Source organism: Nitrosomonas sp. Is37, from assembly GCF_033063275.1.
Taxonomy (GTDB): domain Bacteria; phylum Pseudomonadota; class Gammaproteobacteria; order Burkholderiales; family Nitrosomonadaceae; genus Nitrosomonas.
Genome location: NZ_JAWJYP010000002.1, coordinates 1 through 57,671, shown reverse-complemented (window position 1 = coordinate 57,671; position 57,671 = coordinate 1). Strand labels below are relative to the sequence as shown.

Sequence of the window (57,671 nt, the reverse complement as noted above, 5' to 3'; positions counted from 1 at the left end):
CATGTTTGCTGATCGTTGGTCATCACCTGGCATTGTATGGTCCCATGCCGAATTTTGCCTATCCTTTGATTCCTAATTTAATTGAGTGGCTTCGCGAATACGGACGACTCGCTGTACCAATCTTTTTTGTCATATCAGGATTTTTGTCAGCCAGGAAACTTGCACCCTATGGAATATCTCTTGTCACTGATCCAATTCATATCATCAAGCAACGCTATGTTCGACTGGTCATTCCGTATCTTGCTGCACTCACTTTAGCAATCGGATGTGCAGCATTAGCAAGAGCCTGGATGATTCATGACTCCATCCCCAACACACCCAATTTCCTCCAGCTTATAACGCATATATTTTTGCTGCAGGATCTGCTCAATCAGGAAGCGCTCTCTGCAGGTATTTGGTTTGTGGCGATTGATTTTCAACTATTTGTCCTTGCAGTCACTGTGTTATGGTTCTCGAGCCGAATCGAGAGCCGGTATCCAGATCTAAAATTAATTAATCCAATTTTGATAACTGTGCTAACCGCGATTTCTCTGTTTATATTCAATAGAGATCATTACTGGGATGAAACTGCTTTCTATTTTTTTGGCTCATACGGTCTTGGCATTCTAGTTTATTGGGTTTCCAGCAGGCAAAATTATTTCTTCGGGCTAATGTTGCTAAGTTTATTGGTTATAGGAGCCTTACTAGTGGATTTTCGCTCTCGCATCGCAGTTACTGGCACGGTAACGCTCATACTAGGTTTAGTCAGACCATGTAGCGTTCTGGAAAGTTGGCTCATCCCAAATTTTCTGATTTACCTTGGCCGTATATCTTATTCTATATTCCTCATTCATTTTCCGTTATGCCTAATCATTAATGCGGCATTCTTTCGTTTTTTACCCCATCAACCCAGCATTAATTTATTTGGAATGATTCTTGCCGTGTGTGCCAGTATCGCGGGTGGTCATTTGCTTTTCAAGTGGATTGAAAACCGCCCAATCACGAATAAGATATGCTTATGGTCGCCTCTGGGCTACATGATAAGCGGTCTCCTGGGAATACTGACAAGTCGTTTAGGTTAAATAGAATTGTTGTTAATTTAATCTAGATTCCTCAATTGGACGGGATGGCGCGTGTGGTTTTGCGAGTACAAGGCAAGGTGCAACACAGCCATGTGCTTGCAAAATCGCGCAATCTGCACCGGAGCAGAAACACCCCCAAGATACAAATGAAATTTATAAGAAAGATTATTATATTCATAACATTAACACCAGAACGAGCGATCGACTGAGGAATCTAAGTTTAACAAAGCCAGAATCATGCTGATCAAAGCGTTTGGAACAGTCTCATAGCGCTCTTCCTGTATGCATTTACTTAACGCGAGTAAAATCTTATTTCACCTATATCCCGGAGAATCATGAATAAACACAAAGCTGAGTCCACTCGCCATAAGCTATCGACAGTTCGCCAACATTTTGAAACAGCTGGTCGCTATTTGGTTGCGTCAGTACCACGCGCACTTCCAACCGAAACCGTTGCTGCAGTGCGTGCAAATCTATCTAAACAAGCTTACGAAAATATTGAGTTGATATGTGTAACCGAGCTGGCTGGCAAGTTGATCGGCGTCATATCGATTTCCGAGTTGTTTGCAGCTGCACCTAATGCACATATCGATAATGTCATGCACAAAAATCCGCCATATGTGTATCCAGAAGTTGATCAGGAACGGGTGGCGTCGATTGCTTTGCATCATAGGCATAATGCTGTGGCCGTCGTCGACCATCATCATTTTTTGTTAGGCACCGTCCCCTCTGATGCGCTGATGCATATCCTGCGGCGCGAACACGTCGAGGATTTACACCGCTTGGTTGGTATCGGACGTGAGTCCGATGTCGCACGTGAGGCTCTCGAATTACCGCCACTACGGCGCGTACGCCATCGTTTACCATGGCTGATCGTCGGTTTGCTTGGCTCGATGCTGTCAGCACTGCTAGTTTCGTCATTCGAAGCGGAGCTTACCCGAAATGTTGCGATCGCGTTTTTTGTACCAGGTCTGGTATATATTGCCGATGCGATTGGAACACAAAGCGAAGCTGTGGCGGTACGCGGTCTATCCTTGTCTCAAGCTGATTTGCATCATTTGGTGATGGGTGAGTCGCGTACCGGAATGATTATCGGCGTTATACTGGGCTTGCTAACTTTCCCCTTTATATGGGTGGTTTTTGCCGATTTCAATTTAGCGATAGCCGTCTCGTTGTCGCTAGTCATTGCCTCGTCGTTAGCATCGACGATCGGGATGTTTCTGCCATGGCTGCTACAACGATTAGGCACTGATCCTGCTTATGGAAGCGGTCCGCTCGCAACAATCATCCAGGATATCTTGAGCTTGATAGTGTATTTCCTGGTCGTAAGTATGCTTGTTTTCTAACAGCCTGCTAAGATAGTATTTCAGCATGATCCAGAGCTTCCCCACTTATCGCGCTTGGTCATCTGAGCGATGTAAACCATTCCAGTCAACAAGTTTGCCACCTTGGGAAGAGTGATAACGACAGCGCACAGGATCCCCAGCAGCAGAGTGCAGCACGTGCTGGACATATCTGACTAAACGCAGTTGTGGGAGGAACACCCTGCTTCACTACCCAGCATCAATGTTCATACAGATAGAGAATATACGTGTTGAGCAGGTAGACAACGAACATAAAGAGACTCGTCCAGCCGACGGTGTGGAGAACACGGCCGTTGGGCCGATAAAAAAGCCCGATAATGGCAAGACTAGTCATCATGACCGCGGAGAATGCCGAAACACCATGCACAGGCGAGACATGAGCCAGTAATGGTCCGCGAGTATAAAGTACATCGTCGATCGCAAGGATGAACATAGTAAACAAGTTGCTGCCCAGCAAACTGGCCACCGCCATATTCAGTGCGCCAATGCGCATGGCAGCGATGGAGACTACCATCTCTGGGATGCTGGTAGCCAAGGCGATAAATACCGTACCCACGAAGCTGCGTTGCCAGCCCATATCCTGCGCGATATGCTCACCTACGAAAGGGAGCGCGATGGCCGCGATCACCACCAACACGGCGGCCGCCGCATAACGTGCCACGGACTGGAAGAGACTCAGGTCTGGCCGCCGATCTGGCGCATGATCGGCAAAAGCCGCCACATGATTTTTTTCGTATTGGAAGACGCTGCGCACGGCTACACCATACATGATCACTAATATGAATGTGTAAAACCCCATGTGCCCGAAACTTAGCTGATAGCCGTTGTGGGATAGCAGGATACTGAAGCCCACAAAACCTATCATCAACACACCGAAACTGGCCGAGAGGATGTGGCCCTGGCTCGATTCCTGAAAGACAGATTCGCCACGGTGCAAAAAGTCCAATAGTACTAAAATGAAGAGATTGATGACACAGGCACCCAAGGCATTGCCCACGGCAATATCCGGCAATTCAGCGACAGTCACGGAAATCACACCCGTCACCAACTCGGGCAGCGAAGTGACAGTTGCCAGCATTATCACACCGACCCAGCTACCGCCTAATCCGGTCTTGTCAGCGATAACGTCACCGAATACCGACAGCTTGACGCCGGCATAGCCGATTACTGACAGACAGAGCAGGAACTCCAGCCAAGGTAAGGCGTAGGGCGATATCATCAAGCAGAAGCCCTCCTTTCTTAACAAAGTGTAGTGTTGTAGACGTCTATAGAAAAAATAAACGTCCCTTTGCTTTTTTACTTAAATTCGGATTGGCAGTCAAACACGCCAACGAATTCATAAATTGACAATAAGCTGTCTACTTATATACCATCAATTCGTACAATATATCGATTACTAACAATAAGACACCAATGTTTAAGTGCATGTACTCAGCAACAATTTAGCTGAATCACTTGCTCTAAATTAAGTTAATCATTAAAGTATCAATCATGTTTAGCTTTCCAGGCATCAGAATCTCGCATTTTTCTCCAGGACGCGTGCGCTTAAAAGTTGATAAAGTAAAAAATAATGAAACTTTTGCAAAAAAAGTAGAAATAGAATTATCGAATACGCTGTGTATTACTGAAGTAGAAATCAATGCACTGACAGGCAGCGTGCTGGTCAAGTATGATAAATATGCCATTAAGGATGCAAAAAATTCTGATCACTTATTAGCAACTTTAAAAAAATTATTTCCGGATTTAGATACGGAAAAATTGCGGCCGTATCTGGTTGAATAACATTGGTATTTATAAATTTGCGCAATGCTTGATGGAATAAGGAAAATTAATCTATAACGTATTGGCTTTAAACTTATGCTGATCTGATAACTTTCAGTATCAGCATCTTATACTGAAAGTTATATTTTTAATTCACCGAACGAACACTGCCCACTTTTTATTTCGAGGTGATGATGTCAGTCGAAGATTTTTTTAAAAGTAGTACTGGCAAGGGTTTTGCAATAGGCATTGCTGCAGCCATTCTGGCGCCGGTCATACTGCCCGCAGTTGTGCAAGCTGCAAGACCTTTAGCGCGTGCGGCAATCAAATCTGGCATTCTGCTTTTGAATAAGGGTCGCGAAACTGCTGCCGAATTGGGAGAAGTAGTTGAAGATCTGGTTGCAGAAGCCCGGGCAGAAATTGATGAGGAACGGGCGAGAGCAGCATCTGCAACGGCAACAACAGAAGTGATTATCGAAGATAGCGTAGATATCTCAGAAGCAGGGTCTGAAACAGTTCCGGAACAAAAAGCGCCTCCCACATCCTAGCTTTATGAAATGGTCAGCGCAAATTATCCATATTACTCCCGGGAGAATTCGTTTCAAAGTACCCGCGAAACGCTACGATCCATCTTTTTTTGAAGATTTGCAGGTATATTGTAGTAGTTTTGATGGTGTCAAGCAGGTCACGGCAAATGTATTAACTGGCAGTGTTTTGCTGCTTTATGGCGAGATCGAACAAGATACGTTGATTGAGCGCATAAAAAACCATCCCTTACTTGACTTCGAATCGAAAGATTATGAGATCGAAAAATCTGGCGAGGTATTTACAGCAACTGACCAACAAACTGCTGCGCAAAAAGCCTCAAACACGTTTGCATCATTAGATTCTACTTTAAAAGAATTCAGTAATGGTTCTCTAGATTTGCGTTCTATCCTGTTTATTAGTTTCATAATGATTGCTGCGCGGCAACTTACACGAGGCTCTGTATTTGGCAATGCGCTCAGTCTGTTCTGGTATGCCATCCAATTGATAAAGCCTAAAAAGCCATAACATTGCGAAAAGGAACAATCAATTTATCGCTCGCTAATTTTTGAGCGCTACCCAAAATGTAGCAATTCGCTTGTAAAGACAGTTGTTCAGAACTCTCTTAGCTCCTTAACTGGATAATAAATTTATCAAGTCTGTTTTTTCCCAAGGCAATTCAATATCATCCCTGCCCACATGGCCATACACTGCAAGTCTCCGATAAAAACCATCCCTATTGTCCGGTAAAGTTCGCAAATTGAATTGTTTAACCACAGCACCTGGCCGGAAATCAATCACATCGAGTAAACGCGCTGCAATGTCATAATCGGAAATATTGCCAGTACCAAAGGTATTGACTTGGACTGTTACTGGCCTTGCTTGACCTATGCAGTAACTCACCAACACTTCACATTCTTCTGCCAGTCCTGCCGCAACAATATTTTTCGCAGCGTAACGGGCGATATAATTCCCTGTACGGTCTATGCGCAATGGATCTTTTCCACTCAGTGCAGCGCTGCCCATGCGGCAATATTGACCGTACCCATCGATAGCCACTTTCCTCCCAGTAAGCCCTGCATGCACTTTGGGGCCCCCGCCGAAGAAAGGACCTTGTGGATTAATGTAAATATTGGTGTCTTTATCAATACGAATACCGGTTTGTTCGACAACTGGTTCAATCACATGTTTGATTAATGCAGCATTTAAATCTTTAACATTATCGGAGTGAACTTCATTGTGACTGGCAACCAACACCATGCTGTGCATGCGCTCCGGCTTATTGTCTATGTATTCAATTGCGACTTCCGACATTCCATCGGGCAACAAACCGGATATACGTTCACTTTCACGCACCTGCGACAATTGCCGTACGAATCGATGTGCCAGCCAAATTGGCATAGGCAGCATAGTCGGCGTTTGCTTACAGGCATAGCCGAACACTGTTGCATGATTTTCTGCAGTAATGTTGTCCAACTCCGCATCACTCATTTGTGTTTCATCACGTGTGACATATTCATCTGTTGGCAACTCAGCAAAATTGGTAAGAATGGTGCAATCTTTTGCATTAAAGTCAGGCTGAGTATAGCCCGCATTCTCAATAACATGGCGGGTAACCTCAGGAATATCCACCACCGCACTCGATGCAAACCGTGCTGCAATGAATATCACACCACTTGCTACCGCACACTCCGCATTAATTCGCGAGTAAGGATCCTGTTGTAGGAATTGATCAACAATGGCGTCGCTGATTTGATCACACAATTTATCCGGATGCCCGGCAGTTACCGACGCGGATGTAAATATAAAATTTGCTGTCATATTGCCGCCTCCTTAATTGTTTGTGAAACATCAGTAGTCAATGTGCTTGTATTACTTTAATCATATGGATTGTGTATTTAAAGGCTTGATGATGTGTTTGAAACTGTCATTGATCAGCATGGGGGCTGCAGCCCCCCCTAGAGCGACTAACAAATCGAGTACATTTAGGGGTGATGATCTAAGCCGGCTTCGCAAACCAGGAACCAGCATTACCATAGCTTGTAATAGACCAGACACTCCAATAGCATAATTTAAATATGAATTAGGCGGCAATGCGCCACGACTAAATATTGAGTGGGTTTCTGAGCGGCAGGTAATCGAATGGAGCAATTGCCCGAGTGTCAACGAATTGAAAAGTATAGTGTTAGATTGCGGACCAATACCATAGCGTAAAAATCCGTAGCCATATGCTGCCATAGATCCGGTGGTGATGATTGCGGATTCCCGCGCCATACGTATTAAATCTTGGCGCCTTATGATTTTCTCTTGAGGATCACGTGGCGGTTGCAACATTATATCTGCAGCCGGCGCTTCCATGGATAAAGCAAGCCCCGGAAATATATCAGTTATAAGATTGATCCACAGAAGTTGCATTGGACTTAATACTTCACCCGCCCCTACTGCAATACCGACCAGCATCACTTCGATTTCGGACATGTTGGTTGATATCAGATAGTGAATGGACTTGCGGATGTTGTTATAAATAGTACGCCCATGCTCCACAGCGATGATCATAGTATGCAAGTTGTCGTCTTCCAACACGACATCTGAAACCGAACGCGCCACATCGGAAGATGCGCCACCCATGGCGACTCCGATATTCGCTGCCTTTAGTGCCGGACCATCGTTAATGCCATCCCCGGTCATAGCGACAATCTTGCCGGTCTTCTGGATAGCTTGCACAATTTGCAGTTTGTTGGCTGGGCTAACACGGGCAAATACATGCACATCGTGAATCACGCCGCTTAATATTTTCTGATCGAGTTTTTCCAGGCGAGTAGAATCCAGAATTTGTAGCGGTTTACCGTTGCTCAAATTCAGTTGTTTGCCAATTGCATAAGCGGTACTGGCCTGGTCTCCTGTGATCATGACGGTATGAATTCCAGCTCGATGGAATAAACGCATCAAGTCGGGCATGCCGGTACGTAACGGATCGGTCATGCCTACCAACCCAAGCCAGATCAAATGGGCAGGGACCTCTTCCTCTTGCATAGGTTTCTCCGCGTAAGCTACACCCAGCACGCGCAGTGCATCGCCCGCCATTTGATTGTTAATATTGATCACCGAGGTACGAAAAGCATCGTCTATGGAATGCATGCCCTCTTGGTCTTGGTAAAAATCACATAGGGTTAATACTTCTTGCGGGCTCCCTTTCACGGCAATGAGGTAGCGCTCATGCGGCAAGCGGTGAAAAGTACACATATACGGTTGGTTCTCCGCACGGTGCTTGATTTTGTAGTAGGGGTATAACTGCCGCAATGATGTAATATCCAAGCCGCTGAATCTGGCTAACTCCAACAGGGCATTTTCTGTGGGCGTACCGTTCAGGCGAGTTTGCTGCCTGCTATTTGGCAGCATCGATTCATTGCAAAGACTGATAATTTCCAGAAAACGCCGATAACTGTCATCGGGAAATCCTGATACAGGTTTATCGCCTATCAGTAATTGTTCACCAGATACGAGATAGTGCTTGCCACCCACATGAGCCGTAACGGCAGTCATTCGGTTTAAGGTTAATGTACCGGTTTTATCCAGGCAAAAAACTTGTACCGAACCTAGCGTTTCAACTGCATCAAGATGGCGTACCGCTACATTATATTTGCGCATCTTGCGAATACCGAGTGCAAGCGTGGTAGTGGCCACAGCCGGCAATCCTTCCGGCACTGCTGCTACGGCCAGTGATATAGAACTCTTCAACATTTGCAATAAACCATAACCGCGCAACATTCCTAGCGCAAACATACCCAAACAGATTGCACCACTTGTGAGCGCTAATTGGGTACCAATATGACCTAATTCCTGTTGCATGGGTGTTTCAGGCGGACGCGCCTCACCAACGAGGCTTTGTATTTGTCCAATTTGTGTATTAACACCGGTCGCGATGACAACACCTACGCCATTGCCGCCGGTTATCATGGTGCCCATGTACACCATGTTGCGCCGGTCTGCGAGCGGTGTATCTTGTCTCGCAAGGGGAAGCGCAATTTTTGAAACGGGCATGCTCTCACCGGTTAAGGCTGATTCATCCACGGTGAGCTGACTGGTTTTAATTACACGCGCATCTGCGGCGACAAAATCACCGGGCTGCAGCACCAAAATATCGCCGATAGTTACACTCACATGGGGTATGGGCTGGAGCTCACCGTCACGAATGACCTGCGCATGCCGCGGGGTAATTTTTGTCAGTGAACTAATAATTTTTTCCGCCTGCATTTCTGTATAAAAACCAATACTCGCGTTAACAAGCACTACACCCATAATAATGCCTGCATCCAATATCCCACCTGTTGCTAATGAGACTAGCGCGGATGCTGCGAGCAAACCTACCGGTAGTGTAAGCAACTGCTCAAGAAACATGCTAATAGGTGAACGTCTGGCGATTTTCGGCAATTGATTCAAGCCGTACAGTTGCAGCATTCGTTGGACCGAATTTTTATCCAAGCCTTGCTGCGCATCCACATGAAATTTTTCTAAGATCTGGTTTGTATCAAGGATGTGCCAATCGATATTATCTTGAGACACCCTTGGGCTTGCGGAGGTATCCTGTGGTGAAGTAAATAAGTTTTGCGTTCGTTTCCACAGCGAATCGAAATAGGTAGCAAAATCAACTAATGCTGCATCGGTTTTGGTTAACGATCCGGTGAAGCGAAGATTTTTAATCGCTCGCTTGCAGGCTTCAAGCAACAAATAAGGCAGTTTATCCAGCGCGATATCTTTGCCATAAACAATCACTACTGACCCAGTCAAGCTATTCACTCTAACTGCCATAATGCCTGAGATCGCTCCCATTTGCTGCTCCAGCTCCTGGCCCAAAGCAGATGTACGGTACAAGATATTTATGTGATAGCGCGCTCTGCCCGGTACGCAGGTGTGCACAGGCTCTATTCGGATTTTAATGGATTTCTTACCCGAATAAGGTGAAACTTGCAGCGTTGATTTGAATTCTGTATCGCTGACCATCATATAAATTTTGCTGCACAGATTATTTTAGTAGTTGGACAGTAACTAAAGCGTATTGTGCAGCCACAAAAGGAATAGCTTTTTTATGCTAGCAGGCTGTTGAAAAACTATCTACGTTGCCGCCGCGGTGTTAAAAACAGGCTCAAAATGCTCATTTATCAGATATAAACTCCGCTTTTTTCGCCTGTTTTTGCCTATCATCGACTGCCTCGAATACGTTTTTCAACAGCCTGCTAGACGGGCGCGGCGTTTCTGCTGCATAACACACATATCACTTTTCTCAGTTCACATTTATAGTCTATCTACTATCTGCTGACTGGACTCCGCTCCGTACGGCTATAGTTCTCGTATTCCCGACGTATCAGCTCAGGACCGTATTTGCGCTCCAGTCGGCGCACCAAGAAGTGAGCGCGGGCAATGTCCTGAAAGTGCTGAATGAAGATAACATTCACCAGCGCCCCACTCAAGGCACCCAGTATGGGAACCATCTGAACCGCAGCCTTTTCAGTAACCACGACCCCGAAACGGGCAGCAATAGCAGCGATCAATATCACCATGGCTGGGTGGGATGGCTGAAGGATGCCTTTTTCCAAGACCTTCTCTGGGACCCTGGATAAGTGCAGGGCCAAGGCTATGCGGACGCCGTAGTAGCCGGTTTCTGCAGCATCATCCTCCTCAGTGCGACCGCCTAGTGCCAGGACTTCCAGGCAAGCAAGGCGGGTGCGCAAATCACTCAGATCTTCACCCTCGCTGCGCGCAATGTCAGCAATAGCCCGTAAAGTAATGATTGTGGACATAGGCAACTCGGCAATAACAGCGGGTAGTCCAAAAAACCCCCCAAGAGCCCCTGAAGTGGCCGCCAATAGCTTATGGTACCCTTCTTGAGCAGGTATGCCAGGCTGGCTATCGAGGGGACTGATCACGCTTTCCAGTGCGGTCAGCAGGGTGCGGCTCATGCCCTGACGCAGGTTCTCGTGCCAAGTCCTGGGCAACAACTTGAGGCTGCGCTCAATCGGCAAACCGACAAAATTGGTCAGGCGCGCCGCCAAGCTGGGATGCTCCAGATGCTGATGGGCAACACGTAGTGCCTCCGCATCCTCAGGCGTGAGTTGCAGGATTTCAGTCATTTCTTACCTGTAGTTAGTGTAAAAGAAATTTTGTTTAACCTAAAAACCGCAATTGGATGGAGTGGAGCGTGTGGTGATCCAGATGCGAGGCAAGGCGCGGTGAAGCCGCAGGGCTGTCCCCTGCAACGAAGAGCAACGCCGCATTCGTGCCTGGAGCGACATATGATGCACCCCGTAGCGGCCTCACCATTCTAGTGAATGAGAAAATTTCGAAAATGCCTCTATATGTCATGGATCTAACTCTCCAATCAAGTGGTCAGCCGCGGTTCTTAGGTTTAAACTTTAAATATTCATCGTTTGATTTTAGCAAAAATCAGGAATAGCGTTATGGCACTGGAGATAAGCAGACGTATCGTGAGGAAAGCTCTAGACTAAACTATTAAGTACTCTGGCTCAAGCCTGTTCAATCTCGGCATGTCGAATATCCTCACCGCTAACCATATACACTGCATACTCCGCCAAATTGCGAGCGTGCTCACCAATACGTACCAGTGATTTCATGACCAGCACAATATTGATGATGTGCCCAACGTTTCGCGCATCTTCTAGCACGTATGTGGTAAGCCTTCGTAATCCTGCCTGGAATTCTTCGCCAAGATCATCATGGCTGTTTAATAGCTTTTCAGCTCTCTCCAGATCAAGAACATCCAGAATTTCAATCGCTTCTTTTAGCAAGGCACATGCAAGTTTGCCCATTACACTGACGTCTCGGAGCAAGTAATTACTTGGGGTAGTGTGCTCATTGTTATACAGGGTTGTAGCAATATAAGCTATTTTAGTAGCCTCATCACCCAAGCGTTCAAGGTCGGTAACTGCTTTTGAGAAAGCCATAACGGCCCGCAAATCACGAGCTACCGGGCTGCGTTTTGCCAGTATTTCAGCGATTGCACTGTCTATACTTTTTTCCAAAGCGTCTACCTGCGATTCTCTTTCATTTACCACCCGTACAATATCCAGATTTTGTTGCTGAAAAGATTCAAGCGCCATTTGGATTTGATCATAAACAAGTCCAGCCATTTGTAGTACCTCAGTATGAAGGCGATACAACTCGCCATCAAAACGTCGAAAAGTATGACCTTCGAGTCCGGTAGCCATGTTCATTCTCCTTGATTCACTTTAAGCATTTAACCAAAACGGCCTGTAATATAATCTTCAGTCAACTGATGCCTAGGCTTGGTGAAAATCTGTTCGGTTGTACCGACCTCGATTAGATCGCCGAGGTGAAAATACGCGGTACGATGCGACACACGTGCAGCCTGTTGCATGGAGTGCGTTACGATAATGATCGAATAATCGGCACACAGTTTATCCATCAACTCTTCAATTTTGGTAGTCGCGATAGGATCAAGCGCAGAACAAGGCTCATCCATGAGAATGACTTCTGGATTGACTGCAATCGCACGCGCGATACACAAACGCTGCTGTTGCCCACCGGATAAGCTCGTTCCTGGCTGATCAAGACGGTCTTTGACTTCTTCCCAAAGCCCTGCTCTTTTCAAACTTGTCACCACGATTTCATCCAGCTCGACTTTGTCTTTGGCTAGACCATGAATGCGTGGTCCAAATGCAACGTTTTCGTATACGGATTTTGGAAAAGGATTGGGTTTCTGGAAAACCATTCCAACCTTGGCACGCAAGGGCACCACGTCAATTGACTTGTCATTGATATCTTGGCCATCCATCATGATTTTTCCGGTCACATGACAGTTTTCTATGGTGTCATTCATTCGATTCAAACAACGCAGAAAAGTGGATTTTCCGCAACCAGATGGACCAATCATGGCAATAATCTCTTGGCGACCGATGTCGAGCGTAACATTCCTGATGGCACGCTTGTCGCCATAAAAAACATTGATATCAGTGCAGCGTATGCGAGGATCAGCGACGGTAATCCCTCCTATAGTTTGCCTGTTATCCCGGGTGACTATGGCTGTTTGTAGGTGTATTCTGGTTTGCTTTCTTCGCTCTTTTTTTCGACGTTCAATCTGATTGTCTTGCTGTTCTATTTCAACGATATCGGCCATCAAAAACCCCTTTCCTGAATAATTTTACCAGCGTCGCTCGAATTTCTTGCGAAGGATGATCGCCAGCGCATTCATGACAAAAAGAAACCCCAGTAGCACCATAATTGCTGCTGAGGTACGTTCAACGAATGCACGTTCTGGACTGTCTGCCCATAAGAAGATTTGTACTGGGAGTACCGTCGCTGGATCAAATATGTTTGATGGTATATTAACGATAAAAGCGACCATGCCAATCATTAGCAAGGGTGCTGTCTCACCCAACGCACGAGCCATGCCAATAATCGTTCCCGTAAGAATTCCTGGAATAGCAAGCGGCAACACATGAAAATAGACTGTCTGCATTGCTGATGCGCCAACGCCAAGAGCCGCTTCGCGTATGGAAGGTGGAACAGATTTTAAGGCTCCACGGCTGGCAATGATAATCGTAGGCAAAGTCATAAAGGCAAGCACTAATCCTCCAACAAGTGGTGCTGAACGAGGAAAACTCATGAAGTTAATGAACACGGCTAGACCCAGTAACCCAAAAATAATGGATGGCACAGCAGCGAGATTGTTGATATTAACCTCGATTAAATCTGTCCATTTATTTTGGGGAGCAAATTCTTCCAGGTAAATTGCTGTGGCAACGCCCATTGGAAACGATAATATCAAGGTCACGATCAGAGTATAAATCGATCCCATCAATGCACCCCATATTCCAGCCAGCTCCGGTTCACGTGAATCACCGTTGGTAAAAAATGCGGTATTCAACTTAAGCGCCAGCTTTTCTTTGACTTCCAACTGATCAAGCCACGAAATCTGCACATCCCGCAGACGGCGTTCTGTCTCGGGCACATCACGTATCACATGTCCCTTAATTAACATATCTACCTCATCATCCGCCGGTACCCATACCAGTTGGGTTTGCCCAATCAGAGCGGGTTTATCCATAACCATCTTCCTCAACTGATAAGTCGCACCAGTGCTGACAAGACTATATAACAGGCGCTTTTCATTACGATCAGCTACATCAGGAAACATCTTGCTCAAGCTTGCTTTAACTAGACCACTATAGTCGGCAGTAGAAAGTACATCGCGGTGCCGTGTTCCTCCCGGATCTAGCAACTGTTCATCAAAATTGATTTCCAGTTGAATGAATGTTTGCTGAAAAGCAGTGTAACCTTTTGACACAATGCCGTAGAACAGCATAAAAAGAAACATCAGACCCATCATGATGGATATCAGACCAATACTCCGAAACAACTTTTCAGATAAGTGTCGTTTAGGCAGACTTGCATTGATCAGATCAATCGTTTTCGGTCTAGAAGAGGCTAATTTATTCATATTGTTCACGATATTTTTTCACCACATACAATGCAATCACATTGAGTATCAGCGTTACCACAAAAAGCACCAGTCCCAATGCAAATGCAGCCAGTGTTTTCGGACTATCGAACTCCTGGTCGCCAACCAGCAAAGTAACAATTTGGACAGTTACAGTCGTAACGGATTCTAATGGATTGATAGTCAAGTTTGCTGCAAGGCCCGCTGCCATTACCACAATCATGGTCTCACCAATGGCGCGTGACACCGCCAGCAGGATACCGGCTACAATTCCAGGAAGCGCTGCTGGTATAACAATTTTTCTGATGGTTTCAGATTGCGTTGCCCCTAGACTGTAAGCGCCATCTCGCAACGATTGGGGCACCGCATAGATCACATCATCAGAAAGTGACGATACAAACGGAATAATCATGATTCCCATCACCGCACCTGCAGCCAAAGCGCTTTCAGATGAAATATCCAGTCCCAGCGACTCACCCCAACCTCGAAAAAAGGGAGCAACAGTTAACGCCGCAAAAAATCCATATACGACTGTTGGAATACCAGCAAGAATTTCAAGCATGGGTTTGCTCAAGGCACGCAAACGTGACGACGCATACTCAGATAAATAGATGGCGGACATCAGACCGATGGGCACAGCGACCACCATGGCAATGATGGATACCAGCATGGTGCCAACAAACAAAGGGACAGCACCAAATGCACCCGATGCGCCAACCTGGCCGGGTCGAATAGCGATTTGGGGACTCCATTGCAATCCAAATAGAAAATCGGTAATGGGCACCGACTGGAAAAAGCGTATTGCCTCGAATAAAACTGACAATACGATACCCAATGTTGTAAATATCGCAATGGAAGAACAGGCTATCAGAAAAACCAGAATCGTATTTTCAACCTTATTGCGTGCTCTATGTTGCTGATCAACACGAGATAATGCATAGGTAGCGCCAGTCAGACCGAGCGCCATCATCACAACGAATAATGCAATGTTACTGATATTCTGCAATTCTCGATAGCGGTCAGCTGCTGCGGCGATTTCTGGGCGAGCCGTGCCAGCTACAATGTTCCCGTTTACTATGTTGCGAATTTCGTTGATTACAAGATTTAATTGTTGTTTTGAAAGTGAGGAGGCATCTTCAGGAAGACCTGCAATAACAAGATTTGTGATAATCGCTGATTCAGAAAACTGCCAGAAAGTAAAAATGATGAGCGCAGGAATACCACACCAGAGTGCTGTGTAGTAGCCATAGTAAACAGGCAATGAGTTGAGCTTCCGAATATCACCATTCGAAACCACCAAAGCACGCCGGCGCCCAAAATAAAAACAGGCCACCATTAATAAAAGCAAGATGAAAACAAGAGTGAGCGTATGCATATATGCTATCAAGTCTGCAAGGGTGGCGCAGAGTACAACTGCCTCACCCTATTACAATCGGTTAATTACAGATTAATTTGCAATTAGCTGCTTAACAGTCTGAGCAACCTCAGCACGCTCGGCGGTTGGCAAAGGAATCAGGCCTTTGTCTGATAAATAGCCATTATCACCCCAAGCTTTTTCACTGGTAAACTCGTTTAAATATTCCTTGATTCCTGGAATCATGCCAACATGCGCTTTCTTCACATAAAAAAATAGCGGACGGGAAATCGGATAACTGTGATCTGCGATCGTGTCAAACGTTGGTGCAACGCCGTCAATGACTGAACCTTGTACCTTGTCAATATTTTGATCCAGGAAGTTAAAACCGAAAATGCCTAGCGCTTTTGGATTTGCCTGTAGCTTCTGCAAAATCAGGTTATCGTTTTCACCTGCCTCGACATAAGCGCCGTCTTCACGGATTGTTTGACAAATTGCCTTATGTTGCTTTTCATCCTTTTTTTCTATCGCTGCGATCCAGTCAAACTTTTTACATCCCCCTTCCATGGCAAGCTCGACAAATGCATCGCGGGTACCCGAGGTGGGAGGCGGACCCAGCACTTCAATAGCAACATTGGGTAATTTTGAATTCACATCCTTCCAGGTCTTGTAGGGATTGGGAACCAACTTTTCGCTGCCCTTGGGATCGGGTACATTCTTGGCTAGCGCTAAAAACAGATCTTTCCGTGAAAGTTGCAATGGCGCAGTTTTCTTGGAATTGGCAATGGCAATACCGTCATAGCCAATTTTTACCTCAATAGCCTCAGCGATACCGTTTGCCGCACACAAGTCGACCTCTGATTTTTTAATCGCACGAGAAGCATTGGTAATATCAGGATGTTCCACGCCTATCCCGCCACAAAAGAGCTTAAAACCGCCACCTGTACCTGTAGATTCAATTTTCGGCGTTTTAAAACCAGATGTTTTACCGAAAGTTTCAGCCACTACAGTAGCAAAGGGATAAACCGTCGAGGAGCCAACAATACTAATATAATCGCGTGCGGCTTGGGTTAAGCCTGAACCGGCAGAAACCATTAGAACAGCTGCCAGAATAAATGATTTTCTAGACACTTCTTTCTCCTCGAGAAAACACGCTGATCAGTTTCAGAATGGATGATTACATTTCCCTCACCATGACTAAGTTATACTGCGCTGTTGTTACATGATTATGACACTCGAAGTGCATATAGCATCCCAAACAGGATTCGCTTTCCCAGCTATGAAGCCATCTGAATGAACGTTTTTGTAATCTTGATCAGATAACTTCACTAAAGCGTGTACCCTAGCTTCTGACCTCAATAAATAAATTGAGTCAGGATAAGGTTAAAATAGCTTGTCGTTTTACTCTGTATACTCTCACCCACAAACTTAGACGTAATTATCTTCCTTTGCAGAAAAAAATTATTCCCTGTTTATAGGCAGGAGAATTTCCTTAACTATACGATTTGGAGCTCCTTGATTGCTTTCACATATTTTTTTGGCAATGTCAATTTCAGCACACCATTTTCATATTGGGCTTGAGCCTTATTCAAATCTATTTCCTCATCCAGTCTAAATGTACGGGAAACTGGTTCACAGGTGCGCTCGCAAGAAATTATTCTTTCACCTTCTTTTTGCTCTGCCTCTTTCTTTTTTTCAACACTAATGACAACACAGTTACTTTCCAATTGAACTTTTATGTCGCTTTTATTTACACCAGGAATATCTGCATGAAGAGTATAAGCAGAAGCATTTTCGATTAAATCAGCTTTCATTTGCGGAATTTCTCCTATATGTATGCCTACATTACCGAGCCAATCTCCAAGAGTAACAAGTAGATCAGTGACATTACTGGGCAGAACTGAAGATGGTTTTATAATAGTGGTAGTGGTCTCTCCAGGAGGCGGTTGTGTGGCTGTTGTCTCACCAAGGGGAGTAGAAGGTGGTTTCTCGGCACTCGTTTCACTTGGCTGAGATGGACGTTTGGTACCTGTCATAATAGTTCTCCTTATCTATGAAAGCGACCATTTTTTAAGTCAATTAGCTTCTCAAACCAGAAGCTACAAAAAGAAGCATGAATTACTTAATCGTCGCCTTTTTAATTAGCAGCGTAGTCTTAATTGGAGATCCCGCTATTCCCTTTCTCATTCGATCGATCTCCAAGTTTTAATGTAAGAAGATAAGATGAAATAAGGGTCTAATATTGAAATCAATATCTATAATAAATAATAAATAACAAAAAAAAATACGTGCTAACACTTATATATAGAAAACAAATAAACTGCTCGGATTTATAGCAATTAATCTGATTGGTTTTATCTGAATCTGACGGAAGATTTCAGATAAGACGAACGGAGTAGCGACAGAAATGATACGACTTGAAGAAGCATAAGAAGGTTAGGAAAGATGTTACCTCACGCAGATAGAAGCAACGCTGCTGTGGTTTACCGCAACCTAGCAGCAACCGGGCTTATGCATCTATTCAATTAGTTTTGCAGAAATATATTGATGCGGTAAAGGTGGCAAGCAAGCGTATTGCCGATACAACACTCAATAGACGACCATGGCTATTGCACGGGTACTAATGGGTTTTATCTGGAACATTGCATGTCACGACAATCAGACAATCACTGATTAATCGGAAAAGGTGGTAACAGGTATGTTGCGCTGTGGCATGGTTGGACCGATGTGGGGAACCCTGGCCCAGGCTATATCGGCATTAACCAACGGAATGAACATCTCTGCAATTAGAGGAAAGCCAGCTCTGCGACGCAGTGAAATCAGGTCGGTAACCAATCCACACATATCAGCATAATCCACCGTCGTTACATGAAAAGCTTTATCAAAATCATGCTCTTAGGATCAAGCCTGAAACCACCAGAATCACTATTTGTGCAACCAATCTTATATAACAGCGCGCCAGTGTCGTTATTAATACTCTTGCTTTTGTATTCATTATTTCCTCACATAAAAAGTTCTATCAAAATCATATTTTCAGGATTACGCCTGAAACACTAAGATATCTACTTCATGTGACAATTTAATTACACATATAAAAAATCCTTAATCAACCAATAAACTTGCCCAGGCTTGTAACAAATGATCTGATAGTTTTCATCTGAAGCCAAAGGGGATTCAGATGAAACGGATGGAATAATACAGGAAAAACGGAAATATGATTTGAAGAAACATATGGAGATTGGGAAAGACGCTACTTCATGCAAGCGGAGCAACACTGCTGTTTGGGTAAGCGATCGAATATTTCGTTGTTAGGTGAACCGCTATGAGAAAGGTTGGTTGAAAACGCTGATGGATAAGCGACTTTTGCGGATATCACACCAGCAGGCACCGGTAGATGGTCATATAATCCTAAAAACCGCAATTGACCGCTTGATTGAAGAGCTAAGCGCATGACATATAGAGGCGCTCTCGAAATTTTCTCATTCACCAGAATGGTGAGGTCGCTATGAGGTGCATCGTATGACGCTCCAGGCGCGAATGCAGCGTTGCTCTTCGTTGCAGGGGGCGGCCCTGCGGCCTCATCGCGCCTTGCCTCGCACCTGGATCACCACACGCTCCACTCCGTCCAATTGCGGTTTTTAGGATAATTGACCGAGCAATATCACAGTCGCCATTCAGATTGGAATGCCAAGCACTTCTATGATCAGGTCAAGGACCCATTGAATCAAAAAATAAAAGTAGCCGGGAATATTTGGGCACAAAATTTTTATGTGGTTTTTTTGGTAAGAAAGGGTGTATATTTTCTTATGCATCTCTTCTAGTGATAATAGATCACATCAAAAACCATGGCGAAACGCGCTAAAAAAATTTATGTATTGGATACTTCTGTTTTACTTTTCGATCACAACTCCATTAAAAACTTTGAAGAAAATGATGTAGCCATTCCCATTACCTGTTTGGAAGAGCTGGATCGTTTTAAAGTAGGAAATGAAACAAAAAACTTTGAAGCAAGAGAAGCGATTCGATTTCTGGATAAACTTTCAGGGGATTATGGTCTTAACAACTGGATTCCGCTGGGAACCAAAAAAGGGAAGCTGAAAATTGTAATGTCCAATCTGGTTAACGGAATGGATGCAGAAGAGATCTATGGGAAAGGAAAGAATGATCATAAGATCATTAATGCTGCGCTGACACTGGCACATTCTGAAAAGTCTGCCAAGGTTGTTTTGGTCACCAAGGATATTAATCTGCGCTTGAAAGCCAAGGCCATAGGGCTGCCTTCAGAAGACTATGAAACTGGCAAAGTAAAAAACGTCAAGAATATTTCAACCAGTTTCCCGGTGATTGAAGGTATACCTTCAAATACGATCAATGAACTTTTTAGAAAAGGCAGCATTGAAGAAGTAGATCTCCTCGGTAACCATAAAATTGCCAACGGTTATTACATCATTAAGAATGGGAGTGATTCAGTTCTGGCGCGATACAATGAAGCCTTGAATACTATAGAACGGGTCGAGAAAACTTATGTTTATAATGTCAAACCCAGAAATGCCGAACAGACTTTCGCTGTAAATGCATTATTGGATGACAATATCAAGCTCGTCGCTCTTCAAGGTGTGGCCGGGACCGGAAAAACCCTATTGGCACTCGCATCCGCACTAGAACAAAAAAATAAATACAACCAGATCATTCTCGCCCGACCTATTATTCCATTAAGCAATCGCGAGATCGGATTCTTGCCGGGTAGCGCTGAGGATAAGATTTCTCCCTACATGCAGCCATTATGGGATAACCTGAAATACATCAAAAGTCAATTCCGTGCTACTGAAAAGAAATCCAAGATTTTGGACGACATGGAAGAAAGCGGTAAGCTCTCAATCACTGCGCTGGCCTTTATCCGTGGACGAAGCTTATCCAATGTAATGTTTATCATTGATGAAGCGCAGAATCTGACGCCACATGAAGTTAAAACGATTATCACTCGTGCTGGTGAAGGAACAAAAGTAGTATTCACGGGCGATATACACCAGATCGATACACCCTACATGGACGAACAATCAAATGGTCTCACTTACCTGATCGATCGTTTGAAAGGACACCCTTTGTTCGCGCATATCCGGCTTGAAAAAGGGGAACGTTCAGCATTGGCGAATCTCGCGAACGAACTGCTGTAATTGTTATGAGGTAAGAGTTAGTTAGGCAAGGTACTTTTAACCTAATTCCATTTCTACATTAAACCTGATTTTGTCGGCTTCTCCTTGCCGTATTATTTATACTGTCTGCGGCTCGCCTTCGCATCATGTTTGATCTAGAAATGGAATAAGAACCGCAGTTTGGCAGGATGGAACATATGGTAATCCAGGCGCGAAGCGACGTTGCTCTTCATTGCAGGGAACGGCCCTGCGGCCTCATCGCGCCTTGTCTCGCAATATGTATACCACCAAAAACAAGTTTTTATGGGTACGCGCTTAAACTAATAAATCGAAATATTTAGTCAATCATAAAATTATTTATTATGCAGAGTTCATATTTTCAATAACTTTTGCATGACTTTCAATATAGCGTTGGTATTTTTTCTCCTTAATGCTATCGATATGTACAAGAATCAAAGCATCCACACAATTAGAAAAATTGGGATCAATATTAAAACCTAGAAATTCGCAGCCTCCTGGGTGACATAGTTCTACATATTGCTTATATAGGATAGGTATCTTTACACCTAAATCATCCAGTCGTTCTTTAAGAATGGCAAATGCACTCTTGTATTCAATTTCGTCTGATACATTCTTAAATGCTATAAAGTCCTTAATCTGTGTAAAGTTAAATGGAAGTCTGGGTATGGAAAGCATTTTGTCATTGCCAAAAAGCTCTGTGTAAAAACTTGCAATGACTTTTTGTGCGGATTCAGGCATTGAGGTGCTCAATGAAACAGGCCCAATCATATAATGTATCTCTGGATGCAGATAAAGATAAGCGCCAATCCCATACCAGAGATAATCCAGACTACGTTTTCCCTGATATCTGGGCTGGATAAAACTACGCCCCAGTTCTATAGCATTTTCAAGGTAAGGAATGAATGACTGATCAAATTTGAACAAGCTGTTAGTATACAGACCTGTTTCCCCATATTTCCTGAGAATCTTGGCCGCCTCCCCTATACGGTAGGAACCAATAATTTCCAGCTCGTCTTCGTCCCATAAAATAAGGTGTCGGTAATATCGATCATAATTATCGATATCTAAAGAATTGCCCGTGCCTTCCTGCACCTGCCGGAAAGATAATTCGCGCAGACGCCCAATTTCACGCATTACACTGGAATTGGAAGCATAATCGAACAGATAAATATGCTTGCCATCCTGTGTTTTGCCTATTAATTGTGAAGCTTTGAGTTCTTTACGGATTAGCTTAGTTTTAACCGGATGGATAATATTCTCAATTGGTTTAAATAGTTCCTTTTTCTTCTTCTTACCTAATAAGTAAACCTGTTTGCGCATTAATTTGGCAATGTTTTTTTTAGGCATATCCATTGCTGCTATGGATTCCCACGGTATAGGTTTGCCAATCCTGAATGAAATTTCACAGCCTTTTTGATTGAACATTTCGTTGACCAACATCATTGTGCCCAACGGTTTGTAGATACTCGAAAGACCATAAAAAAGCATTGAATTTTTGCCACCAATATATACAGGAACAATTGGTGCATTGGTTCTTTTAGCCAGAGATAAAAAACCAGTTTTCCACTTGCCATCACGAATTCCAAGGGGAGATATACGTGAGACTTCTCCGGTTGGAAACATGATGACAGCTTGTTCTGCTTCCAGTGCTTCAACAATTTGAAGCATACTATCGCGATGCTTCACTGTTTTTGATAAATTATCAATCGAGAGAAATAAGCCTTGCAGGGGATCGATACAGTCCAGCAATGTAGTTGCAACAATTTTAACGTCGGTTCTGATCTCCGATATCAATTTAAGAAGTGCCAATCCATCCAGAGAGCCAAGCGGGTGATTGGCAACGATCAGTACACGACGCTGATCAGGTATATACGCCCGGTCTTTGCTAGAAACTTGAAATGTAAAATTAAAATGTTCAAGAACGGCATCATTGAATTCTAATCCTTCCAGGTATTTGTGAGTTTCAATAAAAAAGTTAATTTCATCCTGATGGAAAAGTTTTTTTAATACAGAAGAAGCGACCTTCATCAGAGGTTTATCAATCTTTTCATCCACATTCTGAAAATAATCTTTCAGCAAGGCATCGACATCAAGCATATATCTGCTCCCCATTAACACAAATTAATGCTAGATAAGATATATGATCAATATGACGAAGAAATGACGCAGAAATTACTCTAAGAAAATGAGCTTGAAGGATTCAACCTAGATCCTCAGTTGGTCGCTCATGTTGGCATTAACATTATGAATGTTATAGCCTTTTCTGTTATTTTTTTACTCTCACCTTCCGAGCGTTTACGCTCCGGTGCGGATTGTACGATTTTGCAAGCACATGATTATGTTGCAATTCCTTAGAATGGAACAACTATTCCGCGCCGTAGCACCTTGCCCTGCACTCGCGAAACCGCATACGCCTCCCGTCAGCACAGAATAATTGCGCCATGAGAGTTGAATTGATTGATTTATTTATATTTCAGCAGTTGAAGAAAGATCAGGATTAAACCATTGCTTGATGACATTTGCCAGCCATTCCGGCTCATCCAGTGGCAAATCATGGCCTGCCGTATCATGTTGCACATAGTCTGTTTGCCAAGCCTGTGCCAGTTTCAAGCTACAGCGATAATCAACCAGGTGATCAGCTTGACTGGCTACAATGAGTACTGGTTGCTTCGGTTTGGAAGTTACCGAAAATTTTAACGCAGCCAGGAATTGATTCCTGGTACTGACAGTTGACACTGGGTTTTCTCGTTGCCATTGCTGCCAGGACTCAAGCAGTTTGCTGTTGTGGCTGTGACGGTTTGAAGTCAGGGTCAGAATATCTGACTCCTTCTGCAAAGCTGACCGAAAAATCATTTTTATAGCATAGGGATAAATCGTCCAGCGTAAACGGTGGTAAAACGGAGATAGCGGTCTTGCGCTGGTATTGATTAAAACTGCTGCTTCCACTTCATCCGGATAGCGCATCATCCAATCAATAGCAATCATTCCTCCCATGGAAAGTGCGATCAGTCTGAGTGGCTGACGTATGAGCACTTGTTCGCGCAATGCTTCTGTCATGCCTGCAATCGTTTCTGGGCTAGTGGCACGATGCAATCGGCCATTACCAGGAATATCCAGCATAATAATATTAGCATTGGGAAACTGTTGCTGCAGATACTCGGTAAATCCTCCCCAGTGTCTTGTTTCACGCAACAACCCTCGAATCAATACAAAATGCTCACAATACTTCATGTGTACCACAGCGTTCGCGCCTGTTGCTCTAATTCCAGTGAGTCACTCTTAACAAGCCAGTTTTTATAAGATAAAGTCGCGTGCAACAAAAATTCCATCAGTATTAAATGGCCTCTCAGCACCCGATTAAGACGGTGTGGCTTTATCGGGTGATAAAGGCCCTGTAATTGACGTAACTGCAGCGGATTCTTGCGAATCCATCGCCAGGAACCCATTTCTAGAGTTAATGGCAGAAAAATATTATCACTTGACAACGATTTCAGATAAAGAAAATCCCAAAGATCACCATGTACTAGGTAATGTTGCGATTGGGGCTCAAAAAGATAATCTTGATAGGGATAAGTCTGCATAAAAAGCTTACGCAGATAAAAAACTTCTTTTAAATGCTTAATAGGTTCAAGTCGGCTTCTGGCATAAGGAAACCAGATTTGATTACGAGAACCAAAACCGGAATGGCAATCCAAAACTAGGCTGAATGGTGCAGGGAAAACTTTCTGTACAATAAAATCACATAACGCTTGCGCTTCAAGTTGCATCGCCTCAGAGGCTTTCCCACGGTACCATGGCAAATAAGATGAAATCCGATGCCCCCCTGCCAGCCAGACTGTCTTTTCATGACTATCTACTGGTGCATTACGCATCAAGTCGACACCTCGCCCATTCGCGCGGGTATAGTTCAACATGCCAACCGGGTTGATGAGCGGTAAAAAATTGATGCATACCCGTTCCAGAATATCAGCCAGGACCTGATCCCACTTTAAACGTTCTAACAGACCTTCTAGAAAAGCGATGACAACTTGTGTCCCAATGCGCTCTAGTCCATGGATACCTGCAACATAGGTAATGCAAGGAATATCTCGTGCCCTATTACCGAGTGTTATGGCATAAATTGGCAACATACCCTCATTACAGGGTACATGACAAAGCACTTGACTACATAAACCTGTTTTATTACCCAAATGAATAATTGCTTCAATTTGTTGTAGTTCAGGTAATAATTGTTTCAAGGTAGATGTGCCGTGCATTGGATATAAGGTACTGTGATACTAGAGAGTTACTATTAATAAAATAAATATTACACCAGATCATTAAGATCTTGTCTGTCATCGATGTTACATAAGTCTTTAATAGTCATTAAAGGTTCATTAACCTGTCAATTATTCCTTTCGTGATACATCATCTTTCTTTTTTCTAATAAAGATTTCATCAATATTTAACAAATAATTCAAAGAAGTTTAATAAGTTATCTTTAAGCTTTATTTCCATTCCTAGTTTACTTAAAAATACACTTATAGGGTGATAGTGAAGAACATAGTTCTCCTTCAAACATTTAGCTGCGCTGAAGAATTCAGCAGGTATGAGTTCAAAAATACATCACCCTTGCAGCTAATAACCTATTTCTCATGCGTAACATAAATCCAGGAGAGAGCTGTTGTGCAACCCAAATATGTTTTGAGTTTGGATGGAGGCGGTAGTCATTTGTTAATTCAACTTAGCGTGTTAGCTTGTCTTGAAGAAGATAGCGGTTCTTCAACTTACGATTTATTTGACATGGTTGCTGGCTCATCATCTGGGGGACTGATTGCATGTCTAATTCTGGGTCGAACAATGACTGCCAAGGAGATCATTCATACTGTTCTACAAGAAAAATTACTAGAAAAAATGATGACAGAACATAGGATGAGCAGGTTGCTAAATATCCTGCAAATTCGTCCCAAATATAGAGGTACCACAAAAAGCCTGGTATTAAAAAAAGAATTAGGAAACTTAAGGCTTTCATCACTTAGCAAACAAATATTGATTCCTAGTTTCAATCTTAATCGGGATCAATTAGAAATTTTCACCAATGAGAGTCAACCGGATTTTCTTCTTAGCGAAGTGGCAGATGCTTGCACTGCTGCACCAGCATATTATCCTCCAGTACAAATGGAAGATGGAAACTGGCGAATCGATGGAGGTATAGGTATGAATAATCCAGGCCTTAGTGTCTATCTTCATGCTAAGAAGTTTTGGAAGGAATGCGAGATAAAAGTGCTTTCCATTGGATCAGGTTGGCGCAGTTTCGCGATAAATGGCACTAAAGCCTGTGGATATGGTGGAGTTCAATGGTCGGCAAAAGGAGTAGCTTCATTAATTCTCAGGGAGAAAATGATTACAAATGTCAAAATTACTGAAGAGATGTTGGGCAATCGTGTGTTATATATCAATCATTATCTAAAAGACTTTGATATGCCAGGTGATATGGATTCTGCAAACAATCCAGTATTCCAGCAAAAGGCATTAGAAATCGGCAGAATCTGGTATGCGCAACATCGGGAACAGATTCAACAATGGCTGCAAATCTGATTGATCGCGAAAACCATAATCCTCATAATTATGCCAATCTCCCAGATCTGTTTAATTTATTTATCTTGCTTTATGCCACTTGTGTTCCTTCAGATAATCCAGCGATCATGACATCGGCAGTAAGGATCAGACTAGCAATCGAAGCGGCATTCTGTAAGGCACAACGTGTCACCTTGGTGGGATCGAGAATTCCCATTTCCAGGAGATCACCATATACCTCGGCTGCGGCGTTATAGCCAAAGTTACCGGTATTTTCCAATACCTTGGCAAGCACGATGGATGGTTCACCTCCCGCATTGGTGACGATTTGCCGTAAAGGTTCCTCTAAAGCCCGCACTACAATCTGGATACCGGCATCCTGTTCATGGTTGCTGCCCTTCAGTACACCGATGGCCGTTCTGGCCCGTAATAATGCGACACCGCCACCCGGCACGATGCCCTCTTCCACAGCAGCGCGGGTCGCACGCATCGCGTCTTCAATCCGGCTCCTTTTCTCTTTCATCTCTGTTTCGGTAGCGGCACCAACTTTGATGACTGCCACCCCGCCAGCGAGCTTGGCAGCACGCTCCTGTAGTTTTTCCTTGTCGTAACCGCTTGAAGCTGTTTCAATCTGTTTGCGGATTTCTTTGACACGGCTCTGGATCTTTTTGATCTCCCCTGCCCCGCCAACGAGAGTCGTATTTTCCTTATCCACTTCAACACGTTTTGTCTGACCGAGATCATTCAGCGTAATCTTCTGGAGGGAAAAACCGGTTTCTTCGGCGATCACGGTACCACCAGTGAGAATAGCAATATCTTCCAGCACAGCCTTGCGTCGGTCACCAAATCCTGGTGATTTAACGGCTATGGATTTAAGAATGCCGCGGATGTTATTGATCACCAGCGTCGCCAGTGCTTCTCCCTCAACATCCTCTGCAATGATAAGTAACGGCCGATTAGCCTTGGAGACTTGCTCCAGCAACGGTAATAGATCATGGATATTGCTGATCTTCTTTTCAGACAGAAGGATATAGGGATCATCCAGTTCCGCCGTTTGCTTGTCTGGGTTGTTGATAAAGTAGGGAGACAGGTAACCACGGTCAAACTGCATTCCCTCTACTATCTCCAACTCGTTCTCCAGACTCTGGCCATCTTCGATCATAATGACACCTTCCTTGCCTACTTTCTCCATGGCTTCAGCAATGATCTCGCCCACCATGGTATCGGCATTGGCGGAAATAGCACCCACCTGAGCAATCTCTTTCCGGGATATACAGGGTCTGGATACTTCCTTGAGCGCCTCCACTATAGCCGCAACCGCTATGTCAATGCCGCGCTTCAAATCCATAGGATTCATTCCTGCTGCAACAAACTTCATTCCCTCGCGGACAATCGCCTGCGCCAGTATTGTCGCGGTGGTGGTGCCATCTCCTGCCACATTGGATGTCTTGCTGGCAACCTCTCTCACCATCAGCGCGCCCATGTTTTCGAATTTATCTTCAAGCTCGATTTCCTTCGCCACCACAACACCAGAATTAGCGACCAAGGGTGGACCATAAGCACGTTCGAGAATGACATTGCGGCCTCTCGGGCCAAGTGTGACCTTGACGGCATTGGCTAGAATATTTATCCCCCTGACAATCTTGGTGTAAACAGCATCATGAAACAGGATTTGCTTTGCTGGCATTGGAGTCTCCTGAATGAACGCTTTGTAATCTTGGCAGGAAAATTTCCTTAATTACATGATCTCAAGCTGCTTGATAGCTTTCACATGTTTTTTTGGCATTGTCAATCTTAGTACACCATTTTCATACTTGGCTTGAGCTTTGTTCACATCTATTTCCGCGTCCAGCCTAATAGAACGGGAGATAGATTCCAGAGAACGTTCTCTAGAAATGATTCTTTCACCCTCTTTTTGTTCCACCTCTTTCTTTTTTTCGACAGTGATGGAAACACGGTTACTATCTAAATCAACTTTTATGTCCTCTTTATTTACACCGGGGATATCTGCAAGAATAGTATATGCAGTATCACTTTCTGATAAATCGACTTTTATCACGGGTATTTCTCCTATACGACGTATGCCTAAATTACAGAGCCAATCTTCAACAGTAGCAAGGAGATCAGATCGAGTAACAATACTAGGCTGAGTTGAAGATGGTTGCGTAGTACTTGATTCACTAGAAGGAGGTGTAGATGCTTGGCCAGTACTTGTTTCACTATGCAGAAATGAAGGTGATTGCGGGACATTTTTCATGATAGTTCTCCTTATCTAAAGCAGTGAAATTTCTTGAAAGCTTGGTCAACCAGTTTCCAGAACTCTAGCGACTGGTGAAACCTGCATAACTCAATCGCTGTCCTATCAATTAGCAGCGTAATCTTGACTGAGTCCCTTGTTATCTACTTTTTCTCTCACCTGCTCATACCTGTTCACACGATTTGCACTGCATGGTGATAGATGCAAGAAAGATCAATAACCGAAGGAGTAATTTATCCTAGGCTATCAATAAGAAAAAATAAATAAGTAGAAGCACGTATTTCTGATTAAAAAATACTGAAGCTTCTTCTCATTTCAATTTATCGTTAATACATGAAACTTTAATAATTCTGTCATTTGCTTGTCATCATCAGCTGTTAGCGTTCCGACAGCAATTTCCTGGAATCAACATACCAAATCTTCAATGCAACATAGTATCCATCATGCGAAGCAATTAGAATATTTACCATGCTCAATCTGACAAAATGGGAATAATTCTTATCAATGGTTTAAACGGAATAAGATCTCCCCGTGATTGATTCACTCATTAACTTATTAAAAAACTAAACTAACAAAGTTTTTAACTCATTAGATCATTATTAATTTTTCGTGAAAAATGAAAGCTCATTTCAGCAAAAGGGAACATGATTAACATTCCCTCACCCCAAAAAGTATTGATTATTTTCAATCCTATCTCTAGTGCGGGAAATACAGAATCGTTAGCCCATGAATATGGGGAATTCCTTGCTAATCATGGGATTGCTGTGGAAGTTAGCGAGTCAAAGAAAAAAATGAAATCTTACAAGCTTCTCGAGACAGACATTACAGGACATGATCTTTTAGTGGTGATCGGGGGGGATGGAACAGTCAGAAAACTCCTTCCTTTGCTTAGTAAAACAGATACTCCCGTTTACATGGTTCCCGGTGGAAACGAATCCTTATTTGCCCGTTCCTATGGAATGAGTGCAAATACAGAGGATTTGCTTCAAGCTATTACCAATGGAAGATGCCTGGAGCAATTTTATGGCCTGATCAGCGGTAACGGGATTCAGGGAGAAAAACCATTCTTTATTATGGCCTCGATGGGTTTTGATTCGCTCACAGTCAAGCAGATTGGCAAACGAATAGGGCCGATCAATGATTCGACGTACGTTCGGTGTGGATTTAATGCCTTAGTTTCTTTGCACCATCCTACCGTGACGGCTTATATCGATGGACAAACTGTCATTGATCGCAAATCAGGCTATGTCATTGTGGCTAATAGCTCAGCTTATGCAAGAAATTTACAACTTGTTCCTACCGCTAACCCATCTGTAAGAAAGCTTGTCCTTGGTTTTTTACCTGGTGCAAAGCATCAACATGAATTGATCAAAGCATTGAGAATGCTTCAACACAAACCTGCAGGGCTTCCCCTGCAGTATTTTTCAGGAGAGAGTATATCGCTTACATTACACGAACCGTCCTACCCTCTGCAGGTAGACGGTGATTATTTTCGTAACCGCGATATTGAAGCAGGAAGCACAATAAAATTCAGTATCAGTCAAAAACCAATCAGAGTATTGATTTAAGCGGCTCTGCTTCCATGCGCTTAGCCAACCTGTTAGGGGGAAGCAATCAGAATAGACTCAATATTCCCAAGAGAGAAATAACCTCCTTTTCATCAAATCCTTACTTTCCCTTACTTTCCCCTTATCTTCCCCTTACCTTCCTTTATGATGGCTTCCTTGCACCAAAATCTTGATTAACCCGAATATTTCAACGGTACAAATTGGGTTTGCGTAAATTTATCCAGAAGCGCTTGTTCATTAGCGTTTACTTTATGGTACAGATCAGCCTGGTGAAATATCCGGGTTAACTACCTTACCTTAACTACCTTACCCTTAGATAGCCGTATCATAATAATCATGGAAGCTGAGTTAGAAATTGACTGAAATTAATCAACTCGTCATATGAATTTCATAAAAGCGACATAATAAATTCATGAAATTCCTAAAGAATGCTAGGTAATTAGTGCGCTAAAACCCAATAACCTGACATTGAAGAGGAGTCAAACATGAATACGTCACTTAATATCCAGCCATATATTTCCCCACAGAAACTACTTCAAGCTCCCAAGTCTGCTTTGCTCATTCCTACTGATAGAGTGAAGAAATCAAATATCGTAATCACATGGGCAAAACGTCAAAGTGAAATTCGTGAAGCACAAAAGCTGAGATATGAAGTTTTTGCTGATGAAATGGGTGCAATTCTTCCAACCTATATTCCTGGTTTTGATATAGATGATTTTGATGATTATTGTGAGCACTTACTAGTGCGAGATCGTGAAACTTGGCAAGTAATTGGAACTTGCCGTGTATTGATGCCGGGACAAGCCCAGCTTGCAGGAAGAACATACATCGAAGGTGAATTTGATCTATCTTCCTTGCAATCGTTGCGAGAGCATATGGTTGAATTAGGCCGAAGTTGTGTGCACAAAAACTATCGTAATGGAGTTGTTATTAAAGCATTATTGAAAGCATTGATAAACTTTATGGTGCTTAAGAAGTTAAGCTATCTGATAGGTTGCGTTAGCATACCGATGAATATGAGTTCAAGTGGCAATAAGCGGATATGTTCGGGGGATGCTGCTGCAAGTATTTGGCGCCAAGTTCGGGATAAGTATATGGTGGATACTCACTATCAAGTTAGACCACGTTTTCCTCTGCCAGTTGATTGCTTAGATCAAACTTTAAAAATTAATCCCCCTTCCCTGCTTAAAGGTTATTTACGCCTGGGGGCAAAAGTATTGGGAGGGCCTGCATGGGATCCTAACTTTAATACTGCTGATTTGCCCATGCTATTGCAAATTAAAGATCTACCAAACCGCTACTGTAAATATTTTCTGGGGTAATCATGAATAAGCTCAATGATTATTTATATGCTAATCCTGCTTTAAAAGCTTCAATTTTAAAAAACGAAGATTCCTCAGAAATAAATACTAAGCTAAGAGTTCGTACGGTTTTTATTTCTGATATCCATCTCGGTACTCCAGGTTGTCAGGCACAAGCCTTATTGGATTTTCTAAGAGCTTATCCAAGCGAACAGCTTTATCTGGTAGGAGATATTATCGATGGCTGGCAGTTACGCACACGTTGGTATTGGCCGCAAGCTCACAATGATGTCATACAAAAGTTACTACGTCGTGTCCGAAAAGGATGCAAGGTAGTGTACGTGCCAGGTAATCACGATGAATTTGCTCGTCAGTTTTTAGGTCACTCTTTTGGTGGTATAGAAGTAGTAGAGGAAGTTATCTATGAGACCGTTGACAGTCGTAAATTCTGGATAATACATGGCGATTATTTTGATGGAGTAATACAATGTGCTAAATGGCTTGCTTATGTCGGTGATAATCTTTACGAATTTACCTTAAAGCTTAATCGTTATTTGAATTCGCTCCGCGCTCGATTAGGTTTGCCTTATTGGTCACTCTCCCGGTATCTTAAACACAAAGTTAAAACAGCAGTTAGCTATGTAACTTCTTTTGAGCAAGCCGTTGCTACGGAAACACGTCGTCGTGGACTCGATGGTGTCATCTGTGGGCATATTCATCACGCAGAGATACGCGATATCGATGGTATTACATACTGTAACGATGGAGACTGGGTCGAGAGTCTTTCTGCATTGGTAGAACACTTCGATGGACGAATCGAGCTGATTCATTGGCCTCAGTGTCAACTAGAACTGGAAAATCAATGTTCAACCAGGATGGATGATGCTTTGGTTGTCCCTGATAATATACCTGCTACGGCAAGAGTCGAAAAAAAAGACGAGGCACTGGCATGAAACTTGCTCTAATAACTGATGCATGGCACCCTCAAGTTAATGGTGTTGTAACTACTCTGGTAGAGTTGGTTAAAGAACTCAAAAAACTCAATCATTATGTAGAAATCATTCACCCAAATCTTTTCAGTACTCGTCCTTGTCCGGGTTATCCAGGAATTGATCTGGCTATTCGCCCTAAAAAGCAAATGTCACAAATTCTGGAGGCGCTTGATCCTGACGCCATCCATATTGCTACTGAAGGTCCACTGGGTTGGGCAGCTCGTTCCTTATGCTTGCAATCTGGCTGGTCTTTTACCTCTGCATTTCACACAAAATTTCCAGAGATCTTTAATGCATCGGTCAAAGTTCCTGTTTCTTGGGGATATGCCCTGCTTAAACATTTTCACCAATCTTCATCAGGTGTAATGGTTCCTACACAATCTGTTTTATCTGGTTTACAAAAGCGAGGCTTCCAGAATCTCAGACCTTGGACGCATGGAGTGGATACTGATCTTTTTAGGTATCATGATCAACCTGTTTTTTTCCCAACTTTAGGTGCTTTACCAAGACCTGTTGCATTATTTGTGGGTCGTATTTCATATGAAAAAAATATTGAAGCATTCCTGAAAATGGATTTTCCAGGAAGTAAGATAGTTTGTGGTGTAGGACCATTGGAGAAGCAACTCAGGCAACGCTTTCCTGAGGTATATTGGTTGGGAATACTGCCACGCGATGAATTGGTTATGTTATATGCCAGCGCTGATGTTTTTGTATTTCCCAGTAAAGCGGACACCTTTGGGTTAGTTTTACTTGAGGCGATGGCAACAGGCACACCCGTAGCTTGTTATCCTGTTGATGGTCCGTTAGAGGTGATTGGTAATAGTGGAGGAGGGATCATGTCAAATGATCTGGAAGATGCTGTTTTAAAAGCCCTTCAAATTTCTCGGCAGGAAGCACGAGCAAGAGCTGAAGCTTTTAGTTGGTATGCAGCTGCGAAGAATTTTGTTGATTATTTAGAACCTATTCGGTAATAGTTAAGTGCAAGAATTTTTAAAACCTGCAAAATTTTTACGTTGAACCTTATCAAAAAAAGCTGCGTTACCGCAGCTTTTTTTATCGCGCGACCAGACATCTCAACAAAATAGAGCTTCCCCAAAAAAGGAAATTTTGCAAAGGCCTCTGAATAGTTACGATTAAAAAAATCTGAAGGTTATATACCATGAAAATCAGCATACCTCTTTCGCTATTCAGTGGAGTTATCAGAGAATCCTCAATCTGTGACCAAAGCAACAATGAATTAATAAAATTTTAATTTGTTGTTAATGAAAGCGTAACGTTCTTAAATCAGAATTCGCAGCGGCCAGATGAATTTAATCAGGTGCTTTCTAATTTATCCGACAAAATTTAATTTATTCTGCTAGGAATACAGTTATGAAAAATAAATCTTCTTTTATATTTGTGGTCGCTGCTTTGGCTGCCGGTTCTTCAATGAATGCTGTTGCCGAAGGTGTTACCGGACCTTCTAGCTCTGCCTCCCCTTATCTGACACCCTTAACCAGCGTTGTAGAATTTTCTTCTATTCTGACGGTGGGCGACAGCGTCAAGCTCAAGCATAAAGGCAACGAGACCTATCGCATGGTCGGCATTCCGGATGGTTTGGGTGCCTACGACAACGGCGACGGCACCATCACCGTGCTGATGAATCATGAATTGCGCAATACAGCCGGGGTGGTACGCAACCATGGCAACAAAGGCGCGTTCGTGTCCAAGTGGCAAATCCGAAAGAGCGATCTCAAAGTACTTAATGGCGAAGATTTGATTGAGAAACTTGAACTGATTGATCCAGACCAGACTGCCATCAACCGTCTATGCTCCGCCGATCTGCCAATGCCAAGTGCTTTTTTCAATAGCAACACCGGCAAAGGCTTTAGCGAAGGGCGCATCTTCATGAGTGGCGAAGAAGTTGATGCTGTAGGCCGTGCCTTTGCTCATGTAGCGGAAGGCCGTCAACATGGCGCCTCTTATGAACTGCCTGCTTTGGGTAAAGCGGCTTGGGAAAACGTGGTGGCCAGCCCCTATGAGCAGGATAAAACTATTGTTGCCGGATTGGATGACGGCAACCGTCTCGCCAGCAAGGTCTACTTCTATGTCGGCAATAAGCAAGAGAGCGGTAATCCGGTTGAAATGGCCGGTTTGACCAACGGTATCAGCTATCAGCTTCTGATTGGTTCTCATGTGACCGAAGCTACCATCCCGAATGGCCATACTGATCAATTTAGCTTGGTCGCATCCGGCGGTACCGGTACCGGTCTCAATCGCGTCGAAGACGGTGCATGGGACACAAAAAATCCAAATCGTTTCTATTTTGTAACCACTGACCAATTTGATGGTAATAGCCGTCTGTGGAGCGCTACATTCCAAGACATCACTAAACCAGAATTAGGCGGTGAAATCAAGGTGCTGATCGACGGAGCCGTGAGTGGTCCACAAATGATGGATAACATGACGGTCGATGGTGCCGGCAATGTCTGGATTCAGGAAGACGTTGGCAATCAGGTTCACCTCGGCAAAATCTGGAAATTCGAGCCGACTACCGGTAACCTGACAACCATTGCTCAACATGATGCCGAGCGCTTCATCTCTGGCGCTTCAGCCGACATCGATGGTTCGGGTAATAAGCAATCTGACGAAGAGTCCTCCGGCATCATAGAAGTTACCGAGATGTTCAACGGCGTTCCTGGCTACGACACAGAGAATAGCCGTTACTTCCTGTTCGATGTGCAAGCACACTACAGTACCGTCAATGGCGTCGCACTCGATCCGGAACTGGTAGAGGGTGGTCAACTATTGATGATGAAAGCGCCCAAGTAAAAGATGGCAGCCATGTCAGGAAGGCTGCTCCCTGACATGGTATCTTATAGAATCCAATATTTCATAAAATATGAACATTAAATGAGAGGTAAAGATCGAGAGTTATCAAAAAGAAATCAATAAATTCCCGCCCCTAAAAATACCATCATGATTCTGATAAATATTGCTATTGAAGAATACGAAATTTTCAGAAATCAATCTCCAAGCCTGCCAGTAAACTGATCTGGCACCAGAAGACAGTGCAGTCCGTCTTATCCATCAACAAGCACCCACGAATAAGTTAGCGGCGCAAACAGTCGATTTCCAGATGGAAACGCTCAATTGGCTGCGCAAGCTACAATTGAAGAGTGGCAACACTTGTGCAAGAAACTGACAAAAAAAAGCAAAGCTGAATCAAGCATCATTTTGTTGGAAGAAAACCATTAATACTATATCTTTGTAGGTGGGCAAATGCTGAATTTACTGCTAACCCTGAGCGTCGCTCATGTGATGTTCTATAAAGTGTTTCCAGAAATTACGGCAAGAATTTGATTTATTTTCATTTTCTTAGGAAATAATATGAAAAAATACTTATTTGCTTTGCTGTTTTTATTTCTGCCTGCAGTCAGCGCCATCGCTACAGAAAATATCGCACCTAAAGAAGTATTTGGAGCGGTTACCGTGGACACTGTGACCGCCAAGCGGTTATATGATCAAGGCTATATTTTTATCGATGTGCGTAAATTGGAATTTTTCAATTATGAACACATCCGAGGAGCTCAGCATCTGGATGTCAACAGTGAGCTTTTTACTGCCGGCAATCTGAATGTCCTTGCCGAGAAGAATCAAGCTATTGTTTTCTACGGTAATGGGATTCATAGCCTGAGCAGCTCCAAAGCCAGCAAAAAAGCAGCAGAATGGGGATGGCGCAGAATCTATTATTATCGGGAAGGATTCCCGAAATGGAAAGAGGCCGGCCATCCTGTCGAATAGTCAGCAAAATACCCATTAGCTGATAAAGTAATTCCATTTCTAAATCAAACCTGACTTAGTCAGCTTCTATCCAAACTGGAAAAATTTATAGTGTCTACCCCTTGAGCAGCACTATGCCAGCGCTGCTCAAGTTGGGGTTAAGTCCGTTACTTTGACGTTTGCTGGAGTGCTTGTTCGATCGTTGCCACGACTTCCGGATCAAACGGTTTCGTATGGGGACTAAATTGCTTAATCAGCTTGCCATCCCGGTCAATCAAAAATTTATGAAAATTCCAGGTGGGATAGGTACCTGAAACTTCCGCCAGTTGCTGAAAGAATGGATGAGCCTCTGCTTTCTTTACCATTGTCTTCTCAAACATGGGAAATTTGACGCCATAAGTTAACCGGCAAAAATCCTGTATTTCCTCTTCTGTACCAGGCTCCTGTTCCATAAAATCATTAGATGGGAAGCCAAGCACAGCAAATCCCTGTTTCTCATACGTTTCGTGCAATTTCTCCAAACCATCGTATTGAGGCGTATAACCACATTTACTGGCAGTATTCACCACGAGCACTACCTTACCGGAATAGGCATTACACAGATTCACCACCTCAGTGCCTGCCAGTTTTCTAAAATTCTGATCGAGTAAGCTGTCCCGACAGCTGAAAACAGGTTGAACAAAAAAAATTAACATGAACAGCAGAACAATACGCATGGGTTTCTCCTTTTGTTAACAGTCAATCCACAAGGGAAGATCTGAATAAGCTCAGCATGACGCACTCCTCACCACAAATGATTGCGATCCTCATCCCTATCTTTCAGCGGGCCCAAACCGCCTACGCTCTGTCTTAGGGTGTTGGGTAAGCTGGCAAGCAAGTCGGTAAGTACGAAGTGCTTTTTGCGCATACCCCAGCACACTGTCATGAGGATAGTAAATCACCTCGTTCAGATTGTCTTCAGCGGTAATACCAGCCGGAAAATCAGTCAGCAACTCAATGCCTTCACTCATATGTTCTGCAGTATAAATATGAAATAAGCCATGAGAAACTGCTTCGATCACATGATGTGACAGCATGAGATGCCTGCGGTTGCGATGGGGAATCAATACGCCATGCGTGCCATCCAAGCCCGCTTTCTCACAAACATTAAAAAAACCTTCTATCTTTTCATTAATGCCCCCTACCGGCAGGATTTCACCATACTGATTAATTGCACCTGTCACTGCAATTCCCTGTCTAAGTGGCACCCCCGATAATGCAGAAAGCAAGGCGTATAATTCTGCACACGAGGCAGAATCTCCTTCAATGCCATTGTATTCCTGTTCAAACACGATGGAAGCATTGAGTGCAAGCGGTGCGATATGGGCAAACAAAGCTGATAGGTAATTCTGCAATATGAACATGCCTTTGTCGTGGATCGGCCCGGAAAGCCCTACCTCGCGCTCAATATTCAGCACCCCATTTTCACCTGCAAACGTATGTGCGGTGATGCGCACCGGCGCGCCAAAACAGTGATCACCCAAATCTATTTGCGTCAGCCCATTAATCTGCCCAACCTTTTCTCCTTTGATTACAATCGAGACATCACCATCTGCGATCGATTCCTGCAAGCATTGATCCGGATAATTATGACGATGGATGCGCGCCTGCAATGCATTTTCAACATCGGCCACATCAACCAGGCAGCCGGTATGGACTTTGCACTGGGCTGCGCTCTCTAATACCAGTGTTTCAGTACGGCTGAAAATGGCACTCTGACGGGATTGATCGTTAGCTGCCCGGTGACAATCCTCCAGCAAACGCGCAGCAGCAGCTGCGGTAAAATGGGGCAAACCCGCTTCATGACAGGCGTGTGCTACAAAAATGGAGGAAGCATGACGGCTTTGCTCATTGGATACAAAGCTATCGGCAAAATCAACCTTGACGCGGAAACGCCTGGCAAGTTCTGGATTCTCTTCCTGTAAGAGATAGTATTGTTCCCGCGAACCGATCAAAATGATCTTAACCCGAATCCGTACTGCTTCCGGTTCAAGCGAAACAGCTGGAATCTGGGTCAAGGCCGTTCCAGGTTCCTCAATCTGCAACAGATTACTGCGCAGCAGGCGGCATAATTTCTCCCATAGCAGGCCATCCACTAATAAGTCATCAAGATGGAGCATGAGAAAGCCGCCATGTGCCTTGAGCAGACTACCAGCACGGATACGCGTAAAATCTGTCTCTAGCACCCCTTCCACTGATTGGTACTCGATACTGCCAAACATTGATCGAATAGATGGACTTTCTTCAATAATGACCGGTGCACCCTTCAAATCATGATTATCTACTGCCAGATTAATCTGATAGCGCGCTAATAAGGATTTGATCTCCTCCTTGCGTTTTTCTTCGTCTGAAACGGAGATTCTGAACAATGCAATATTGTTAAGAATATCCTCTTCCATCTTTGCCAGATAATGATTGAATTTGTTCCCATCCTCTGCGGATAATTTCAGCGCACCAGGGATTGCCTTTAATTCGCTTTTCAACAGCAATTTAACCTTATTGCGCTCTAACGTCATCAGAGCTTCATCTTTTATCCGCTCCAGTGGGCGCACCTTCTCAAAATAGCGTGTGATCTCAGCTTGCAAAGCCTGCTCGGCTTGCTCAATTTCGGCTCTTCGCTCCTTAGGTAGCGCTAGTACTTCTGGCTCAGTTAAAATTTTTCCTGATTTATCCAGCAGTGTAAAAACCATACGGCCAGCTTCCCGTTGAATGGCGAAATGGTGCTTCTCAGCAAACACGTCAAGCTCTGCAAAGGCTTTGGCCTCTTCTAGTTTAAAATTTTTTTCAATCCGCTTACTTTCCGCTTTGAAATCAGATTCCTCAAGACAACGGGGTATTTCTGCTTGCAAATATTTTGCTAGCTCTGTCAGCTTTTGACGTAACAGACGTCCCTGTCCTGCTGGTAGACGCAAGGCAAGTGGCTTTTCTGGCACTTCAAAGTGATGCAGAAAGCACAAATCAGGTGGAACAGGCTTGTTCAGGGCCACTTTCGCCATCGCCTGCCGTAGCAATGAAGATCGCCCGCTACCTACTTCCCCAAGCACAAACAAATTATAGTCAGGCTGCTCCATTTCGAGTCCGAAGTAAGCGGCCTTCTCGGCACGCTCCTGCCCGATCCAGGAAAGTGGCTGACCGACCAGTTCTGAAGTATCGATAAATCCAAGTGAATCAGGATCAATCGTCAGGCGAAGCTCGTGCGGAGTCAGTTCAATAATTAGCATTTATCAGTATTTCTATTGTTGGAAAAAAATATAGAATTGTAACCGTTTAACCTAGATTCCTCAGTTGGGCGGGATGGAGTGTGTGGTTTTGCGAGTCCAGGGCAAGGCGCAACGATGCGGAATGGTCGCTCCATTCCAAGGAGTTGCAACGCAGCCATGTGCTTGCAAAATCGCGCAATCCGTCCCGAAGCGGAAACACCCAGAAGGTGAGAATGAAATTTATAGGAATGGTTATTATATTCATAATGTTAACATCAAAATGAGCGATCAACTGAGGAATCTAGGTTTAATCACTGTTCCTAACAGGAACAAAGGTGACAACAACGATATCAATAACGCGTTGTGCTATTTCGGGTTTTGCATGGATCACACTGAGTGCATTGGTAATTCATTGATCTTCTCGATTACTTTTTAATAAATGGCTTGAAGTATTGAGTCTTGATAATACCTGGCCAAAGGTTATTATTGGTATCAAGAAAAACCAGTTTCATTTCACAAAGATGATGCAGGTCACGCTGGCGTGTCTTGTCGCTCAGCTTCAAATAAAGGCTGGTGTACCACGGTATTTGACGAATTTCCTCAAGTGTCATTGAGCGCCCTCTCCCCAACAGCTGAGAAACAATGGTGTATTGACGAACATTGATTCGTTTCTCCTCAAGCATCCGGCGAAGTTTACCTTCAAACAACAACAGTGCTGTGATCTGGTTTACCCGGTCTTGCAAGGTGTTGATCGTCTGGCGCATGCCTTCCACATGAAACTCGACAAATGCGTGATTAGGCCACGACTGCTTTTTCTCCGCAGCCTTACGACAGGTATTAAACAACGTGAAATAGCTATCGATATTGGCGAGATAATAGCGCGCCAAGGCAAAGGGCGCATAGCGATAACCGGCAGCCTGCAGGAGTGTTGCTTCGATCACCCGGCCCACACGGCCGTTACCATCCCAGAAAGGATGAATTTGCTCATAATAGAGATGCACCAGCGGCGCCCGGATCAACGCTGGGACAGCTGCTGCTTCCAGTACTGCATGCCAATCGATGAGCGCATCCAACAGGCGATCAATATCCTTACCATACTGAGGGGGTTTGTAACGACCACCGTGCGCTTCGTCACCCACATAAGTAACATGATGCTTGAGATTATTGCGAAGCTTACCAGGTTGATTATTGGTATGAGGAATTTCCTGCGTAATGAGACGATGCACTTCGAGAATAAACTCCCGATTCAGCGACCAACCTGTGGTCCGAGCAGCCTGTTGCGATAAGTCATAAGCAACCTTGATATTCACTGCACGCCGCTGTTCAATTTCCTTGACCAGGCCTGGGTCAAGCATCAAAGTATCTGCAATTTCATCCTCACTCAGCTTGCCTCCTTCGATGGTATTGGTACCGAACACACTGCTGACTACCACTTCTCGCTCCAGCTGATTGGCAACTTGAGAAAAAGGCGAAGCAATGAAACGGTCATGCGCATCTTCTGCACGCTGAAGGATTAGTTTGATCTGAGCAGCTTCAACCCCTATCTCGAAAACAAACGGACCGAAACGATCAGTGTCAATACGGTCCGTAAAACGTTCCAGATCTGGAACCAAATCGATGTCAGGCATGATGTCCTATATTCAGTTACCGTTAAGGATCAGGCGCCAGAATCAGGGATGGTTTATTAAACCTGTGACGGATAGAGTTAATCGCTTTCAGTATGCTGGGCTGGCTAACAATTCTAGCTTCCAACTCACGTTTTTTGGGAAAATCCAGCAGAGAAATGCCAATCAGCATGGTCAGCACCCCCTGCCCTGGCAAAAAAAGCATTATAAAGCCAGCCAGAAAGAACACGCACCCAACCAGATTTTTGATGATTAAGCCAATTACTCGTAATACCGGATGATGGTTTTTCATCCAATGGCGTGGAATACGCAGATCAAAATAGTCCGCTGGTAAACGGACCAGAATAATTGGAATGGCAATCACAGAACCGATCAAGCCAATAACCGAAGCTATGGTGATACCGATCAGGATATGGACTGGAATCCATTGTTGAATTATTTCAAGTACTTCATTCATGACATGCACATTTTAGCATTCCTTCGGGCTGGAATTAAAGGGAGCCAGCAAACCGGGCAGCGTCATCCGTGAAGACGTGCTGCAGTACTCATTTCATTTCCAAATCAGACATAACGCAAAGGCAAGCTGCAGACAGTATAAATAATACGGCGGAGAAGCCGACAAAACCAAGTTTGTTTTAAAAATGGAATAACACCATTGTGTGTTGTAGTTGCGATCAAAACAAGTAGACTATTCCCAGTAAACCCTTTACCGTTCGCGATGAGCCTGTCGAACCGTTCGCGGTGAACAGTGAACTTGCCGAACTGCCGAATCGTTCGCGGTGAGCCTGTCGAACCGTCGAACCGCTAAAAAACTGATATCGACCTTCGACCTAGATATCTACCTTTATTTCTTTAATAGTAACCGCTTCCAAAACATCGAATTTGATGGGATTCATCATTTCTTCCAATAATTTCTTGATGTCTTCCGGACTCATTTTAGATAGATTGATATCTAATTCAACTGTTACTTCAACTTTCATTAATAGCTCCCTTTAACAATTTCTCTGCATCCGCAATGGTACTTTAAAGCTTTGATTAACTGTATACCAAACACATCCTGCAGTAGTGTCATGCCTGAATCACTTCTTCATGAACAAAATGCAAGCGAATAACTTCTGGCGTTTCACCTTCATCAAAATGACAATGCCCAGCATCACACACCTGTTGATGCAGATCCATTACTTGGCAGACTGACTGGTTCTAGCCATCAGTCAAGCTTTTCGTCTTGAACTGTTAGCGGATCGCCGATGGCGTAGAAGTGCCCTCCCGCAATATAGTGAAGGCTTCGCCACGCCGGATCGGCGCTCTCAAAATTCCAATGGCCGTTCTTGAAAACACGGGTATCAGACCATGCCCCAACAACCTCGCCGATGAATAAGTCATAGATTTCCTGATTGTGACGCTCCGGGATAAGCTTGCAGGCGAGCCAGGCCGAGCATCCCGCGACGAACGGCAGATCGTAGCCATCAATACGGAAAAGTTTTACGTCGGACCACTCCAGCTTGTTCGGTTCGTTGAATAGACTCCTGGTACCCATCTCGTGTGTTAGCCGTAGCTGTGCCGCCGTAGGCACCTGGATAACGAAATAGCCACTCTTCTCGATGAGCTCGCGCGTCTTTGCAGTCTTGTCCAGGACTACGGTCAACTTGGGCGGGGAGAAATCCAGTGCACATGCCCAAGCCGCCGCCATCACGTTATCCACACCATCGTGACGGGCGGACACCAGCACCGTGGGACCGTGGTTGATCAGTCGGTAAGCCTTCTTCAGCTCGACCGGGAAAATATGATTATCCATTCAACCTAGATTCCTCAGTTGGACGGGATGGAGTGCGTGGTTTTGCGAGTGCAGGGCAAGGCGCAACGATGCGGAATGGGCGTTCCATTCCAAGGAGTTGCAACGCAACCATGTGCTTGCAAAATCGCGCAACCCGCCCCGAAGCGAAAACACCCAGAAGGCAAGAATGAAATTTATAGAAAAAATTATTATATTCATAATGTTAATACCAGAATGAGCAATCAACTGAGGAATCCAGGCTCAGACTCCTCGAATCAAAAAACCGCACAAAGCAACGCACCCCACCTCAGACCAGGCGCTCGGATGCAACGACGTAAATCTCCTCCTCAGGGTTGGTCACGGCCTCGATTAAAGCGCGAGCAATCTGCAGATGCTTATTCCATTTCCAAATCAAAAATGACGCGAAGGCGAGCCGCAGACAGTATAAATAATACGGCAAGGAGAGCCGACAAAATCAGGTTTGATTTAGAAATGGAATTAGACCCTGAACTGATGAAAGACTTTGGCAATTACTTACCAACGACCTTTCAGTTTGATGAGGGTCAGGAAATCATTATAGTCGGCGCCGGTCGCGTCCTTCTCCATATCGATACGCACGACGGCAGTGGTCGGCGTGGTCGGCGTGATCGCTGGGGCGTGGGATTTCACGACGCCGTTAAATAAGCATTCTTCGATAGTCTAGCCTTCCGTGATTGCGCCAGGAATATCGACAAATTGCACAGCAAAGCCGGAGGGCTCTTACAACTCAAAAATTGCAGGATAGAGCGTATTCATTTCAATTTCACCCCTGTTTATTTCTCGATTGCTGATAACGTGTTTTTTTAATATCTCTAGAACCATGAACCGGAGCACTCACAGAAATACCATCTTTATACATGATGTGATGACTGCCATTGATTCTATCGAGTGTCTAGCCTTCAGCTTCCAGTTTTCTGATGATTTATTTTCCGTTCATGTTTTAAATGATATACCAATATTGATATATTGCCTTCTAAGCTGCCTATGCGGCAGCTAACGGTTTAACATCGTGCAAACCCAAATCTATCATTTTCTAAGCTGCCTATACGGCAGCTAACAGTCATTTTATGCGAGAGGCATGACTTTACCATTTCTAAGCTGCCTATACGACAGCTAACGTTGAATCTGCCCGGATTGAGGCGTTTCGATGTTTCTAAGCTACCTATACGGCAGCTAACTACGTGTACAACAACGTAGATCAAAACGTAGCTTTCTAAGCTACCTATACGGCAGCTAACATGACGAGCTCAAGATTAAATTTGAGTATCGTTTTCTAAGCTACCTATACGGCAGCTAACAAAATATACGCAAGAATATTTAGTTTTTTTGTTTTCTAAGCTACCTATACGGCAGCTAACACTCGTCATTGTGATTAAAATGTTACGTTACCTTTCTAAGCTACCTATACGGCAGCTAACCCCCTCCTACGACAAACTTGATCTGATCAAACTTTCTAAGCTACCTATACGGCAGCTAACTACTTCGCACGGTCTTGAGGCGATGCTGAATTTTTCTAAGCTACCTATACGGCAGCTAACGACAGTCAGCGTAATTTAGTAGCGGCATTGACTTTCTAAGCTACCTATACGGCAGCTAACTTTCCGAGTCATCTGCTTCGCCGGTAATTAATTTTCTAAGCTACCTATACGGCAGCTAACACAGCATGCCCAAGACCGACGTAGCGGTAGGATTTCTAAGCTACCTATACGGCAGCTAACATCAGCCTGATAATTTTTACAACGTTTATTTATTTCTAAGCTACCTATACGGCAGCTAACAAGTGCCGCCAGCAATCTGATATTGCTACATATTTTCTAAGCTACCTATACGGCAGCTAACGTAACCAAATGTATCAAGCACTTAGTAGAAACTTTCTAAGCTACCTATACGGCAGCTAACTGCGGCTACTTCCCGCCACGGGCAACGATGGCTTTCTAAGCTACCTATACGGCAGCTAACTCTTGGCTTGGCGAGCAATCATTTCCGCATGATTTCTAAGCTACCTATACGGCAGCTAACCATTATTTACGATGTGATTAATGCTGCATAATTTTCTAAGCTACCTATACGGCAGCTAACATTTTTAATTACCAAACAAATTACTCAGTCATTTTCTAAGCTACCTATACGGCAGCTAACGATTGCGTATTTAAAAATAGCTGACATCCATTTTTCTAAGCTACCTATACGGCAGCTAACGTAAAGCTTGCACCATTTGCCGCGCTCGTTGCTTTCTAAGCTACCTATACGGCAGCTAACTGCCGCAATCAATCGACCTGTGTATATCAATCTTTCTAAGCTACCTATACGGCAGCTAACTCGCTGGCGGACACACATCTGCTTGCTGCAATTTTCTAAGCTACCTATACGGCAGCTAACCAGGATGAGGCCTAAGAACAATGCCCATGACATTTCTAAGCTACCTATACGGCAGCTAACCCCCTTTATCAATCAGGATTTGATCCCAATTATTTCTAAGCTACCTATACGGCAGCTAACTTCGGAAAACCGGAATAATTGACCTTGCAAATTTTCTAAGCTACCTATACGGCAGCTAACTACCGCTGGATAAGGCTATATTGATAGGAGGTTTTCTAAGCTACCTATACGGCAGCTAACTTATGTCTCTAAGTTTGGCCGCATGCCCAAATTTTCTAAGCTACCTATACGGCAGCTAACGAATACCCGCAGCTTGATAAATCTTTTCAATCTTTCTAAGCTACCTATACGGCAGCTAACTTTACGATTATGCGTTAATCATTGGTGTGTTATTTCTAAGCTACCTATACGGCAGCTAACTAGGATGGCGGCCATTTGTTAGTATCCGAATATTTCTAAGCTACCTATACGGCAGCTAACATAAAAATAATATTTGATGTATGTCTGATGAATTTTCTAAGCTACCTATACGGCAGCTAACGCCCCTAGCTTCGCGCCAAATCACCAGGGCAATTTCTAAGCTACCTATACGGCAGCTAACCAAAGCCCAAAAACAGCGTGCCACGATTAGCCTTTCTAAGCTACCTATACGGCAGCTAACAGGAGAACAACTCAGATTGCCAGGCAAATATATTTCTAAGCTACCTATACGGCAGCTAACGTCAATCATGCCGACCACCGGCGGATAGGGATTTTCTAAGCTACCTATACGGCAGCTAACTATTTTTCGGCCGTTCCAAGCTGGTGTAATGTTTTCTAAGCTACCTATACGGCAGCTAACTTGCTTCAGCAGCGTCAAGGTCTGATGACGTATTTCTAAGCTACCTATACGGCAGCTAACTCCTTCTCGATATCCTGTCTATAGCACTGATCTTTCTAAGCTACCTATACGGCAGCTAACTGAGTTTGAGCATAAGCAATCGCTTGATTAACTTTCTAAGCTACCTATACGGCAGCTAACAGCTTGATTTTGTCACTCGGCCTGGCACTGGTTTTCTAAGCTACCTATACGGCAGCTAACTGGATATGCGGCCCTTAGCTTTACCAAAGTTGTTTCTAAGCTACCTATACGGCAGCTAACTTCCTGGTAATCTGTGCGCAATATTGGCTACTTTTCTAAGCTACCTATACGGCAGCTAACAGACCACAAAAAAAATTAAAGCCAGTCACATAACAGTTTAGAGAAAATTTGGTTTAATTTACCTATCCAAAAATTGATATATGTAACCTCCTGATTACTTTATATATTTTTAAAGAACAGAAAAAATGGGTCAAAACTCGGGGACAGTTGCTGTAGTGCTTAAACCATAGCTGCTATAAGTGGCTCCTGATGGTTCTGAAACTATTGTTTTTCTAATCCACAAACAAAACATTTTATCGTTGCTCAAACTTTTGAGGCGAATAAACGGTGTTGCTATGGATTTACGCGTCATCTTGTTATAACAAAGCAACGCCTCGTCATAGGTTACCGGATGCCGATTGGCATAGCGCCGGGCTAAGCGTTCTTTACTGGTTTTAAATTGCTCACGCTGATAAATCGCGTATTCCTTTAGCTTTTCCGGTACAGGGCGGATACGGGTGCAATGGACATAATCACTCAAACGGACTAACCATTTTGCAGAATCAAACCTGACAAGAATAGTTTCATCTTGAGCAAATAATCGTAACTTGCTCCCTAGCACACTGCATTTTTCACTTACCACATATTCAGGAAACGAAACACCAATCGGTACCCGCTTTTGGTCGTCTTGCATTTCCACGAGCCCCAAGTGAATTTGTTGAAAAACTTTGGACCAGAGGAAATATAAGCTAACTTCTTCTTGGGGTAATAACGATAATTCTTGATAATATTTCATTATCAATCATCCTTGCCACCGAATACCCCGCCGCGAATGAGCGTTGCAACAATGTAATGTTGTTGTCCTTCTGGCACAGAATTAACGTCTGCCAACCATTTATCTAATAAGGTGTAAAAGTCATTTTTAGCGATGCGGTATGCATCGCCGCGCGAGGGGACAGAACCGTAAGGTTCAATAGCAATAGGCCGTGTATCGCTGCCTGCTGTATACCATGTATCGATTGTCCGTAAGGCATTGCCGATTTTTTCAGAATGCATCGCGGCACAATTACCTAATTGAAATAAAAACTTTGACTTCTCTCCATTTTTAGGTTTTTCCATTATCATTTCTTGAGAAGGCCAAATATGCTGACCAAAGCCAATTTTGGCAAATGCCGCAATTTTTAAATACTCGGAATAGTTTCCTTGTAACCCAGTTTGGATGATTTTAATCAGGTTATCAAAATCACTACCGTCGCTTTGCGCAAATTGATTTAAGTGATATTTATAACTATCAAACTCCCAAGTATGCTCATTATGGGTGACTTGGATTGTTATAGAATCAGCTCCAATGCGGTTACGCCATAAAAACCGCCCATTGGCAATATTGTTAGCGTAACGTGTCGCCAACTCTTTAAATTGATATGTTTTTCTATAATTTTCCACTGAATTTTTTAATGCCCTTTCAAATTCAGGATCATTGCAAGTTATCGGTTCTTCAATGTTTCCTAATACTTTCAGTGTAAAACTTAGGCGCAAAGTATCTGCATTATGTGGCAGCACGGCATCATCTACATGAACTGGATTTGGGTCTATTTTTTCAGAATCACTTACCCCATACTGGCTTTTAGTTCCCCTATTTCTTTTCGGATATATTGAAATAGGATAGAAGGCATCCGATTTTTTTAGATTTTCCCATAACCCAAACATCATTAAACCATCTGATGGTTCAAGTTTGCGGCTAAATGCCAAAACAGATGGAACTAATGCTTTGGATTGCTTTGCCATAATGTATATCTCCTCATATAATCAAAGTGAACTCAAAAAATCGTCTTCTGGATCGTCATTAATACTTTCTGTCGGTATTTCATTAGGCTGTTTATCTACCCATTTTCCTTGCTGACATAAATACCAGTCTTCTTCATATTGGTATTGCCACAACATTTCGGATATGTCTTGTATGCGATGCAAGCTGCGCCATTCACCTATGCTGTGAGCGGCCTCAACAAAACAAAACGGATATTCGGGATTTCTAGTATTGGCGACTTCTCCAGGCGAACACACCGGAGTAATTGCTTTATAGCCATTAGTGATAGGCACCAAATAGCCTTTTGCCGGCTTATCAATGCGAATCCATTCGGCTTTAGTTTGCTCATTGGGTTCTTGTTCATTATCATTCAGCAAAGGCTGCGCCTGGTATTTCAAAGCGAAAAAATCTAGCCAAGCATCGATTAACTCGGCATCGAGATTGGTTTGTTTAACTTGCTGATAATGTCCGGCAAGTAAATCGGTACGATCTATTAAGACAAAGCCTGGTAACAACCAGCGCTTGATTTGCCGCGTTTGTTCTTTGCGTTCGTCAGAATTGTTTTTTTCCGTCAAAAGGTGTACCGATTTAATATCTTGAATAGAACCACCGGCTAGACGATGCTGCAAAGCTAATGACTTCAGCTTTTGTTTAAGAGTATCAATTTCATATTGGCGACTGAGCGTAAAATTCGGGCATTCCATGATGAGTGAAACGCACATATTCATTTTGCCTTCTTCAATGATCGGAGGTGTTGTTGTGGCATGTTTTTTGAATAGAGGCGGATTCTTACTTTGCGCAAATACATAGTCGCCAAAGCCGTTAGGTTGATAAGCGTGAATCTGATGCTGATGGCAAACCACGGCACAGCCTTGCAGTTGATATTGATTTAGTTTTCTGGACAAGGCGTGTCCAAAGCCGAGGAAATGCGTAATCGCTGGAAAGCCATACGTGAAACCGGCAATGCAATTAGCGTCTTGTACTGCCAGGTGTTCAAAAATAACATAGGCGCTGCTCATGCCGGTTGCTCCTTAGAAGTAGTCATGTTGTCGTCTAATGTGCTATCACTAATGGCGTTAAATTTCCGCAGCAATGGGATGAATAACTTTCGCCAATGCTTTTCGTGGGCAACGCCCAATGTTAGTTTCGGGTGCCTCAGTCGCCAATTGACCCACTGGGCAAAATCCTGGGAAATACTCGTTTCCCAATCAGCAGCGTTCCTATTGTCTTGAAAATCTTTATCTGTCCTACAAGGGTCTAGCCAATATTGCTGGTGTATCAGCAATTTGGACTTCTCCGACCAACCTTGATATTGGCTAAGCCGATGTAATTGGGTTACGTAGTCAAATACGACATCGGCAATTTCAGTAAGCAATTCGGCAATATGTTGTTTACGCTGCATGTTCAGGCTTAGATCGTTAAGTTTGATGGCCAGGAGTAAATCCTTCAGGTTTTCAAACGGCGTTTTGGCAACGTAAGCCAATTCCTTATTGAAAATAGTTTTTATGGCGATTGGCAGTTTAGGTTGGGATTGCCATTGTGGCGGTACGGCACGCAATAGCATCAACTGACCGCTTCTTTTTCCATTCAGATTAGAAACATTCTGATGATTAGTTTGCGTTACTTTTAAAATTGCAGTTTTTGTATATAAAACGTCATTCTGGTGAAAAAATAGCCTTTCTTTTCTAGCTTTACGGGCGAGCATGTTTTCTTGCCTGGTTTGCCAGATATATCCGTGAATGATTTGCGCCAAGCTGGAGGAAACAAGCGGTGTCAGTAAGTGATAACCCGCAGCGACTGGAAAATAGACTTGCTTTAAAAGCTCATGGGTTGATTTGTGTTTTTCATTGAATGCCAAACCGAATTGCTCTTGCCATTGCTTAAGTTGATCAGCATCTTGTGCAAAAGGTTTGAGAACCGAGGGTTCATCACAAATAATTTTTCCTAATATCTTACCTTCCCATTTAAATTGTAAAAACTCGGCAACAGGAGCATACTCGGCCGTCGAATATGCAAAATCCATCTCCAATTTTGCAGCACAATTGGCAGTGACTAGTATTGGTTTGTCGACTTGTGATTGATACAAACTTGTATTGATGTTTGAAGCTTTAGCACTAGAATGTGTAAGTTTGGCGATATGCGTCACTTCTAAAACCACACCACTTACTTTTAACGCTGCATCATCGATCCATTGCGTAGGTTGAAATTTCTTTTCCAGATTCGCTATTTGCTCGAGAGTGCTGAGCTTTATTGTGTCAGTAATAGTCGAATTGGCGAATTCTAGGCTTAATAATTCATTGAATTTATGCTTTTGGTTATCTAATGCGCTTTTTTCTTTCGATCTTTTAGCATCAATAATTCGTTTAGCATTGACTTTTAGTGCCTCATCCTCGGAAGATTTTTCAATTTTATCCCCTAATGCTTTTACGGCATCCTTATATAATTTTTCCAAAGGGACTTCTTTTTTACGATCTAAAAATCCTTCAATAATTTTTGCTATTTTTTCATTCCCCATTCTTACACCTGATTTAAATTTCTTTAAAAACTCCTAATAAAGGCGAATAACACCATTCAACAACTTGATTTTGGTATTCTGGCAACCGGACTTCTCCAAAACAATAGCTGATATATTTTAATGATCGTCCAAACAGGTCAGATAATCCTTCATACTGACTGGTAACATCCATTTCAAACCAGATTTGGTTCCCTTTGGCGATTGAAATTTCGATATTCGTAATATTAGAGGTCTCGGCATATTCGATGGGATAAACTTGTTCGTTTTTAATTTGCCAAACCGGCACGGTATTTTCTTCATCCAAGTAAAGGCAATAAGCTTGATCAGGCGATGACTTTCTAAACGGTTGTCTGCGTTGTAATTCAGCACACCAAGAGGTTTGATTTTTCCACCACAAGCGGGCATGGTTTTGTTGCAGGTTGTCGCCCAACAATATTTCGCGATAGGCGATGTGTTCTATCGTTACTAAATTGGTAAACGGCAGCTTCCTCTCTTCTTTTGTTAAGACTTTACAATGAATGCTTGGGATTGCATTGGGTTGAGAATATTGAGCAACTTCCAAAATTTCATGCAAGTCATGGCTACGTAGTTTGCGATTTTCCGCTTCAAAACCCGGTTTTTCGTAGGCAATTTCCTTGCCCTGTAGAGTTCTGAAATTCTTTGCTAAAATATAGATGTTTTCAGTATTGGGAGATCGTTTCCGATGTCGCTGTACCCGTCCAGCCAATTGTATAATCGAACGCATTGAACTTGGTTCGGCAATCGCCCAATCGTAATCATGATCTCGGCCTATTTCAGCAACTGAAGTAGCTAGCACTACGAACAGTTGATTTTGTTCACTATTGTTGTTTAGTGCTTGTTCAATCTCCGGTACACGCCAAATAGCTAGAGCGTCAGTCCGATTCAGTATCTGATCCAGCTTACTCTCGATCAGCGCACGTTGGGCTAAAGGGTATTGGCTATGATACACGCAGCAATGGATTCTAAAACTCTCCTGGACAGGACTTGCAAAGAGATAGCGTGCGATGGCGACCAGCGGATTGATATTGGCTATCCTTACCAAGCCAATAGAAATCTTTTTGCCCGACTTGTGCTGTTGATGATGTTCGGTATGTAGTATCAACATATTGCTTCGAATCGCCTGGGCCATGCATTCGATAGGGGAAAGATCAGTCGACGGTAAAACATCAAGCAATTTTGCTTTGCGCAAGACCAATGCTTCGTGGTTCAAATTAGTAATTCTGTTTTTAACAAAATTATCGTGTGAGGTGATGAAAGACTGTATGCCTTGTTCTTCGGTGGTAACAGCATCAAACTCATCGAACCAGCCACAGACGATGGGCTTAATTGCTCCAGTTCCGAGTGTGGCTGCGTTAAATGCTTTACGACCTTCTTCATAAGCTTCAAATAATGCATAAACTAAAGCAGGTGGCATGGTTGCAGTAGAAAGCACAACCCTTGCCCCTAACATCCCTGCCCAATTTACTAAGCGGGCTAATGCCGGTAAATCATTCAAATCGAGTTCATCCGGCTCATCCAAAATTAAATCGGAAGTCAATAGCCGCAACATTGGAACGATTTGCCGGCCACTACGCACGCCTTCGGTCGCCGGAGTCAAATGGTCGATAGTGCTGACCAATATCGGCGCGTGCAGCAGTTTTTGTGCTTTTGGATTATTCTTAAACCACTTATCTAGCCTTCCTTCGTAAACATGGTTGTCATAAATGACTTCATGACCGTCGTCATCCAGTCCCATATCCAAACTCTCGCTTCCTCTTGTCGACAAGATATTGTCATCCGTGAGTTTGGATTGGCTCAAGCGGAGAAAGGCCTGGGAACCTATCAACGTGGCAATTTCGTCATCGTCAAGTTGCAACCTTTCTTTAAGAGATTTTCCAGTTTGTAGCGTCAAGGCACGTAGACCAAGAGCAATACTAAAACGACAGCCTTCTTCTTCATTGGCTAAGCCATACATGATTCTGGCATTGGCAATAGTTTTGCCTTTGCCAGTGGAAGCCATGTTAATACCAAAGAATCCTTGTATCTGGACGGCTGCCTGAATTTCTCGGGTAACTCGATAAGCTTTATCCTGCCATTGATATACTTTTTCGCCACTGAGTCCTTTGGATAAGATTTTTTTGTCATCGCTTACATTTGGTAATTCATCGCGAAAACGTGGTAATGACTTGGCAAACAAATAAGCATGATGAGCGACGCCAATATTATGCTCATCAAGCTTTTGTTTAAACTGTTTATAGTCGTTGGTATTAGCGTAAGCGAAATAGCTGGAATCCTGCCAATTAGGTGTTGTATCCATTGCCGAGTAATTATGATCGGATAACATCAAGGCCAAGCGCGATAGATGCATCATGAATGGCTGAGTAAACCAATCCACACCAATCAAGCCTAAGCACCGCAAAGCACGTTTGGATATTTGCGAGGCTTTCTGCTGCCAAGTTTTGCTGGCAAGTGGTGTACTTTTTGAAAAAACCCAATTGGCTTGTCTGGTCCGATCGTCCCAATCAGAATTAACACTGTTGACAGAATTCCATAATGGATCAAACGCAATTAGTGGCCAATTATTGATGTTCGAAACACTGGGCTCGTTATCACCTCGTTTTGGATAAACCGGCAAACGATGGTGCGAAACAATTAACCAAGCGACAAGCTTCGCAAGGTGTGGAAGAGTTTCAAGCGGGTTATCAAATTCAATTAATTCCGGGTTGTCGATGACAAGTCGCTCTAATACCTGCCTTTCAAAGCTATCGTCAATATTGGCTAACATTTTTAGCCATTGCTTATCGTCAAGATTACCTACCAAAGCTTGAAATAAGCGTAAAGAAATCCACTCATGCCGATAAGGTTCAAATATTTTGCCTTTTATTTCCGGGTTTAGTTTGTCCTGGAATAGGTCATTAGCTTTGCCAAAGTCATGAAATAATCCGGCGATAGCTGATGCGACAGCAATAACTTCTGTTGTATGCCAACCTTTTTCCCATTGTCGGTGATTTAGATCGATTTTGGTTCTATTGACCGGCACAATTCCGTCTGTATTGAATCGCTTACGATTCCCCACAATCCAAATCAACTCGCTACGGCTTCTCGATCGTATCCAGTGGCAAGCTACGGCAGTATTTTTGGTGGCGGTTTTACGTAGCAAGGTTTTGACGGCGATCAGGCCATCTTCGGTAATCACTGTCTGCCAAGTTCTGTCGCCAATGCGGTTGGCGAAGGCGTCGAGTACGCGACGAGTGCGGTTGAGAGCTTTTTTCTCGCATTGGCTGACAAAGGTCACCATCATGATTGGTTTTCCTGCAAGGCTTGTTGCTTGACTTGTTCAAACATAAAATCCAACGCCTTGTGTTCTGTAAACTTCTGGAGGCATTGCTGGCGAAATTCCTGTTCGCTCATCTTTTCCTTGGCGCTGATAAACGCCCAGGGCAATACAATAGCGTCTTTGATAAGATCGGCAACATCGAACACTAGCGCCCCCCGTCGGGTTTTGCCGTGCATCACGGCGAAGCCGTGCGGGATGCCTAATACCCACAGGGTACTGGCGGCCAGACCATATGCTAGGTAATTACCATGGTTCAAAAAGTCGTTGGCGAGATCGGCAGCTTGGTGGTCGCGGGTAAAATCGCCGAGTTGGGTGACTTTGGCAGCGTAACGGTACAGTTGTTTGGTCAACAGCGCTTCGCGTAGCAACAAATCGCCGACTTTTTCGACGGTTTCGATTTGGGTTACGTAATTGTTTATAGTCGAGCTGATTTCTAGGTCATCGATGAAAAAGTTTTCGGCTTTGAGTTCGCGGTCTTTGTCCCAAATACGTTTGATGTAATCAAGGCGGGCTTGTTGAAAAGCTTTCGCTGTGCTTAATCGTTTGGAATCGTCGAACCAGAAACTTAGCCAACCTTGCACATATTCTGTAGGTCTGTATTCGCTTTGCGGAGTGAGCCACTCAATTTCGTTACCTGATAACAATGGCGTGGCTCCACCGCCAGAGAAACCAACTAATACTCCTGCACTTGCTAGCATGCGCATGGCGGCCTGGGTTATAGATGTTCCAGTTCCCAATAAGATTACGGTAGTATTAGCAATCGGGATGTTCCAATAAAGGTTTTCATCTTTTGTTTCAGTCAAATAAAGCACCCTACCGTCTTTTTGCATGACACGACATTTTTCAAGGTAATAAATATTGGCTCGTTTGGAATGCAGTATTGCTTTTAAGTCTGTTATTGGGTCCATTGGCAACTTATAATCTAAAAAACTAGAGTTTATTATTTTGCAGAATACCTCATACACAGGCTCAAAATCCGACCCTGCCCTCACTGTATTTTTCCATCGCTGCTTGCAGCCGATTGATGACTTCCTGCCGTAATGCGGCAGGCTCTAATACTTCCACGCCGGCGCCGTATTTCAGAATATCCATCACGAGTTCGCTGGCATCGGCATAAGGTATGCGCAGTTCATAGCTGTCATCTGCTAGCAGCTTGCCTTGTTGCTGGGGGTGCCATTGTTCATCGGCTACCCAGCGGGCACGTTCGGGAGAAAAAAGTAGCACTGCGGTTTCTTTGGGCTGACCGGCAAAAATACCGTAGCTCGAAGCGAAATGGGCATCGAGTTCGGCATCATCGAATTCGAGCGCGGCCTGATCGAGTGGACGGCTTGCGTGGATGCGGTCAACGGCGAAGCTGCGTAGCGCATTGCGCTTATGGCAGTAAGCATCCAGATACCAGTTGTCGCGATAATGGGTGAGGCGCTGAGGTGAAACCTCACGCTGGCTAGTTTGGTCATTGCTGCGGCTGTGATAGTGAATATGCAGACGCTTCCTTTGCAGCAAGGCACTGGCTACCGACTGGAAATGCTCGCTGGATGTGTTTCTGGCTGTCATCCGTAGGATACGGATGCGTTTGGCGATTTCACCCTTGTTGAGCTGGGCAGTGGCCAGAATTTTTTCGAGGCGATTTTTTATCGGCTTGAGATGGTCATCCAGTAAACCAGGTTGGGTTTGCTCCAGTAATTGCTGCACGGTTAACAGTGCATACAGTTCATTGGCATTAAACCAGAGTCCCGGCAATTCAAAAACTTCTCCCTGCCGGGTATCGTAAAAATAGCCATTACGCTCTCGGTCATATTGTAATGGCGCATTAAAGTACAGCCGCAATTCGTCAATCATACGCTTGACCGTAGCGGTTGAGCATTCGAGCTTTTCTTCGAGTACTCTCCGTGAGATGGGGTAGCGCGCGGAGGAAAATATTTGATGTAATTTGTAAATACGCTGTAGGTGATCCATTCTGTTTTTTTATTATTACAGCATAATCTAATCCATACACGAATCAACTTGTTCTCGCGCTTTGCCGAGGTTTTATCCTGTTACACGGCAAAGCCAGGGAATTGCAAGATAGGCCATCATCATACTAATTCTAAGCGAATATATCATCCAATTGTCATTTTACAAAGCTTGTCATCGACTCAGACCGGTGTGGCTGGAATCTGGTAATTTCCATAGTGAATATCCGTTTTCACGGCTATGACGTGAAATGACTCGGTGTTTATAGACACGCACAGGTGAGCCACAGACAGTAAATACCGTAAGGAGAAGCTGGCAAAGGCAGGTTGGATTTAGAAATGGAATGAGCGGTTCGACAGGCTCACCGCGAACGGTAAAGAACGGTAAAGAGTTGAATGAGCGGTTCGACAGTTCGATAAGCTCTCTGCTCACTGCGAGCGGAAAAGGTTTTACTGGAACGATCTACTCGTTTTTATGAATTAATTCAGATTATCCACAAATTCCGTGGATAAGGTTGTGGGTAACTGCTTTATGTCACAGGAAAGTAATGTTTATTCCGGGTGCTTCAAAAAGAAGCTAAAGAGTTTGTAATTCTGGCCGAAAATAAATAAAAAAACCTTACCTTGATACTCCTCATTAACCCGGAGAGTTAGATCAATCACTCCCCGGGTTTTTTATCTCATCTAGCAAATCAATTGAATCTGAACTGATTTACTGATTCTCCCTCGCAGTTAATCGCTTATGCCCCAGGGTATAACCGGGAGGTCATGTCAGTAGTCAGACGTGCTCTTCTCAATTTCATCTTTCTCTTTTAGATACTCTTCGGCGGTGATCTTACCTGCCTTGAAGTCCTCTCCCAGCTTATCCAACTGCTCCTTGCTCTTGTTCGCGTAGGCAGCACCACCCAGCGCCCCACAGCCCAGAAGCGAGCCGAGCGCCAGCAATATAACAATCAATCTGAATAGGTCGCGCATGCTGATTTCCTCCTCCATGAGTGAGATGTCGTTCAGGTGAGTACGGCTTCAACCGTTAAATGAGTACATTCTGAGCACATTCGCTTTCTGTCGCTCGACTTCCGGTTCTGCCCCACTAACTGACACCAGCCGATCATCACTTGTAATTAGGAAAATAAATGCTCTATTTGTTAATCTTTGATACTTCAATAGCTTATTCTATTTCTAAATCAAATCTGACTTTGTCGGTTTCTCCGCCGTATTTATACTGTCTGCGGCTCGTTCTTGCGTCATATTTGATTTGAATATGGTGTTAAAAGCTTATCGAGATGCGCTGACCAATAAAATACGTGCAAATACTTAGCGCCTAGTGCCTGGCATAGGCGAGAAATAAGCAATAAGGATTAATCGAATGAGATAGCGCTGCTATAAAGCTGAAACAGGTTCTGATTTTATTTACTTCAAGATGCTTCAAAAAGAAGCTAAAGGGTTTGTAATTCTGGCCGAAAAATAAAAAAACCTTACCTTGGTGTTCCTCACTAACCCGGAGAGTTAGATCAATCACTCTCCGTTTTTTTTATCTTATCTAGCAAATCATTTGAATCTGAGTTGATTTACTGATTCTCCCTCGTAGTTGATACCGCTTGTGTGCTAGAGCATTCTGCATTTAAGTACGTCCATACCCTGAATTCAGGAAGTAATTTCTGCATTCATATGCTGAGAAGAGCGGCAGTATGCTGCCGATGGTTTTCCACAAAGCATCGAATGACCGTGCCATGGCTT

45 protein-coding genes and 1 CRISPR repeat array (1 of these 46 running past the window's edge) are annotated in these 57,671 nt (G+C 43.7%); of the genes, 14 read left to right on the top strand and 31 right to left on the bottom strand.

The features are described 5' to 3' along the window. Nucleotides 1–1,061: the 3' portion of an acyltransferase gene (locus R2Q26_RS01305; protein ID WP_317534607.1), read on the top strand. Its footprint begins 52 nt before the window's first position; 1,061 of the gene's 1,113 nt are visible here — the last part of the coding sequence; its start codon lies beyond the left edge, outside the window; it ends in the stop codon at nt 1,059–1,061. 335 nt (nt 1,062–1,396) lie between these two features. After that, a complete protein-coding gene (locus R2Q26_RS01300) occupies nt 1,397–2,407 on the top strand; it encodes a magnesium transporter (RefSeq protein WP_317534606.1) in 1,011 nt (336 codons plus the stop codon). Nucleotides 2,408–2,624: 217 nt separating this feature from the next. On the opposite strand, the gene R2Q26_RS01295 is transcribed toward R2Q26_RS01300, so the two are convergent. Then, nucleotides 2,625–3,644, bottom strand: a complete 1,020-nt coding sequence (locus R2Q26_RS01295) for a sodium:calcium antiporter (RefSeq protein WP_317534605.1) — start codon at nt 3,642–3,644, stop codon at nt 2,625–2,627. Between the two features lie 272 nt (nt 3,645–3,916). Between R2Q26_RS01295 and R2Q26_RS01290 the strand changes: the two genes are divergently transcribed. The 3 genes from R2Q26_RS01290 to R2Q26_RS01280 all read left to right on the top strand — a co-directional run bounded on the left by R2Q26_RS01290 (nt 3,917) and on the right by R2Q26_RS01280 (nt 5,239). Continuing rightward, nucleotides 3,917–4,207, top strand: a complete 291-nt coding sequence (locus R2Q26_RS01290; protein ID WP_090569485.1) for an HMA2 domain-containing protein — start codon at nt 3,917–3,919, stop codon at nt 4,205–4,207. 170 nt (nt 4,208–4,377) lie between these two features. Then, a complete protein-coding gene (locus R2Q26_RS01285; protein ID WP_317534604.1) occupies nt 4,378–4,734 on the top strand; it encodes a DUF5132 domain-containing protein in 357 nt (118 codons plus the stop codon). Nucleotides 4,735–4,738: 4 nt separating this feature from the next. Continuing rightward, nucleotides 4,739–5,239 (top strand): HMA2 domain-containing protein, encoded by a 501-nt coding sequence (locus R2Q26_RS01280; RefSeq protein WP_317534603.1) that lies wholly within the window; start codon nt 4,739–4,741, stop codon nt 5,237–5,239. Nucleotides 5,240–5,344: 105 nt separating this feature from the next. On the opposite strand, the gene metK is transcribed toward R2Q26_RS01280, so the two are convergent. The 11 genes from metK to R2Q26_RS01225 form a co-directional block, all read right to left on the bottom strand. Next, nucleotides 5,345–6,532, bottom strand: a complete 1,188-nt coding sequence (gene metK, locus R2Q26_RS01275; RefSeq protein WP_317534602.1) for a methionine adenosyltransferase — start codon at nt 6,530–6,532, stop codon at nt 5,345–5,347. 60 nt (nt 6,533–6,592) lie between these two features. Next, nucleotides 6,593–9,715 (bottom strand): HAD-IC family P-type ATPase, encoded by a 3,123-nt coding sequence (locus R2Q26_RS01270; RefSeq protein WP_317534601.1) that lies wholly within the window; start codon nt 9,713–9,715, stop codon nt 6,593–6,595. Nucleotides 9,716–10,017: 302 nt separating this feature from the next. Next, nucleotides 10,018–10,839 (bottom strand): EcsC family protein, encoded by an 822-nt coding sequence (locus R2Q26_RS01265; protein ID WP_317534600.1) that lies wholly within the window; start codon nt 10,837–10,839, stop codon nt 10,018–10,020. Nucleotides 10,840–10,873: 34 nt separating this feature from the next. Beyond that, entirely contained in the window at nt 10,874–11,071 is a 198-nt protein-coding gene (locus tag R2Q26_RS01260; protein ID WP_317534599.1) for a hypothetical protein, read from the bottom strand. 161 nt (nt 11,072–11,232) lie between these two features. Continuing rightward, a complete protein-coding gene (gene phoU, locus R2Q26_RS01255) occupies nt 11,233–11,934 on the bottom strand; it encodes a phosphate signaling complex protein PhoU (protein ID WP_317534598.1) in 702 nt (233 codons plus the stop codon). Between the two features lie 29 nt (nt 11,935–11,963). Next, a complete protein-coding gene (pstB, locus tag R2Q26_RS01250) occupies nt 11,964–12,863 on the bottom strand; it encodes a phosphate ABC transporter ATP-binding protein PstB (RefSeq protein ID WP_317534597.1) in 900 nt (299 codons plus the stop codon). Between the two features lie 24 nt (nt 12,864–12,887). Then, the gene (gene pstA, locus R2Q26_RS01245) at nt 12,888–14,186 is read right to left on the bottom strand and encodes a phosphate ABC transporter permease PstA (protein WP_317534596.1); all 1,299 of its coding nucleotides are present in this window, start codon (nt 14,184–14,186) and stop codon (nt 12,888–12,890) included. Then, the gene (gene pstC, locus R2Q26_RS01240; protein ID WP_317534595.1) at nt 14,179–15,561 is read right to left on the bottom strand and encodes a phosphate ABC transporter permease subunit PstC; all 1,383 of its coding nucleotides are present in this window, start codon (nt 15,559–15,561) and stop codon (nt 14,179–14,181) included. Before pstC ends, pstA begins: the two co-directional genes overlap by 8 nt. Nucleotides 15,562–15,633: 72 nt before the next feature. Continuing rightward, entirely contained in the window at nt 15,634–16,635 is a 1,002-nt protein-coding gene (locus R2Q26_RS01235; RefSeq protein ID WP_317534594.1) for a PstS family phosphate ABC transporter substrate-binding protein, read from the bottom strand. Between the two features lie 401 nt (nt 16,636–17,036). Further along, entirely contained in the window at nt 17,037–17,576 is a 540-nt protein-coding gene (locus R2Q26_RS01230; protein WP_317534593.1) for an Hsp20/alpha crystallin family protein, read from the bottom strand. Nucleotides 17,577–18,213: 637 nt separating this feature from the next. Then, nucleotides 18,214–18,384: a hypothetical protein gene (locus R2Q26_RS01225; RefSeq protein ID WP_317534592.1), complete on the bottom strand. Its 171-nt coding sequence runs from the start codon at nt 18,382–18,384 to the stop codon at nt 18,214–18,216. A 1,001-nt stretch (nt 18,385–19,385) separates the two neighbouring features. Here R2Q26_RS01225 and R2Q26_RS01220 point away from each other — a divergent pair. Next, nucleotides 19,386–20,714 (top strand): PhoH family protein, encoded by a 1,329-nt coding sequence (locus R2Q26_RS01220; protein WP_317534591.1) that lies wholly within the window; start codon nt 19,386–19,388, stop codon nt 20,712–20,714. 339 nt (nt 20,715–21,053) lie between these two features. On the opposite strand, the gene R2Q26_RS01215 is transcribed toward R2Q26_RS01220, so the two are convergent. The 3 genes from R2Q26_RS01215 to R2Q26_RS01205 all read right to left on the bottom strand — a co-directional run bounded on the left by R2Q26_RS01215 (nt 21,054) and on the right by R2Q26_RS01205 (nt 24,952). Further along, nucleotides 21,054–22,811: a lysophospholipid acyltransferase family protein gene (locus R2Q26_RS01215; RefSeq protein ID WP_317534590.1), complete on the bottom strand. Its 1,758-nt coding sequence runs from the start codon at nt 22,809–22,811 to the stop codon at nt 21,054–21,056. A 369-nt stretch (nt 22,812–23,180) separates the two neighbouring features. Beyond that, entirely contained in the window at nt 23,181–23,945 is a 765-nt protein-coding gene (locus R2Q26_RS01210; RefSeq protein ID WP_317534732.1) for an alpha/beta hydrolase, read from the bottom strand. Beyond that, a complete protein-coding gene (locus R2Q26_RS01205) occupies nt 23,942–24,952 on the bottom strand; it encodes a M14 family zinc carboxypeptidase (protein ID WP_317534589.1) in 1,011 nt (336 codons plus the stop codon). The genes R2Q26_RS01210 and R2Q26_RS01205 overlap by 4 nt, the downstream gene beginning before the upstream one ends. 427 nt (nt 24,953–25,379) lie before the next feature. On the opposite strand from R2Q26_RS01205, the gene R2Q26_RS01200 reads away from it, so the two are divergent. Continuing rightward, nucleotides 25,380–26,291, top strand: coding sequence for a patatin-like phospholipase family protein (locus tag R2Q26_RS01200; protein WP_317534588.1), 912 nt, complete (start codon nt 25,380–25,382; stop codon nt 26,289–26,291). 70 nt (nt 26,292–26,361) lie between these two features. Here R2Q26_RS01200 and groL read toward each other — a convergent pair whose 3' ends face one another. Then, the gene (gene groL / locus R2Q26_RS01195) at nt 26,362–27,957 is read right to left on the bottom strand and encodes a chaperonin GroEL (RefSeq protein ID WP_317534587.1); all 1,596 of its coding nucleotides are present in this window, start codon (nt 27,955–27,957) and stop codon (nt 26,362–26,364) included. Nucleotides 27,958–28,008: 51 nt separating this feature from the next. Next, on the bottom strand, nt 28,009–28,527 hold the full coding sequence (locus R2Q26_RS01190; RefSeq protein WP_317534586.1) for an Hsp20/alpha crystallin family protein: 519 nt from the start codon (nt 28,525–28,527) through the stop codon (nt 28,009–28,011). Between the two features lie 644 nt (nt 28,528–29,171). On the opposite strand from R2Q26_RS01190, the gene R2Q26_RS01185 reads away from it, so the two are divergent. The 6 genes from R2Q26_RS01185 (at nt 29,172) to R2Q26_RS01160 (ending at nt 36,171) form a co-directional block, all read left to right on the top strand. Continuing rightward, a complete protein-coding gene (locus tag R2Q26_RS01185; RefSeq protein WP_317534585.1) occupies nt 29,172–30,095 on the top strand; it encodes a diacylglycerol/lipid kinase family protein in 924 nt (307 codons plus the stop codon). A gap of 485 nt (nt 30,096–30,580) precedes the next feature. Then, nucleotides 30,581–31,417 (top strand): GNAT family N-acetyltransferase, encoded by an 837-nt coding sequence (locus R2Q26_RS01180; RefSeq protein ID WP_317534584.1) that lies wholly within the window; start codon nt 30,581–30,583, stop codon nt 31,415–31,417. Nucleotides 31,418–31,419: 2 nt separating this feature from the next. Beyond that, on the top strand, nt 31,420–32,349 hold the full coding sequence (locus R2Q26_RS01175; RefSeq protein WP_317534583.1) for a UDP-2,3-diacylglucosamine diphosphatase: 930 nt from the start codon (nt 31,420–31,422) through the stop codon (nt 32,347–32,349). Then, nucleotides 32,346–33,359, top strand: coding sequence for a glycosyltransferase family 1 protein (locus R2Q26_RS01170; protein WP_317534582.1), 1,014 nt, complete (start codon nt 32,346–32,348; stop codon nt 33,357–33,359). The genes R2Q26_RS01175 and R2Q26_RS01170 overlap by 4 nt, the downstream gene beginning before the upstream one ends. 400 nt (nt 33,360–33,759) lie before the next feature. Next, nucleotides 33,760–35,199 carry a hypothetical protein gene (locus R2Q26_RS01165; RefSeq protein ID WP_317534581.1) on the top strand — a complete coding sequence of 480 codons (1,440 nt, stop codon included), beginning with the start codon at nt 33,760–33,762 and terminating at the stop codon, nt 35,197–35,199. A gap of 558 nt (nt 35,200–35,757) precedes the next feature. Then, nucleotides 35,758–36,171: a rhodanese-like domain-containing protein gene (locus R2Q26_RS01160; protein WP_317534580.1), complete on the top strand. Its 414-nt coding sequence runs from the start codon at nt 35,758–35,760 to the stop codon at nt 36,169–36,171. Nucleotides 36,172–36,317: 146 nt separating this feature from the next. Here the strand turns inward: R2Q26_RS01160 and R2Q26_RS01155 are convergent, their stop codons facing one another. From R2Q26_RS01155 to R2Q26_RS01130, 6 genes are all read right to left on the bottom strand, one after another. Continuing rightward, the gene (locus tag R2Q26_RS01155; protein WP_317534579.1) at nt 36,318–36,866 is read right to left on the bottom strand and encodes a glutathione peroxidase; all 549 of its coding nucleotides are present in this window, start codon (nt 36,864–36,866) and stop codon (nt 36,318–36,320) included. A gap of 96 nt (nt 36,867–36,962) precedes the next feature. Then, complete coding sequence (locus R2Q26_RS01150) at nt 36,963–39,410, bottom strand: ATP-binding protein (RefSeq protein ID WP_317534578.1); 2,448 nt, start codon at nt 39,408–39,410, stop codon at nt 36,963–36,965. A gap of 404 nt (nt 39,411–39,814) precedes the next feature. Then, nucleotides 39,815–41,017, bottom strand: a complete 1,203-nt coding sequence (locus tag R2Q26_RS01145) for a Fic family protein (RefSeq protein WP_317534577.1) — start codon at nt 41,015–41,017, stop codon at nt 39,815–39,817. A 22-nt stretch (nt 41,018–41,039) separates the two neighbouring features. Further along, nucleotides 41,040–41,471 carry a hypothetical protein gene (locus R2Q26_RS01140; protein WP_317534576.1) on the bottom strand — a complete coding sequence of 144 codons (432 nt, stop codon included), beginning with the start codon at nt 41,469–41,471 and terminating at the stop codon, nt 41,040–41,042. Between the two features lie 373 nt (nt 41,472–41,844). Beyond that, nucleotides 41,845–41,994 (bottom strand): hypothetical protein, encoded by a 150-nt coding sequence (locus tag R2Q26_RS01135; RefSeq protein WP_317534575.1) that lies wholly within the window; start codon nt 41,992–41,994, stop codon nt 41,845–41,847. Nucleotides 41,995–42,221: 227 nt separating this feature from the next. Then, entirely contained in the window at nt 42,222–42,809 is a 588-nt protein-coding gene (locus tag R2Q26_RS01130) for a flavin reductase family protein (protein WP_317534574.1), read from the bottom strand. A gap of 303 nt (nt 42,810–43,112) precedes the next feature. Between R2Q26_RS01130 and R2Q26_RS01125 the strand changes: the two genes are divergently transcribed. Beyond that, complete coding sequence (locus R2Q26_RS01125) at nt 43,113–43,472, top strand: hypothetical protein (RefSeq protein WP_317534573.1); 360 nt, start codon at nt 43,113–43,115, stop codon at nt 43,470–43,472. Between the two features lie 325 nt (nt 43,473–43,797). Further along, nucleotides 43,798–46,407: a CRISPR direct-repeat array (repeat unit 28 nt; unit sequence TTTCTAAGCTACCTATACGGCAGCTAAC). A 130-nt stretch (nt 46,408–46,537) separates the two neighbouring features. Here the strand turns inward: R2Q26_RS01125 and cas6f are convergent. The 8 genes from cas6f to R2Q26_RS01085 all read right to left on the bottom strand — a co-directional run bounded on the left by cas6f (nt 46,538) and on the right by R2Q26_RS01085 (nt 56,909). Further along, nucleotides 46,538–47,122 carry a type I-F CRISPR-associated endoribonuclease Cas6/Csy4 gene (gene cas6f / locus R2Q26_RS01120; protein ID WP_317534572.1) on the bottom strand — a complete coding sequence of 195 codons (585 nt, stop codon included), beginning with the start codon at nt 47,120–47,122 and terminating at the stop codon, nt 46,538–46,540. 2 nt (nt 47,123–47,124) lie between these two features. After that, nucleotides 47,125–48,111 (bottom strand): type I-F CRISPR-associated protein Csy3, encoded by a 987-nt coding sequence (gene csy3 / locus R2Q26_RS01115; protein ID WP_317534571.1) that lies wholly within the window; start codon nt 48,109–48,111, stop codon nt 47,125–47,127. A gap of 21 nt (nt 48,112–48,132) precedes the next feature. Next, nucleotides 48,133–49,149, bottom strand: a complete 1,017-nt coding sequence (csy2, locus tag R2Q26_RS01110; protein ID WP_317534570.1) for a type I-F CRISPR-associated protein Csy2 — start codon at nt 49,147–49,149, stop codon at nt 48,133–48,135. Continuing rightward, nucleotides 49,146–50,645: a type I-F CRISPR-associated protein Csy1 gene (gene csy1, locus R2Q26_RS01105; protein ID WP_317534569.1), complete on the bottom strand. Its 1,500-nt coding sequence runs from the start codon at nt 50,643–50,645 to the stop codon at nt 49,146–49,148. The genes csy2 and csy1 overlap by 4 nt, the downstream gene beginning before the upstream one ends. A 13-nt stretch (nt 50,646–50,658) precedes the next feature. Beyond that, nucleotides 50,659–53,946: a type I-F CRISPR-associated helicase Cas3f gene (gene cas3f, locus R2Q26_RS01100; RefSeq protein ID WP_317534568.1), complete on the bottom strand. Its 3,288-nt coding sequence runs from the start codon at nt 53,944–53,946 to the stop codon at nt 50,659–50,661. Further along, nucleotides 53,943–54,890, bottom strand: coding sequence for a type I-F CRISPR-associated endonuclease Cas1f (cas1f, locus tag R2Q26_RS01095; protein ID WP_317534567.1), 948 nt, complete (start codon nt 54,888–54,890; stop codon nt 53,943–53,945). Before cas1f ends, cas3f begins: the two co-directional genes overlap by 4 nt. 61 nt (nt 54,891–54,951) lie before the next feature. Continuing rightward, nucleotides 54,952–55,938: a WYL domain-containing protein gene (locus R2Q26_RS01090; RefSeq protein WP_317534566.1), complete on the bottom strand. Its 987-nt coding sequence runs from the start codon at nt 55,936–55,938 to the stop codon at nt 54,952–54,954. Between the two features lie 767 nt (nt 55,939–56,705). Then, on the bottom strand, nt 56,706–56,909 hold the full coding sequence (locus R2Q26_RS01085) for a hypothetical protein (protein WP_317534565.1): 204 nt from the start codon (nt 56,907–56,909) through the stop codon (nt 56,706–56,708). Between the last annotated feature and the right edge of the window lie 762 nt (nt 56,910–57,671).

Excerpts from the sequence above, each read along its gene's own strand:
- R2Q26_RS01260 (WP_317534599.1), bottom strand. The coding sequence starts at position 11,071 with ATGACATATAGAGGCATTTTCGAAATTTTCTCATTCACTAGAATGGTG.
- R2Q26_RS01285 (WP_317534604.1), top strand. The coding sequence starts at position 4,378 with ATGATGTCAGTCGAAGATTTTTTTAAAAGTAGTACTGGCAAGGGTTTT.
- csy2 (WP_317534570.1), bottom strand. The coding sequence starts at position 49,149 with ATGAGCAGCGCCTATGTTATTTTTGAACACCTGGCAGTACAAGACGCT.
- R2Q26_RS01190 (WP_317534586.1), bottom strand. The coding sequence starts at position 28,527 with ATGAAAAATGTCCCGCAATCACCTTCATTTCTGCATAGTGAAACAAGT.
- R2Q26_RS01085 (WP_317534565.1), bottom strand. The coding sequence starts at position 56,909 with ATGCGCGACCTATTCAGATTGATTGTTATATTGCTGGCGCTCGGCTCG.
- R2Q26_RS01230 (WP_317534593.1), bottom strand. The coding sequence starts at position 17,576 with ATGACAGGTACCAAACGTCCATCTCAGCCAAGTGAAACGAGTGCCGAG.
- R2Q26_RS01215 (WP_317534590.1), bottom strand. The coding sequence starts at position 22,811 with ATGCTTGATGTCGATGCCTTGCTGAAAGATTATTTTCAGAATGTGGAT.
- R2Q26_RS01185 (WP_317534585.1), top strand. The coding sequence starts at position 29,172 with ATGATTAACATTCCCTCACCCCAAAAAGTATTGATTATTTTCAATCCT.
- R2Q26_RS01270 (WP_317534601.1), bottom strand. The coding sequence starts at position 9,715 with ATGATGGTCAGCGATACAGAATTCAAATCAACGCTGCAAGTTTCACCT.
- R2Q26_RS01090 (WP_317534566.1), bottom strand. The coding sequence starts at position 55,938 with ATGGATCACCTACAGCGTATTTACAAATTACATCAAATATTTTCCTCC.
- R2Q26_RS01300 (WP_317534606.1), top strand. The coding sequence starts at position 1,397 with ATGAATAAACACAAAGCTGAGTCCACTCGCCATAAGCTATCGACAGTT.
- pstC (WP_317534595.1), bottom strand. The coding sequence starts at position 15,561 with ATGCATACGCTCACTCTTGTTTTCATCTTGCTTTTATTAATGGTGGCC.
- R2Q26_RS01125 (WP_317534573.1), top strand. The coding sequence starts at position 43,113 with ATGCAACGACGTAAATCTCCTCCTCAGGGTTGGTCACGGCCTCGATTA.
- pstB (WP_317534597.1), bottom strand. The coding sequence starts at position 12,863 with ATGGCCGATATCGTTGAAATAGAACAGCAAGACAATCAGATTGAACGT.
- R2Q26_RS01165 (WP_317534581.1), top strand. The coding sequence starts at position 33,760 with ATGAAAAATAAATCTTCTTTTATATTTGTGGTCGCTGCTTTGGCTGCC.
- R2Q26_RS01160 (WP_317534580.1), top strand. The coding sequence starts at position 35,758 with ATGAAAAAATACTTATTTGCTTTGCTGTTTTTATTTCTGCCTGCAGTC.
- R2Q26_RS01210 (WP_317534732.1), bottom strand. The coding sequence starts at position 23,945 with ATGAAGTATTGTGAGCATTTTGTATTGATTCGAGGGTTGTTGCGTGAA.
- R2Q26_RS01145 (WP_317534577.1), bottom strand. The coding sequence starts at position 41,017 with ATGCCTGACATCGATTTGGTTCCAGATCTGGAACGTTTTACGGACCGT.
- R2Q26_RS01130 (WP_317534574.1), bottom strand. The coding sequence starts at position 42,809 with ATGGATAATCATATTTTCCCGGTCGAGCTGAAGAAGGCTTACCGACTG.
- phoU (WP_317534598.1), bottom strand. The coding sequence starts at position 11,934 with ATGGCTACCGGACTCGAAGGTCATACTTTTCGACGTTTTGATGGCGAG.
- R2Q26_RS01175 (WP_317534583.1), top strand. The coding sequence starts at position 31,420 with ATGAATAAGCTCAATGATTATTTATATGCTAATCCTGCTTTAAAAGCT.
- cas6f (WP_317534572.1), bottom strand. The coding sequence starts at position 47,122 with ATGAAATATTATCAAGAATTATCGTTATTACCCCAAGAAGAAGTTAGC.
- csy1 (WP_317534569.1), bottom strand. The coding sequence starts at position 50,645 with ATGGGGAATGAAAAAATAGCAAAAATTATTGAAGGATTTTTAGATCGT.
- R2Q26_RS01265 (WP_317534600.1), bottom strand. The coding sequence starts at position 10,839 with ATGACTGAAATCCTGCAACTCACGCCTGAGGATGCGGAGGCACTACGT.
- R2Q26_RS01155 (WP_317534579.1), bottom strand. The coding sequence starts at position 36,866 with ATGCGTATTGTTCTGCTGTTCATGTTAATTTTTTTTGTTCAACCTGTT.
- cas3f (WP_317534568.1), bottom strand. The coding sequence starts at position 53,946 with ATGATGGTGACCTTTGTCAGCCAATGCGAGAAAAAAGCTCTCAACCGC.
- R2Q26_RS01220 (WP_317534591.1), top strand. The coding sequence starts at position 19,386 with ATGGCGAAACGCGCTAAAAAAATTTATGTATTGGATACTTCTGTTTTA.
- R2Q26_RS01140 (WP_317534576.1), bottom strand. The coding sequence starts at position 41,471 with ATGAATGAAGTACTTGAAATAATTCAACAATGGATTCCAGTCCATATC.
- metK (WP_317534602.1), bottom strand. The coding sequence starts at position 6,532 with ATGACAGCAAATTTTATATTTACATCCGCGTCGGTAACTGCCGGGCAT.
- pstA (WP_317534596.1), bottom strand. The coding sequence starts at position 14,186 with ATGAATAAATTAGCCTCTTCTAGACCGAAAACGATTGATCTGATCAAT.
- csy3 (WP_317534571.1), bottom strand. The coding sequence starts at position 48,111 with ATGGCAAAGCAATCCAAAGCATTAGTTCCATCTGTTTTGGCATTTAGC.
- R2Q26_RS01235 (WP_317534594.1), bottom strand. The coding sequence starts at position 16,635 with ATGGTTTCTGCCGGTTCAGGCTTAACCCAAGCCGCACGCGATTATATT.
- R2Q26_RS01180 (WP_317534584.1), top strand. The coding sequence starts at position 30,581 with ATGAATACGTCACTTAATATCCAGCCATATATTTCCCCACAGAAACTA.
- groL (WP_317534587.1), bottom strand. The coding sequence starts at position 27,957 with ATGCCAGCAAAGCAAATCCTGTTTCATGATGCTGTTTACACCAAGATT.
- R2Q26_RS01290 (WP_090569485.1), top strand. The coding sequence starts at position 3,917 with ATGTTTAGCTTTCCAGGCATCAGAATCTCGCATTTTTCTCCAGGACGC.
- R2Q26_RS01170 (WP_317534582.1), top strand. The coding sequence starts at position 32,346 with ATGAAACTTGCTCTAATAACTGATGCATGGCACCCTCAAGTTAATGGT.
- R2Q26_RS01150 (WP_317534578.1), bottom strand. The coding sequence starts at position 39,410 with ATGCTAATTATTGAACTGACTCCGCACGAGCTTCGCCTGACGATTGAT.
- R2Q26_RS01225 (WP_317534592.1), bottom strand. The coding sequence starts at position 18,384 with ATGTGTGGATTGGTTACCGACCTGATTTCACTGCGTCGCAGAGCTGGC.
- R2Q26_RS01280 (WP_317534603.1), top strand. The coding sequence starts at position 4,739 with ATGAAATGGTCAGCGCAAATTATCCATATTACTCCCGGGAGAATTCGT.
- R2Q26_RS01295 (WP_317534605.1), bottom strand. The coding sequence starts at position 3,644 with ATGATATCGCCCTACGCCTTACCTTGGCTGGAGTTCCTGCTCTGTCTG.
- R2Q26_RS01135 (WP_317534575.1), bottom strand. The coding sequence starts at position 41,994 with ATGAAAGTTGAAGTAACAGTTGAATTAGATATCAATCTATCTAAAATG.
- cas1f (WP_317534567.1), bottom strand. The coding sequence starts at position 54,890 with ATGGACCCAATAACAGACTTAAAAGCAATACTGCATTCCAAACGAGCC.